This window comes from Planotetraspora kaengkrachanensis (assembly GCF_016862895.1).
Classification (GTDB): Bacteria; Actinomycetota; Actinomycetes; order Streptosporangiales; family Streptosporangiaceae; genus Planotetraspora; species Planotetraspora kaengkrachanensis.
The window spans coordinates 1-57,671 of sequence record NZ_BONV01000046.1 but is presented as its reverse complement, the minus strand read 5'-3'; the positions used below and the strand labels follow the sequence as shown (position 1 = coordinate 57,671).

46 protein-coding genes (1 of these 46 running past the window's edge) are annotated in these 57,671 nt (G+C 70.9%); 24 read left to right on the top strand and 22 right to left on the bottom strand.

Going from position 1 to position 57,671, the window contains the following annotated elements:
- On the bottom strand, positions 1–761 hold the 5' portion of the coding sequence (locus Pka01_RS35215; RefSeq protein ID WP_203887307.1) for an HAD-IIA family hydrolase. It extends 19 nt beyond the left edge of the window; the window shows 761 of its 780 coding nt (coding positions 1–761); it begins with the start codon at positions 759–761; its stop codon lies off the left edge, out of view.
- A 302-nt stretch (positions 762–1,063) separates the two neighbouring features.
- On the opposite strand from Pka01_RS35215, the gene Pka01_RS35210 reads away from it, so the two are divergent.
- Entirely contained in the window at positions 1,064–2,083 is a 1,020-nt protein-coding gene (locus Pka01_RS35210; RefSeq protein WP_239115889.1) for an LLM class flavin-dependent oxidoreductase, read from the top strand.
- A gap of 70 nt (positions 2,084–2,153) precedes the next feature.
- Here the strand turns inward: Pka01_RS35210 and Pka01_RS35205 are convergent, their stop codons facing one another.
- Positions 2,154–3,050 carry a TIGR03619 family F420-dependent LLM class oxidoreductase gene (locus Pka01_RS35205; protein ID WP_203887305.1) on the bottom strand — a complete coding sequence of 299 codons (897 nt, stop codon included), beginning with the start codon at positions 3,048–3,050 and terminating at the stop codon, positions 2,154–2,156.
- 60 nt (positions 3,051–3,110) lie between these two features.
- Between Pka01_RS35205 and Pka01_RS35200 the strand changes: the two genes are divergently transcribed.
- Together Pka01_RS35200 and Pka01_RS35195 are read left to right on the top strand one after the other, a co-directional pair.
- Positions 3,111–4,226, top strand: a complete 1,116-nt coding sequence (locus Pka01_RS35200) for a phosphotransferase family protein (protein WP_203887304.1) — start codon at positions 3,111–3,113, stop codon at positions 4,224–4,226.
- A gap of 2 nt (positions 4,227–4,228) precedes the next feature.
- Positions 4,229–4,504: a TFIIB-type zinc ribbon-containing protein gene (locus Pka01_RS35195; protein ID WP_203887303.1), complete on the top strand. Its 276-nt coding sequence runs from the start codon at positions 4,229–4,231 to the stop codon at positions 4,502–4,504.
- A gap of 87 nt (positions 4,505–4,591) precedes the next feature.
- Here the strand turns inward: Pka01_RS35195 and Pka01_RS35190 are convergent, their stop codons facing one another.
- Positions 4,592–5,563, bottom strand: coding sequence for a hypothetical protein (locus Pka01_RS35190; RefSeq protein WP_203887302.1), 972 nt, complete (start codon positions 5,561–5,563; stop codon positions 4,592–4,594).
- 216 nt (positions 5,564–5,779) lie between these two features.
- Between Pka01_RS35190 and efeU the strand changes: the two genes are divergently transcribed.
- The 7 genes from efeU (at position 5,780) to Pka01_RS35155 (ending at position 13,707) form a co-directional block, all read left to right on the top strand.
- Positions 5,780–6,631 carry an iron uptake transporter permease EfeU gene (gene efeU / locus Pka01_RS35185; RefSeq protein ID WP_203887301.1) on the top strand — a complete coding sequence of 284 codons (852 nt, stop codon included), beginning with the start codon at positions 5,780–5,782 and terminating at the stop codon, positions 6,629–6,631.
- Positions 6,632–6,660: 29 nt separating this feature from the next.
- Positions 6,661–7,800 carry an iron uptake system protein EfeO gene (efeO, locus tag Pka01_RS35180; RefSeq protein WP_203887300.1) on the top strand — a complete coding sequence of 380 codons (1,140 nt, stop codon included), beginning with the start codon at positions 6,661–6,663 and terminating at the stop codon, positions 7,798–7,800.
- A complete protein-coding gene (efeB, locus tag Pka01_RS35175) occupies positions 7,797–9,053 on the top strand; it encodes an iron uptake transporter deferrochelatase/peroxidase subunit (RefSeq protein ID WP_239115888.1) in 1,257 nt (418 codons plus the stop codon). Before efeO ends, efeB begins: the two co-directional genes overlap by 4 nt.
- A gap of 157 nt (positions 9,054–9,210) precedes the next feature.
- A complete protein-coding gene (locus tag Pka01_RS35170) occupies positions 9,211–10,326 on the top strand; it encodes a hypothetical protein (RefSeq protein WP_203887298.1) in 1,116 nt (371 codons plus the stop codon).
- A gap of 24 nt (positions 10,327–10,350) precedes the next feature.
- Positions 10,351–11,517: a toxic anion resistance protein gene (locus Pka01_RS35165; RefSeq protein WP_239115886.1), complete on the top strand. Its 1,167-nt coding sequence runs from the start codon at positions 10,351–10,353 to the stop codon at positions 11,515–11,517.
- Positions 11,514–13,100, top strand: a complete 1,587-nt coding sequence (locus Pka01_RS35160; protein ID WP_203887297.1) for a VWA domain-containing protein — start codon at positions 11,514–11,516, stop codon at positions 13,098–13,100. The genes Pka01_RS35165 and Pka01_RS35160 overlap by 4 nt, the downstream gene beginning before the upstream one ends.
- The gene (locus tag Pka01_RS35155) at positions 13,087–13,707 is read left to right on the top strand and encodes a hypothetical protein (protein WP_203887296.1); all 621 of its coding nucleotides are present in this window, start codon (positions 13,087–13,089) and stop codon (positions 13,705–13,707) included. The genes Pka01_RS35160 and Pka01_RS35155 overlap by 14 nt, the downstream gene beginning before the upstream one ends.
- A 64-nt stretch (positions 13,708–13,771) precedes the next feature.
- Here the strand turns inward: Pka01_RS35155 and Pka01_RS35150 are convergent, their stop codons facing one another.
- From Pka01_RS35150 to Pka01_RS35130, 5 genes are all read right to left on the bottom strand, one after another.
- The gene (locus tag Pka01_RS35150; RefSeq protein ID WP_203887295.1) at positions 13,772–15,763 is read right to left on the bottom strand and encodes a CehA/McbA family metallohydrolase; all 1,992 of its coding nucleotides are present in this window, start codon (positions 15,761–15,763) and stop codon (positions 13,772–13,774) included.
- A gap of 155 nt (positions 15,764–15,918) precedes the next feature.
- A complete protein-coding gene (gene meaB, locus Pka01_RS35145) occupies positions 15,919–16,908 on the bottom strand; it encodes a methylmalonyl Co-A mutase-associated GTPase MeaB (RefSeq protein WP_203887294.1) in 990 nt (329 codons plus the stop codon).
- Entirely contained in the window at positions 16,905–19,058 is a 2,154-nt protein-coding gene (gene scpA, locus Pka01_RS35140) for a methylmalonyl-CoA mutase (RefSeq protein ID WP_203887293.1), read from the bottom strand. The genes meaB and scpA overlap by 4 nt, the downstream gene beginning before the upstream one ends.
- Positions 19,055–20,866, bottom strand: coding sequence for a methylmalonyl-CoA mutase family protein (locus Pka01_RS35135; protein ID WP_203887292.1), 1,812 nt, complete (start codon positions 20,864–20,866; stop codon positions 19,055–19,057). The genes scpA and Pka01_RS35135 overlap by 4 nt, the downstream gene beginning before the upstream one ends.
- Before the next feature lie 130 nt (positions 20,867–20,996).
- Positions 20,997–21,767: a peptidoglycan recognition protein family protein gene (locus Pka01_RS35130; protein WP_203887291.1), complete on the bottom strand. Its 771-nt coding sequence runs from the start codon at positions 21,765–21,767 to the stop codon at positions 20,997–20,999.
- A gap of 161 nt (positions 21,768–21,928) precedes the next feature.
- Between Pka01_RS35130 and Pka01_RS35125 the strand changes: the two genes are divergently transcribed.
- The 6 genes from Pka01_RS35125 to Pka01_RS35100 all read left to right on the top strand — a co-directional run bounded on the left by Pka01_RS35125 (position 21,929) and on the right by Pka01_RS35100 (position 29,870).
- Entirely contained in the window at positions 21,929–23,092 is a 1,164-nt protein-coding gene (locus Pka01_RS35125) for a DUF5925 domain-containing protein (protein WP_239115884.1), read from the top strand.
- Between the two features lie 287 nt (positions 23,093–23,379).
- A complete protein-coding gene (locus Pka01_RS35120; protein WP_203887290.1) occupies positions 23,380–24,684 on the top strand; it encodes an elongation factor Tu in 1,305 nt (434 codons plus the stop codon).
- 253 nt (positions 24,685–24,937) lie between these two features.
- The gene (locus Pka01_RS35115; RefSeq protein ID WP_239115882.1) at positions 24,938–26,062 is read left to right on the top strand and encodes a C39 family peptidase; all 1,125 of its coding nucleotides are present in this window, start codon (positions 24,938–24,940) and stop codon (positions 26,060–26,062) included.
- A complete protein-coding gene (locus tag Pka01_RS35110; protein WP_239115880.1) occupies positions 26,059–28,017 on the top strand; it encodes a prolyl oligopeptidase family serine peptidase in 1,959 nt (652 codons plus the stop codon). Before Pka01_RS35115 ends, Pka01_RS35110 begins: the two co-directional genes overlap by 4 nt.
- Entirely contained in the window at positions 28,014–29,300 is a 1,287-nt protein-coding gene (locus Pka01_RS35105; protein WP_203887288.1) for a M20/M25/M40 family metallo-hydrolase, read from the top strand. Before Pka01_RS35110 ends, Pka01_RS35105 begins: the two co-directional genes overlap by 4 nt.
- Positions 29,301–29,375: 75 nt before the next feature.
- Positions 29,376–29,870, top strand: a complete 495-nt coding sequence (locus Pka01_RS35100; RefSeq protein WP_203887287.1) for a hypothetical protein — start codon at positions 29,376–29,378, stop codon at positions 29,868–29,870.
- Between the two features lie 24 nt (positions 29,871–29,894).
- Here the strand turns inward: Pka01_RS35100 and Pka01_RS35095 are convergent, their stop codons facing one another.
- Genes Pka01_RS35095 through Pka01_RS35085 form a run of 3 tightly spaced genes read right to left on the bottom strand, consistent with a single transcriptional unit; the run spans position 29,895 to position 33,227 of the window.
- Positions 29,895–30,734: an ABC transporter permease gene (locus tag Pka01_RS35095; RefSeq protein WP_239115878.1), complete on the bottom strand. Its 840-nt coding sequence runs from the start codon at positions 30,732–30,734 to the stop codon at positions 29,895–29,897.
- Positions 30,721–31,650 (bottom strand): ABC transporter permease, encoded by a 930-nt coding sequence (locus tag Pka01_RS35090; RefSeq protein WP_239115877.1) that lies wholly within the window; start codon positions 31,648–31,650, stop codon positions 30,721–30,723. Before Pka01_RS35090 ends, Pka01_RS35095 begins: the two co-directional genes overlap by 14 nt.
- A complete protein-coding gene (locus tag Pka01_RS35085; RefSeq protein ID WP_203887286.1) occupies positions 31,647–33,227 on the bottom strand; it encodes a peptide ABC transporter substrate-binding protein in 1,581 nt (526 codons plus the stop codon). Before Pka01_RS35085 ends, Pka01_RS35090 begins: the two co-directional genes overlap by 4 nt.
- A 121-nt stretch (positions 33,228–33,348) precedes the next feature.
- Between Pka01_RS35085 and Pka01_RS35080 the strand changes: the two genes are divergently transcribed.
- From Pka01_RS35080 to Pka01_RS35070, 3 genes are all read left to right on the top strand, one after another.
- Complete coding sequence (locus Pka01_RS35080) at positions 33,349–34,320, top strand: helix-turn-helix transcriptional regulator (protein WP_203887285.1); 972 nt, start codon at positions 33,349–33,351, stop codon at positions 34,318–34,320.
- A 50-nt stretch (positions 34,321–34,370) separates the two neighbouring features.
- The gene (locus tag Pka01_RS35075) at positions 34,371–35,183 is read left to right on the top strand and encodes a DUF4253 domain-containing protein (RefSeq protein WP_203887284.1); all 813 of its coding nucleotides are present in this window, start codon (positions 34,371–34,373) and stop codon (positions 35,181–35,183) included.
- Between the two features lie 74 nt (positions 35,184–35,257).
- The gene (locus tag Pka01_RS35070) at positions 35,258–36,070 is read left to right on the top strand and encodes an SAM-dependent methyltransferase (protein WP_203887283.1); all 813 of its coding nucleotides are present in this window, start codon (positions 35,258–35,260) and stop codon (positions 36,068–36,070) included.
- Between the two features lie 65 nt (positions 36,071–36,135).
- On the opposite strand, the gene Pka01_RS35065 is transcribed toward Pka01_RS35070, so the two are convergent.
- The 3 genes from Pka01_RS35065 to Pka01_RS35055 all read right to left on the bottom strand — a co-directional run bounded on the left by Pka01_RS35065 (position 36,136) and on the right by Pka01_RS35055 (position 38,281).
- Positions 36,136–37,161 (bottom strand): lactonase family protein, encoded by a 1,026-nt coding sequence (locus Pka01_RS35065; RefSeq protein ID WP_203887282.1) that lies wholly within the window; start codon positions 37,159–37,161, stop codon positions 36,136–36,138.
- Positions 37,162–37,307: 146 nt separating this feature from the next.
- The gene (locus Pka01_RS35060) at positions 37,308–37,538 is read right to left on the bottom strand and encodes a hypothetical protein (protein ID WP_203887281.1); all 231 of its coding nucleotides are present in this window, start codon (positions 37,536–37,538) and stop codon (positions 37,308–37,310) included.
- A gap of 89 nt (positions 37,539–37,627) precedes the next feature.
- Positions 37,628–38,281, bottom strand: a complete 654-nt coding sequence (locus Pka01_RS35055; RefSeq protein WP_203887311.1) for a hypothetical protein — start codon at positions 38,279–38,281, stop codon at positions 37,628–37,630.
- Positions 38,282–38,307: 26 nt separating this feature from the next.
- On the opposite strand from Pka01_RS35055, the gene Pka01_RS35050 reads away from it, so the two are divergent.
- Positions 38,308–38,487 carry a hypothetical protein gene (locus tag Pka01_RS35050; protein ID WP_203887280.1) on the top strand — a complete coding sequence of 60 codons (180 nt, stop codon included), beginning with the start codon at positions 38,308–38,310 and terminating at the stop codon, positions 38,485–38,487.
- Positions 38,488–38,592: 105 nt separating this feature from the next.
- Here the strand turns inward: Pka01_RS35050 and Pka01_RS35045 are convergent, their stop codons facing one another.
- Positions 38,593–39,339, bottom strand: coding sequence for a sulfite exporter TauE/SafE family protein (locus Pka01_RS35045; protein WP_239115874.1), 747 nt, complete (start codon positions 39,337–39,339; stop codon positions 38,593–38,595).
- 240 nt (positions 39,340–39,579) lie between these two features.
- Positions 39,580–43,050, bottom strand: coding sequence for a discoidin domain-containing protein (locus Pka01_RS35040; RefSeq protein ID WP_239115865.1), 3,471 nt, complete (start codon positions 43,048–43,050; stop codon positions 39,580–39,582).
- A gap of 361 nt (positions 43,051–43,411) precedes the next feature.
- On the opposite strand from Pka01_RS35040, the gene Pka01_RS35035 reads away from it, so the two are divergent.
- From Pka01_RS35035 to Pka01_RS35025, 3 genes are all read left to right on the top strand, one after another.
- Positions 43,412–45,973: a glycoside hydrolase family 3 C-terminal domain-containing protein gene (locus tag Pka01_RS35035; protein WP_203887279.1), complete on the top strand. Its 2,562-nt coding sequence runs from the start codon at positions 43,412–43,414 to the stop codon at positions 45,971–45,973.
- Positions 45,970–47,022: a LacI family DNA-binding transcriptional regulator gene (locus tag Pka01_RS35030; RefSeq protein WP_203887278.1), complete on the top strand. Its 1,053-nt coding sequence runs from the start codon at positions 45,970–45,972 to the stop codon at positions 47,020–47,022. Before Pka01_RS35035 ends, Pka01_RS35030 begins: the two co-directional genes overlap by 4 nt.
- Before the next feature lie 305 nt (positions 47,023–47,327).
- Positions 47,328–48,680, top strand: coding sequence for a DUF1996 domain-containing protein (locus tag Pka01_RS35025; protein ID WP_203887277.1), 1,353 nt, complete (start codon positions 47,328–47,330; stop codon positions 48,678–48,680).
- Positions 48,681–48,758: 78 nt separating this feature from the next.
- On the opposite strand, the gene Pka01_RS35020 is transcribed toward Pka01_RS35025, so the two are convergent.
- Positions 48,759–49,553: an SDR family NAD(P)-dependent oxidoreductase gene (locus tag Pka01_RS35020; RefSeq protein ID WP_203887276.1), complete on the bottom strand. Its 795-nt coding sequence runs from the start codon at positions 49,551–49,553 to the stop codon at positions 48,759–48,761.
- A gap of 183 nt (positions 49,554–49,736) precedes the next feature.
- On the opposite strand from Pka01_RS35020, the gene Pka01_RS35015 reads away from it, so the two are divergent.
- Positions 49,737–50,171, top strand: a complete 435-nt coding sequence (locus Pka01_RS35015; protein WP_203887275.1) for an ester cyclase — start codon at positions 49,737–49,739, stop codon at positions 50,169–50,171.
- A gap of 345 nt (positions 50,172–50,516) precedes the next feature.
- Here the strand turns inward: Pka01_RS35015 and Pka01_RS35010 are convergent, their stop codons facing one another.
- From Pka01_RS35010 to Pka01_RS34990, 5 genes are all read right to left on the bottom strand, one after another.
- Positions 50,517–51,677, bottom strand: a complete 1,161-nt coding sequence (locus Pka01_RS35010; protein ID WP_203887274.1) for a cation:proton antiporter — start codon at positions 51,675–51,677, stop codon at positions 50,517–50,519.
- Positions 51,678–51,685: 8 nt separating this feature from the next.
- On the bottom strand, positions 51,686–52,168 hold the full coding sequence (locus Pka01_RS35005) for a cation:proton antiporter regulatory subunit (RefSeq protein ID WP_203887273.1): 483 nt from the start codon (positions 52,166–52,168) through the stop codon (positions 51,686–51,688).
- An 81-nt stretch (positions 52,169–52,249) separates the two neighbouring features.
- Positions 52,250–55,546, bottom strand: a complete 3,297-nt coding sequence (locus Pka01_RS35000) for an ATP-binding protein (protein ID WP_239115864.1) — start codon at positions 55,544–55,546, stop codon at positions 52,250–52,252.
- Positions 55,543–56,151 carry a hypothetical protein gene (locus Pka01_RS34995; RefSeq protein WP_203887272.1) on the bottom strand — a complete coding sequence of 203 codons (609 nt, stop codon included), beginning with the start codon at positions 56,149–56,151 and terminating at the stop codon, positions 55,543–55,545. Before Pka01_RS34995 ends, Pka01_RS35000 begins: the two co-directional genes overlap by 4 nt.
- The gene (locus Pka01_RS34990) at positions 56,144–57,238 is read right to left on the bottom strand and encodes an endonuclease domain-containing protein (protein ID WP_203887271.1); all 1,095 of its coding nucleotides are present in this window, start codon (positions 57,236–57,238) and stop codon (positions 56,144–56,146) included. The genes Pka01_RS34995 and Pka01_RS34990 overlap by 8 nt, the downstream gene beginning before the upstream one ends.
- Positions 57,239–57,671: the final 433 nt, after the last annotated feature.

Here is a 57,671-nt window from a genome sequence, read left to right as displayed (position 1 = left end):
TCCGCCACCGAGTTGACCACGTTGGACGGCCGGAACGGGTACCGGTCGATCTGGTCCTTCTGGGTCACCCCGGTGAGGACGAGGAACGTGTGCAGGCCGGCCTCGATGCCGCAGACCACGTCGGTGTCCATCCGGTCGCCGATCATGGCCGTGGTCTCGCTGTGCGCGTCGATCTGGTTGAGCGCGCTGCGCATCATCATCGGGTTGGGCTTGCCCACGAAGTACGGCTCGACCCCGGTGGCCTTGGTGATCATGGCGGCCACGGCGCCGCAGGCGGGCAGCGAGCCCTCGTTCGACGGCCCGACGGCGTCGGGGTTGGTCGCGATGAACCGGGCGCCGTTGTCGATCAGCCGGATGGCCCGGGTGATCGCGGTGAAACTGTACGTCCGCGTCTCGCCGAGCACGACGTAGTCGGGATCGAGGTCGGTCAGCACGTAGCCCACCTCGTGCAACGCCGTGGTGAGGCCCGCCTCGCCGATCACGTAGGCGGAGCCTTCGGGCCGCTGAGCGGCCAGGAACTTCGCGGTCGCGAGCGCCGAGGTCCAGATCGCCTCCGGCGGCACCTCGAGCCCCGCCGCGCGCAGCCGTACGGACAGGTCCCTGGGTGTGTAGATCGAGTTGTTCGTCAGGACGAGGAACCGCTTCCCCGACTCGCGCAGACGCTTGATGAACTCGTCGGCGCCCGGCACGGGCTGGCCCTCGTGGACCAGAACGCCGTCCATGTCGGACAGCCAGGACTCGATCGGCTTTCGCTCGCTCATGTGCCCAGCATGTCAGTTCGGCGTGACTCGGGCATAACCGGAGATCCGCCTGGGTCCAGGAGTCCGCCTCTTCCGGGCGACAGGCGAAGCCGGCGAGCAGGGTGCCGCCGACCTCGCTCCCGAAGCAGCGGAAGCACCGGAAGCCCCAGACGCCCCAGACGCACCGGAAGCACCGGAAGCACCGCAAAATCCGTAGGCGACATCAGAAACGTAGACGGAACCAGCGAAACAAGCTCCCAAGACGAAATATCCGGAGCCGGCGGCCGGTTGCCCCCTCCATGGGCAAGGACAACATCCGTGGTGTGCCGCGTGGGTCGGCTGAGGTTCCGCTGTCGATTCTGGAGCTGGCGACCGTAAGTGAGGGAAGCTCCCCGTCGGAGTCGCTCGCCGACGCCACGGAGCTGGCGCGCAGCGCCGAGGAGTGGGGTTATCACCGGATCTGGGTCGCCGAGCACCACGGCATGCCCGGCATCGCCAGTTCGTCTCCGGCCGTCGTCATCGCTCACCTCGCGGCGGCGACCCGTACGATCCGCATCGGGTCCGGCGGCGTCATGTTGCCCAACCACGCGCCACTGGTCGTCGCCGAGCAGTTCGGAACGCTGCACGCGCTGCACCCCGAGCGCATCGATCTCGGACTCGGCCGTGCGCCCGGCACCGACATGGCGACCGCCAACGCCCTGCGCCGATCGGCCGAGGTGGATCCGGACGACTTCCCCCGCGCGCTGGCGGAGCTCACCGGCTTCCTCGACGGCTCCTTCCCCGACGGGCACCCGTACGCGAAGATCCAGGCGGTGCCCTCCGGGCCCACCCGTCCGCCGATCTGGCTCCTCGGCTCGAGCGGCTTCAGCGCGCAACTCGCCGGCCTGCTCGGCCTGCCGTTCGCCTTCGCGCACCATTTCAGCGCCGCCAACACCGAGCCTGCGCTGGACCTCTACCGGTCGACCTTCCAGCCGTCCGAGGTGCTCGACGAGCCGTACTGCCTGATCGGGGTCGCCGCCGTCGCGGCCGACACCGACGAGGAGGCTCTGCGCCAGGTCATGCCGAGCGCGCTGTCGTTCCTGCGCCTGCGGTCCGGCCGCCCTGGCCGGTTCCCGACGCCGGAGGCCGCGCAGGAGTACGCGTACTCGCCGCTGGAGGCCGAGTTCGTCCGCGACCGCCTGTCCACCACGGTGTACGGCAGTCCGGAGACGGTCCGGAGCGGTCTGGAGGAGCTGCGCAAGCGCACCGGCGCCCACGAACTCATGATCACGACCATGGTCCACAGCGCCGCGGTGCGCCGGCGGTCCTACGAGCTCATCGCCAAGGCGTACGGCCTGGCGTGAGGCCCTGACCTGACGGGAACGGGCGCCCCTGTCGAGGACAGGGACGCCCGTCACGACGTGGGAACGTCCTTCAGGACGAGGGGGCGAGCTCTTCCAGCGCCTCCTCGGCCCGGCGCATCGCCTCCACGGGGTCGGCGAGGGGGTTGCCGAACTCGGGGTTGAAGTTGAGGTCGTGGAACACCTCGGTCACTCCCTTGGCCGCGAGCGTCTCGATGTCCTCGCGAATCTTGGCGTACGGCCCGGCCAGCGGTCCCCCGGCCTCCTTGCCGGGCTTGGTGACCCCGCGGACGATGAACCGCAGAGCTTCCGGGTCCCGCCCGGCCTCCTGGGCGGACTCCTTCACGATCGAGATCTGCTCGTCGATCTTCGAAAGGTCGGCGCGGCTGGAGCTGATCCAGCCCTCCGCCAGCCGTCCCACCCGCCTGAGGGCCACCGGAGCGGTTCCGCCCAGCAGGATCGCCGGCAGCGTGGACGGCTTGGGGTCCTGGTTGGCCGGGGGCATCTCGTAGAACTCGCCCTCGTGCTGGACCAGGTCCTCGGTCCACAACCTCCGGATCAGTTCGATCGCCTCCTCTCCCCGCTTGCCGCGGCGCTCGATCGAGACGCCGGAGGCGACGAACTCCTCGGGGAGCCAGCCGAGCCCGAAGCCCGCGTCCAGCCTGCCGCCGGACACGATCTGCAGGGTGGCGAGCTGCTTGGCCAGCAGCGCCGGAGAGTAGAAGGGCAGGTTCATGATGGCGACGCCCAGGCGGATCCGCTCGGTGATCCCCGCCAGGAACGACAGGACGACGGTGGGGTCCTGCACGCTGCGGTAGGCCGGCGCCATCGGGTTCTCCGCCGGGTGCAGCAACCGCTGGAAGGTCCACAGCCCGCTGTAGCCGAGGTCTTCGGCCTGGGCCGCTATCCGCTTCATGTTGTCCGGCGTGGCCCACGAACCAGAGACCGGAGCGGCAAAGCCAATCTTCATATCGGCACCCTAGGCTAGAGCGGTGAAGGATCAGCATCTCCCCGCCCCCGTCCGCTGACCATGTTGAGGGAAGACGCCGCTTCGGCGACCCTCGTTGACGAACTCGTACGGCTCGCGCCAGGCAACGGCCCCGTGACGGTGTTGAAGGACACCCGCGTGCTGGTCGTGCGGGTCGGCGACGTGGTCGTCAAGGCCTACCCGCCCGGCACCTCCGAGCGGGATCTGCGCCGCCGCCTGGACGCCGCCCACGGGCTGCCGGGAGTGATGCTCGCCCCCCTCGGCCCGGCCGAACGCGCCGAACACGCGGGCGGGCGGCTCGTCACGATCTGGCCGGCGGGCGAGGCCCTCTCCCCCGACGACCTCGCCGACGGCACGATGCCGCAGGACGCATGGGAGTCGGGGGCGCGGTTGCTGGCACGCCTGCACGCGAGTCCTCCGCCCAGCGGGATGCCACCGGCGGGCGGTCCCGGACGACTGGTCCGGGCCATGGCCGAGCTCGGCCAGGTCGGCGACTCGCCGGAGACCCGCCAGATCCGGGAGGCGTACCGGACTCTCGCCGAACCGCTGCACGCCGCCGACCTGCGCACCGCCGACCGCCACTCCGACGGCCGTCCCTCTGCCGACGTCCGCGCCACCGAACACCCCGCCACCGAACACCGTGCCACCGAACACCCCGCCACCGAACACCCCGGCGTCGAACACCCCACCGCCGAACACCCCACCGCCGAACACCGCGAACGCCACGCCGTCGATCGGCGTACCGCGCCGTCGCACGGGAGCCGAGTCGCCCTGACGCACGGCGACTGGCATCTCGGCCAACTCGTACGCCATGAGGGCGCGTGGCTGCTCATCGACCCGGACGACCTGGGCGTGGGCGATCCCGCGTGGGACCTCGCGCGTCCCGCGGCATGGTTCGCAGCCGGGCTGCTCGATCCCGAGTCGTGGCACACCTTTTTGTCCGCATATGCCGGTGCGGGGGGAACCGCCGTGTCAGCCGACGATCCCTGGCGGGAACTCGACCTGCCGGCTCGGGCGTTGACCGTCCAACTGGCCGCGACGGCCACGGTCACGGCCATGAGAGCGGGAAGCGCACTCGACGACGTGGCCGCGGCGCTGGTGTCCTCCTGCGGGAGGATCGTCGCGGCGGCCGGCGACAGACGACAGGGAGAGGGTTAGTAATGGAGTGTCCCAAGTGCCGGGGCCACATGCGGACGTTCGACCGTAACGGGATCCACATCGACCAGTGCGACAACTGCAAGGGGATCTTCCTCGACTACGGCGAGCTGGAGTCGCTGACCCGGATGGAGACCCAGTGGGCGCAGCAGCAGTACGCGCCCCCGCCTCCCGCCCACGGCGGACCCGCCTGGGGAGCCCCGCACGGCGGGCACGGCGGGCACTACGGTCACCACGGTCACCGCAACCGCAGCTGGGTGGGAATGCTCTTCTCCAGCTGAGCCCCCGGACTTCATGAGAAAGGCCGCGGTCCTGGCGACCGCGGCCTTTTCACGTCCTGCCCCGCACCCCGTGTGCGGGGACCCCCATCAGGTCGGGAAGTCGTCCGGGTTCACGGCGCTGGAGCGCGCGTTACCACCCTTGACCCGGTTGAGGGTGATCGTCCAGACGCTCCAGCGGATCTGCGTGGCCGTGTACGTCGTGCGGAACGGCAACGAGTCGTCGAACCGCTGGAAGGTGCAGTTCCGGGTGAACGCGCGCGCCGTGCGGTCGTAGTCGACCCCGGTGGTGAAGTAGACGCGGTAGCTGCCGTCCTTGATGTTGGAGACCTTGGCCGACGACTTCTTCCGCACGTAGACGCTGACGGCTTTCTGCTTGCCCTTGAGCAGGGTGACGACGCCGTCCTGCGAGCCCCCGTTCTTGACCGTGAGGCTTCCGCGGCCGCCGCGGATCCGTGAGGTCAGCACGGTCCCGGAGCTGAGGCGGCGGCTGCGCTCCTTGGGCGGCTTGAGCCCGATCGCGGCGCTGCCGTAGTCGCCCTTGTCCGCGAGGGCCGCGCCCGCCTCCTTGAGACCGGTGAACTCGTCCGATCGGCCGAGCCGGGCCAGCACGGCACTTGAGGTGCACAGGGACTGGTCGCTGATCGCGTCGTGCAGCGTGACCAACTCGTCGTCCATACTGCGCAGCGCCTCGACGTAGCCGGCGTGCTCCGCGACCGTCTCAGCGGGCGCCTGGAGGTCGCCGAGCCGGTCAACGGCACCGTCGACGGCGTCCTGCGCCTGCTGGAGCCGCTGGTCGAGCGACTTGAAGGTCCGGGCTTTCGCGATGGCGGACAGGGCCGCTCCGACGGGCTTGCCCGCGGTGTCCAGATCGGCCTGGTACGCCTCGGGGGTCATCCCCGCGGGAGCGGTCTGCGCGGGGGGCTGCGACGCCTCGGACTGCTGCGAGGCCTGGGAGGAGGAGCCCGCCTCCGTCAGGGAGCCGGAGCCGTCGTTGCCGGTGCACGCCGTCAGAGCGAGCATCGCGGCCAGGGACGCGACGGTGAGGCGAGAGGTGATCACCACACCACTTTTTCCGGATCGGTCAGGGTGTGTCAATGAATGGGAAGTGTCGATACGGACACCTCCCGGGCTGATCGTTCCGCTGCCCCGGCGGACAGTCCCAGGTGACCCAGGAGTGACAGTGGACCCCCCTGTCACATCGACGGCCGCCCCTTGCGAGTAAGGTAACCCTGACCTAATTTAGGTGAGGCTAACCCCCATCCTCGGAGGGCGAAAGTGTTCGCGAGTTACCTGATCGGCCTCCGAGAAGGCCTGGAGGCCACGCTGGTGGTCTCCATTCTGGTCGCCTTTCTGGTCAAGAGCGACCGTCGCGACAGACTTCCCCTCGTGTGGGCGGGCGTCGGCGCGGCCGTGGCGCTCTCCGTGGGGTTCGGCGCGCTGCTCACCTACACCGCCGCGCATCTGAACTCGCAGCAACACGAGTTCTTCGACGCCGTGACGTCCCTGGCCGCCACGGTGTTCGTGACCTTCATGGTCTTCTGGATGCGGACGGCCGCCCGCCGGATGTCCGGCGAGCTCCGCGAGAAGCTGAGCGAGGCGCTCAAGCTCGGCGCGGGCGCGGTCGTCGTCATGGCCTTCCTCACCGTCGCGCGTGAGGGCCTGGAGACCACGCTGCTGTGGTTCGCCGCGGTTCAGGGTGCGACGACCACCGCGACCCCCCTGATCGGCATCAGCCTCGGGCTGCTGACGGCCGTCGCGCTCGGCTGGGGCATCTACCGCAGCGCGCTGCGGATCAACCTCACCAAGTTCTTCACGTGGACCGGGCTCCTGCTGATCCTCGTGGCCGCCGGCATCTTCAAGTACGGCGTCCACGACCTGCAGGAGTCGGGCGTGGTGGGCGGCCTGGCCACCCACGCCTTCGACATCAGCGGCGTCCTCGACCCGAGCGCGTGGTATTCCGCGCTGCTCAGCGGCATGTTCAACATCACCGCTCAGCCCACGGTCCTGGAGACCGTCGCCTGGGTCGTCTACGCCGTGCCGGTCCTCGTCCTGTTCCTCCTTCCCGCCGGTCGGCGACCGGCCAGCCCCGCGGCGAAGTCCCCCACTCCCCCCGTCACCGCCGCCTGACATTCGTTCCTCATCTTCCGGAGTACCTGATGCGCACCACCCCCGCCGTCGCAGTCGCCATCGCTTCCCTTGGGCTTCTCGCCGCGGCGTGCTCCAGTGCTGAAACGCCCACCGCCGCGTCGACCGGCGCGGCCAAGCCCGACAAGATCGCCGTCGCGGCCAACGACACCGAATGCAAGGTCGGCGCGACCCAGCTTCCCGCCGGCACGTCGACGTTCACCGTCACCAACGGCGGCAGCAAGGTCACCGAGTTCTACGTCTACGCCGCGGGCGACCGCGTGATGGGCGAGGTGGAGAACATCGTCCCCGGCCTCACCCGGGACGTCATCGTCGAACTGCCCGCGGGCACGTACGAGACCGCCTGCAAGCCGGGGATGATCGGCAACGGCATCCGCAACCCGCTCACGGTGACGGGTGAGCACAAGCCGCTGACCGACGACGCGGCGCTGGCCGACGCCACCGCCAGCTACAAGCGGTACGTGAAGACCCAGTCCGAGACGCTGCTCACCAAGACCCAGGAGTTCGTCGACGCCGTCAAGGCCGGCGACATCGACAAGGCCAAGGGTCTGTTCCCGGTCGCCAGGACCTACTGGGAGCGCATCGAGCCGGTGGCCGAGGTGTTCGGCGATCTCGACCCGGCCATCGACGCCCGGGAGAACGACGTCGAGGCGGGCCAGGAGTGGACCGGCTACCACAGGATCGAGAAGGACCTGTGGGTCGAGAAGGACATCAGCAAGGACGGCCCGCTGGCCGACAAGCTGATCGCGGACGTCACGACGATCGTGCAGAAGGCGAACGCCGCCGAGCTGTCCCCCGTGCAGCTCGGCAACGGCGCGAAGGAGCTCCTCGACGAGGTGGCCACCGGGAAGATCACCGGTGAGGAGGACCGCTACTCGCACACCGACCTGTGGGACTTCGACGCGAACCTCCAGGGCTCCCAGGCGGCCGTGCAGTCGCTGCGGCCGGTTCTCGAGGAGCGCGACCCCGCGCTCGTGAAGACCCTCGACGAGAAGTTCGCCGCGGCGGAGGCCGCTCTGGAGGCGCACCGCCAGGGCGACGGATGGAAGCTGCACAACGAGCTGTCCAAGGACGACCTGAAGAAGCTCTCCGACACGATCAACGCGCTGGCCGAGCCGATCAGCAAGGTGGCGGCGGTGATCGCCCAGTGAGCCGGATCAGCCGGCGCGGGTTGCTCGGCCTCGGGGCCGCCGGGGTCGCGGGTGTGGCCGCGGCGGGCGCCGGGGCCGTGGTGACCCGTTCCCTGATCGACGAGCCGGTGGCGCACGCCGCGTCCACGGCCGACCCGTTCCCGTTCTATGGGGCCCACCAGGCGGGCATCACCACGCCCGCCCAGGACCGGCTTCACTTCGTCGCGTTCGACGTGATCACCTCCGACCGCGCCGAACTCGTCGACCTGCTCCAGGACTGGACGTCCGCGGCCGCGCGGATGACCCAGGGGAAGGACGCGGGGACGTTCGGCGCGGTCGGCGGGTCACCCGAGGCGCCGCCGGACGACACGGGCGAGGCGCTCGGCCTGCCCGCGTCCGGGCTGACCCTTACCGTCGGCTTCGGCCCGTCGCTGTTCGACAAGCGGTTCGGGCTGGCCGATCTCCGGCCTGCGGCGCTGGCCGATCTGCCCGCCTTCCCGGGGGAGAAGATCTCGGCCGACATCTCCGGCGGGGACATCTGCGTGCAGGCATGCGCGCACGACCCCCAGGTGGCCGTGCACGCGATCCGCAACCTGGCGAGGATCGGCTTCGGCAGAGTGTCGGTCCGCTACTCGCAGCTGGGCTTCGGCCGTACGTCCTCGACCTCCCGGGCGCAGGCGACGCCGCGCAACCTGATGGGGTTCAAGGACGGGACGGAGAACATCAAGCTCGAGGACACCTCGATGCTGGCCGACCACGTCTGGTCGGCCCCCGGCGATGGACCCGCGTGGATGGACGGCGGCAGCTACCTGGTCACCCGCAAGATCCGCATGCACATCGAGACCTGGGACCGCACCTCGCTCGGCGAGCAGGAGGCGATCTTCGGCCGGGACAAGGGCAAGGGCGCCCCGCTCACCGGAAAGAACGAGTTCGACCAGCCCGACTTCGCGAAGACCGGCCCGGACGGCCTGCCCGTCATCGCGGCCGACGCGCACGTACGGCTGGCGCACCCGTCCATCCACGGCGGCGCCCGCCTGCTGCGGCGCGGCTACAACTTCGTCGACGGGTCCGACGGCCTCGGCCGGCTCGACGCCGGGTTGTTCTTCATGGCCTACCAGCGTGATCCGCGCAAGCAGTTCGTCCCCATCCAAATGGAACTCGCCGGCAAGGACTCGCTGAACGAATACATCCAGCACGTCTCCACCGGCCTGTTCGCGTGCCCGCCCGGCGTGACGGACGGGGGCGATTTCTGGGGCCGCGCGCTATTCACATGAAAATTCAGTTAACGGCGACTGAATTCTTCTGACGGCCTCTTTCTCTTCGTGCACCACTAATTTCCGTTTAACCCCGAGATCGCACAACGACTTATTCGTTGCTGCATAATTCGGGTTGCGGGCCGATCGGCCTACGGGAGTGCACGAAGGAACACGAATGAAACGATGGGTCGGCGTCGGGTTGGCGCTGCTCCTCGGCGGGGCCGTCGTGGTGGCCCTCGTCCTGGGCGGCGGGGGCGACGAAGGCGGGGGCGGCACGAAGGATCTCGCCACTGTTCGTGGCGTCATCGGGTCGGAAAAGAAGCCTTTCTTCGACGATCCGCAGGTCAAGGCCGCCTTCGCGAAACACGGCCTGCGCGTCGAGGTGGACGCGGCCGGATCGAGGCAGATCGCCACCTCTGTCGACCTCGGGAAATACGACTTCGCCTTCCCGTCCAGCGTTCCCGCGGCGGAGAAGATCAAGCAGGATCGCAAGGCCTCACGCACCTTTTCGCCCTTCTATTCGCCGATGGCGATAGCCACCTTCGAGCCGATCGTGGACGTGCTGACGAAGGCGGGCGTGGTCAGCGATTCCGGCTCCGGCTACCAGGTGCTAGATGTGCAGAAATATCTGGATCTGGTTGCCAAAGGCACTCGATGGGATGCCCTGCCCGGGAACACGGCCTACCCTGCGCGCAAGCGCGTCCTGCTCACCACCACCGACGTGCGGACGTCCAACTCCGCGGCCATGTACCTGGCCATCACCAGCTACGTCGCGAACGGCGACGACGTCGTGAACTCCTCGGCGCAGACCGCGAAGGTCGCGCAGACGATCTCCCCGCTGTTCCTCGACCAGGGATACTCGGAGTCGTCGAGCGAGGCCCCGTTCGAGGACTACCTCGCGATGGGCGTGGGCAAGACGCCGATGGTCGTGATCTACGAGGCGCAGTACGCCTCCCACCTGTTCGCCGGCGACGGGGCCATCCGGCCGGACATGCGGCTGCTCTATCCGTCCCCGACCGTGCTCAGCAAGCACACGCTCGTGCCGTTCAACGACCAGGCCGCCGAGGTCGGCAGGCTGCTTCAGGAGGACCAGGAACTGGCCCGGCTGGAGACACGGTACGGCTTCCGCACCGCGGACCCGAAGGTCTTCGCCGACCTGGTGGCCTCGTCCAAGGCCGCGATCCCCGCGAGCCTCGTCGACGTGGTCGAGCCGCCCACCTACGACCACCTGGAGCGGCTGATCTCCACCATCGAGCAGCGCTACCTGGCCGGCGGCAAGCCCTCCTCGTGAACCACCCCAAAGGAGAACCGAACAGTGTCCAACGACCTGGTGCTGACTCCGCCCGCTCCCGTGGCGGCGGTGCCGGCTGAGAAGGCTGCCACGATGCTGCCGCTGCCGGCCGAGCGCGGCACCGAGCTGGCACAGAAGGCGGCGGGCTTCGCCGACGAGCTCGCCGCGATCGACCCGCGGTCGCCGGAGTTCACCAAGAAGGTGCACGACATCTCCTCGATGGGCGACTCCGAGATCAGAGCGTCCTCGCAGGTCGCCAACCGCATGCTGAAGCGGCCGGTGGCCGCGCTGGCCTCGGCGAAGGGCGAGGGCGCCGACGGCCAGGTCCAGGTGGCCAACCAGCTCGTCGCGCTGCGCCGCACGATTGTGGACCTCGACCCCAAGCAGGCCACCAGCGGGACCAGACGGCTGCTCGGCCTCATCCCCTTCGGCGACAGGTTGCGTGACTACTTCGCCAAGTACCAGAGCGCGCAGAAGCACATAGACGACATCATCCGGGCCCTGAAGTCGGGCCAGGACGAGCTGCTCAAGGACAACGCCGCCATCGAGGGCGAGAAGGCGAACCTCTGGGAGTCGATGACCAAGCTGCAGGAGTACGCGGTGCTCGCGGCGGCGCTCGACTCCGCGCTGGAACAGAAGATCAACGAGATCGAGCTGACCGACCAGGAGAAGGCGACGGCGCTGCGCTCCGACGCCCTGTTCGGTGTGCGGCAGAAGCACCAGGACCTGCTGACCCAGCTCGCCGTCTCCGCGCAGGGCTACCTCGCGCTCGACCTGATCCGCAAGAACAACCTCGAGCTCATCAAGGGCGTGGACCGCGCCACCACCACGACGATCTCGGCGTTGCGTACGGCCGTCACGGTGGCCCAGGCGCTCGCCAACCAGAAGCTCGTGCTCGACCAGATCTCGGCGCTCAACGCCACGACGTCGGACCTGATCCTCGCGACCAGCGAGATGCTGCGCACCCAGGCGGGCCAGATCCAGACGCAGGCGGCCTCCACCACGGTGGACATGGACGCGCTGCGCAAGGCGTTCGACAACATCTACTCGACCATGGACATGATCGACTCGTTCAAGGCGAAGGCCGTCGAGAACATGGCCGTGACGGTCGACAGCCTGACCGTCGAACTCGACCACGCGAAGACCTACCTCGAGCGCGCGCGCCGCGGCGACGAGGCGATCGGCGCATGAGTCTGTTGACGGGCAGGCGGATCGCCGCCGCCGCGCTCGCGCTGCTCCTCGCGTCCGCGACGGCGGCCTGCTCGGGCGACGAGCAGGACCCGGCCAAGCAGGACGGCCCCGACGTCCTGCGTGTGCTCGCCGGCAGCGAGGTCAAGGACCTCGAACCGCTGCTGAAGGAGGCCGCGGGGGCGGTCGGCGTCCGGGTCAGCCTGACCTACACCGGCACCCTCGACGGCGCCGAGCAGGTGGCGAGCGGCGGCGCGGACGGCCACTACGACGCCACCTGGTTCTCCTCCAACCGCTACCTCTCGCTGATCGACGGGGCGCCCGCCCGGCTGTCGACGCAGACCAAGGTCATGGTCTCTCCCGTCCTGCTGGGGCTGAAGCAGAGCAAGGCCCACGCCCTCGGCTGGGACACCAAGCAGGTCACCTGGGCGGACATCGCGACCGCCGCCAGGGAGAAGAAGTTCACCTTCGGCATGACCAATCCCGCGTCGTCCAACTCGGGCTTCTCCGCCCTGGTCGGGGTGACCGCCGCCCTGTCCGACGCCGGTGAGGCGCTGGACCGGGCGCAGATCGCGGCCGCGACGCCGAAGCTCAAGGAGTTCTTCTCCGCCCAGACCCTGACCGCGGGCTCGTCGGGCTGGCTGGCCGACGCGTACGCGAAGCAGGAGTCCGTCGACGGGCTGATCAACTACGAGTCGGTGCTGCTCGGCCTGGAGGGCAGGGTCAAGGAGCCGCTCACGATCATCTATCCGAGCGACGGGGTGGTGACCGCCGACTATCCGCTCACGCTCCTCGCCTCCTCCACCAGGAAGGACCTGTACGGCAAGCTCGCGACCTGGCTGCGCACGCCGGACGTCCAGCGCAAGATCATGACGACCACCTTCCGGCGGCCGATCGTGCCCGAGGTGCGGCCCGACCAGAGGTTCGGCTCGGCGCAGCTCGTGGAGCTGCCCTTCCCCAACCGGCGCAGCGCCGCCGACGAACTGATCAGCGCGTATCTCAACCAGGTGCGCCGTCCCTCGCGGACGTTGTTCGTCCTGGACACCTCCGGCTCGATGGGCGGTGACAGGATCGCCGCGCTCAAGCAGGCCCTCAGCACGCTGACCGGTGCGGACACCTCCGCGTCCGGCCAGTTCTCCCGGTTCCGCGATCGGGAGACCGTCACGTTGCTGCCGTTCAACGCCCGCCCCGGCGTGCCGCGGACGTTCACGGTGCCGGAGAGTGATCCCGACGCGGTCCTGAGCCAGATCAGGTCGTACGGCGACAGCCTGGCCGCCGAGGGCGGCACCGCGATCTACGACAGCCTCCGGACCGCCTACGACATGGTGACGCTGCAGCCGAGCGACGGCGACTTCACCTCGGTCGTGCTGATGACCGACGGCGAGAACACCGACGGCTCGTCCTACGAGGACTTCGCCGCGTACTACGGCACGACGCCGCGGAACGTCCGGACCTTCGTGGTCCTGTTCGGCGACAGCGACGTGGAGGAGATGGGCAAGGTGGCGGCCCTCACCGGCGGTGCCACCTTCGACGCCCGGGAGGGCTCCCTCTCCTCGGCGTTCAAGGAGATCCGTGGCTACCAGTGACCGGGTCCTCGCCTATCTCGGGTCGACGAAGAACATCGTCGGCTCGGCACTGGCCATCGGCGGCCTCGTGCTGCACTTCGTCGGCCTGGCCGGCTCCCTGTGGCCCATCGTCGTCGGCGGGCTGTACGGGGTCGGCGCGCTCCTTGCTCCGCCCGACCGGGTGCGGCTGACGATCTCGCACGCGGAGGTCGAGACGAGGCAGCTCAGAGCCGACCTGGACGTGCTCGTGTCCAAGGTGTCGGCCGCCCGGTTCCCCGAGGACGTCGTGGCCAGGGTCGGAGGGCTGGCGGGGATCCTGCGGGACATCCTGGCCAGGGCCGAGGCGCTCACCTCCTCCCCCGACCAGCTCCACGTGGTGTCACAGGCGATCCGCGACTATCTCCCGACGAGCCTGGAGGCCTACGCCAACCTGCCGAGGTCGTACGCCCTGACGCGCCGGGGCGAGCGCGAGCGCAGCGCGCACGAGGAGCTGATCTCCCAGCTCGATCTGCTGGAGAAGGGGCTCGCCACCATCGCCGACGCCGTCTACAAGGGCGACGAGCAGGCGCTCAGGGACCAGGGCAGGTTCCTGCGGGACCGGTTCGGCGGCTCCCAGCTCGACCTCTGACCGGCTCTGATCGATTCACTTGATCCGCCGGCCGATCTCCGGATGCCCGCGCGCTCGTGCGCGGTCATCCGGAGATGGCCAGGCGTTCCGCGTAGACCGTACGGGCCTTCTCGACGAGGTCGAGGTGGTCGGCGAGTTGGGCGGCGTCGGCGAGCCTGGCGTGACCGCTCACGAGGTCTTCCAGCAGGTCGAGCCACCTCATGCACCATCGGACGTCCTCCGGGCGTGCGACGTGCCTGCCCGCGACGTCGAGGTAGACCGGGCTGGTGTGGGCGAACGTCTGACCGTCGGCCGCGAGCGGGTGGCCGCCTCCCGTCGCCACCGCCACGACGTAGGTGGGGACGTCCACGACGAAGGAGGTGACGAGCTCGCCCGCCTGACCGGCGGCGAGCACGCCGTCCGCCGTCCGGAGCTCCAGTCGCTCCACGCCGTGGCCGGTCGCGCGGGCCGTGATCGTCACCCGGTCGCCCGGGGACAGGTCGAGCGTGTCCCCCGGCTCGCCGCCGTCCACCGTGAGCTCCAGCCAGGGGCCGTTGGTGGCGAAGGTCCTGCCCTGCCGCAGGGCACGGGCGAACGACTCGGCCGACAGGGGGCCGTCCGTGCGGGCGTAGACCCGTTCCCAGCCCGGCGGGTTGGACACCGTGTCCTGACGCGTGAAGGAGAGCATCGTGTCGGTGCCCGCCAGCGCGGCGAGCCGGTTGCCCGCGCCGATCAGCCTCCGGTAGACCTCCACCGTTCCGGTCAGCTCGGAGAAGTGCAGCACCTCCATGCCGTCCATCAGGCCGAGCGCGGCGTCGACGACCAGCGCCAGTGCCGCGCAGTTCCTGCGCCCGTCGGCGATGACGTCCTCCGGCGAGGAGATGCGCCCGTGGAAGGGATGGGCGTACCCCAGCACCGCGTTCAGCTCACGCAGTTCGCCGCAGGCCGCGGCGTTCGGCGGCCAGTCGGGGGTACCGGAGAAGCCCGTGTGGTAGATCGACGGCGGCGCGGCCAGGCCGAACGCGTGTACGTGGCCCAGCAGGTCGTTGCGGTACTCGACGCCCATACGGGCGATGTGGACGGCGTCCGACCACGGCAGGTCACGGCCCGCCCAGTGCTGGAGTGCCTCCCGGTCGTACACCCGCTCGCCGGACACGTTGCCCGCGACCAGGTTGAGGACGTGCAGGTCCTCGCCGTGCTGCGCCGCGGCCGCGTCCGCGGGCCCCGCGACCAGGTCGCCCGCCCAGTTGAGATGCACGTGGAGGTCCGCGCCGTACCACCCGCGCGCGGCGGCGTCGAAGATCCGCTCCGGTGTCAGCTCGACGACCGTCTCCCGCCACGCCGCGGGGATCACGGACGTCTCCGCGGTGCCGTACTCCATGCCGCGGGTGACGCGTACGGTGACCGGCTCGGCCGGCACGTCGAGCACGAGGTCGTCGCCGTGGAAGAACGGCACGTCGTGGTAGTCGCGCCGGCGCGGCGCGCCCTCCGGGTACCACCCCTGCCCGTCGGCCGAGACCACGGTCCAGCGGCACGGGAAGCCGGCGCGCAACCGCAACCTCGCGGGCACGGCCGCGCGCGTCACACCCGCCAGGTCGACCACCTCGCCGTCGACGGTGACGGCGGCGCCGCTCGTGGCCTCCAGCAGCGCGGCGCCGCGCGGCCCGATCTCGTACGGCACGCCGTCGACGGTCACCAGGGCCCCGGCGTCGCGGGCCGAGTCGACGAGCAGGACGACGGGCACCGGGTCGGCCGACAGGACGGCGCTCGGGCGGGACGTCTCCAGCCGGTGCCCGTCCTCGGACAACCTGAGCGCCGTCAGGCCGCCCGGCAGCCGTCCGCCGAGTGCCAGGCGGAACGCCTCACCGAGAACGCCGGGGTCGTCGGAGGCGTCGAGGCCGTCGGGATCATCCGGGACGGCCATCCGCCTGGCCTCCTCGGGGAACCGGAGGAAGGGCATCGAACGTACGTAGGACACCGGCGGCTCGCCCCAGGTGATCCCGTGCTCGGCCAGCAGCGCCCGATATTCCCGCAGTGCCAGTGCGACCGGCGGCGGCGTCATCGGATCCTGATGCATCGTGCCTCCCCGCTTCGACGACACCTCGATCGTCTCCGCGGGGGTTCTACCTCGGCAAATATGCAATCGTGCATTAACAGCGACGTAGGTAGGCATCTCTACAACCGGGGAGTAAACGTGCCGCCCCGCACGGCAATCGGCCTACGCCTGCCGCGTCAATCCGCCCGCTCGTCCGGGGCCTCATCCGGGGGCATGTCTCCCTCCGGCAGGAAGGCCCGGAGGATCCGGTCGGCCGCCAGCGACGGCGTGAGGGTGCCGTCGAGCACCTGCCGCTCGATCGAGGGCGCGATCGGTGCGGCCTTGTCCCCCAACCGCGCGAGGAGCCGGTCGCGGACGAGTGCCCAGGTCCATTCGACCTGCTGCCGGCTGCGCCTGGCCGCCAGGTCGACGCCCTCCTGGTGGCGGATGATCTGACGCCACAGCTCGTCGAGCCCGGCGCCGGTCATGCCGCTGCAGGTGAGGACGGGCGTGGCCGAGCGCAGCAGCCGCAGGGCCCCGGCCAGCTCGGCGGCCGCCTTCCGCGCGGCCTGCTCGTACTCGCCGTCCGCCTTGTTGACCGCGATCACGTCGGCGAGCTCGAGGACGCCCTTCTTGATGCCCTGGAGCTGGTCACCCGTACGGGCGAGGGTGAGCAGGAGAAACGTGTCCACCATGTCGGCGACGGCGGTCTCGGACTGGCCGACGCCGACGGTCTCGACGAGCACGATGTCGTACCCGGCCGCCTCGACCACGACCATCGCCTCGCGGGTGGCCGTGGCGACCCCGCCGAGGGTGCCCGCGGTCGGCGACGGCCGGATGAATGCGTTCTGGTCGGCGGCCAGCCGCGCCATCCTGGTCTTGTCGCCGAGGATGCTGCCGCCTGAGCGCCTGGACGACGGGTCGACCGCGAGCACGGCGACCCGGTGCCCCTGCGCGGTGAGGGAGGTGCCGAGCGCCTCGATGAACGTGGACTTGCCGACGCCGGGCACGCCGGAGACGCCCACCCTGCGCGCCCTGCCGGCATGGGGGGTCAGCTCCACCAGGAGCCGTTGCGCGAGGTCGCGGTGGTCGGCCCTGGTGGACTCCACCAGCGTGATGGCGCGGGCGATCCAGCGCCGGTCGCCCTTGAGGACGCCCCGCAGGTAGTCCTCGCCGTCAGGGGTCACGGCGACGTCGGATGGCGGAGGGCGGCCGACAGGTCCTTGAGCAGCTCGAGGGCGGCGTCGGCGATCACCGTGCCCGGGAGGAAGATCGCGGCGGCTCCGGCGGCCCGCAGCTCGTCGATGTCTCCGGGCGGAATCACCCCGCCGACCACGATCATGATGTCGTCCGCCCCCAGCCCGGCCAGGGCCCGCTTCAGCTCGGGCACCAGGGTCAGGTGCCCCGCGGCCAGCGACGAGACGCCGACGACGTGCACGTCCGCCTCGACGGCCTGGCGCGCGACCTCCTCCGGCGTCTGGAACAGCGGGCCGACGTCCACGTCGAATCCCAGGTCGGCGAAGCCGCTCGCGATCACCTTCTGGCCGCGGTCGTGGCCGTCCTGGCCCATCTTGGCGACCAGGATCCGGGGCCGGCGGCCCTCGGCCTTCTCGAACGCGGCGCACGCCGCGCGGACCTCGTCCACCGCGTCGCCCGCCTCCTGGCGGTACACACCGGAGATCGTACGGATCTCCGCGGCATGCCGTCCAAAGACCTTCTCCAGCGCGTACGAGATCTCGCCGACGGTGGCCTTGGCGCGCGCGGCGTCCACCGCGAGCTCGAGCAGGTTGCCGCCGCCGGCCGCCGCCTTCGTCAGCGCCTCGAGCGCCTCGGCCACCGCAGCGGGCGAACGCTCCTCGCGGAGCCTGCGCAGCTTCTCGATCTGCTGGTTCCGCACGGCCGTGTTGTCGACCTTCAGCACCTCGATGGGCTCGTCCGCCTCCGGCCGGAACAGGTTGACCCCGATGACCGGCTGGCGGCCGGAGTCGATCCTGGCCTGGGTCCGCGCCGCGGCCTCCTCGATGCGCAGCTTCGGCAAGCCCTCCCCGATGGCCCGGGCCATGCCGCCCGCCTGCTCGACCTCCTGGATGTGCCCCCACGCCTTGCGCGCGAGCTCGTAGGTCAGGCGCTCCACGTAGTAGGAGCCGCCCCAGGGGTCGATCACCCTGCCGGTCCCCGACTCCTGCTGGAGGAGCAGCTGGGTGTTGCGGGCGATCCTGGCGGAGAAGTCGGTCGGCAGCGCGAGCGCCTCGTCCAGCGCGTTCGTGTGCAGGGACTGGGTGTGCCCCTGGGTGGCGGCCATCGCCTCGACGCAGGTGCGGACCACGTTGTTGAACACGTCGTGCGCGGTCAGCGACCAGCCGGAGGTCTGGCTGTGCGTCCGCAGCGACAACGACTTGGGGTTCTTCGCGCCGAAGCCCTTCACGAGGGTGGCCCAGAGCAGGCGGGCGGCGCGGAGCTTGGCGACCTCCATGAAGAAGTTCATGCCGATGCACCAGAAGAACGACAGCCGCGGCGCGAACGCGTCGATGTCGAGGCCGGCCCCGACGCCCGCACGCAGGTACTCCACCCCGTCGGCGAGCGTGTACGCGAGCTCCAGGTCGAGCGTCGCCCCCGCCTCCTGGATGTGGTAGCCGGAGATCGAGATCGAGTTGAACTTCGGCATGTTCCGCGAGGTGTACTCGAAGATGTCGGAGATGATCCGCATCGACGGGCCCGGCGGATAGATGTAGGTGTTGCGGACCATGAACTCCTTGAGGATGTCGTTCTGGATGGTCCCGGCGAGCTTGTCTGGCGTCACCCCCTGCTCCTCCGCCGCCACGATGTAGAGCGCGAGGATCGGCAGCACGGCGCCGTTCATGGTCATCGACACGCTCATGCGGTCGAGGGGGATCCCGTCGAACAGCCGGCGCATGTCGTAGATGGAGTCGATGGCCACCCCCGCCATCCCCACGTCGCCGGCGACCCGGGGGTGATCGGAGTCGTAGCCCCGGTGGGTCGCGAGGTCGAAGGCGACGGACAGTCCCTTCTGCCCGGCGGCGAGGTTGCGCCGGTAGAACGCGTTCGAGTCCTCGGCCGTGGAGAAGCCCGCGTATTGGCGGATCGTCCACGGCTGGGTGGCGTACATGGTCGGATACGGGCCGCGCAGGAACGGCGCGACGCCCGGATAGGTCGGCAGGTAGTCCAGGCCGTCGAGGTCGGCGGCCGTGTACAGCGACCTGACCGCGATCCCCTCAGGCGTCTCCCACGCGTCCTCAACGGAGCCTGGCGCCGCGCCGGGATCCGGTACGGCATCCGCCTCCGGCTTCAGCCCAATTGCCGAAAAATCCGGAATCATCGGCTCACTCCAAGATCGTCGAAGGTCGTGCGGAGAACGTCGAGCGCGTCGCATCCGGCGTGGAGCGTGGCGTCCACACCCTCATAGTGACCCTTTCCCGCCAGCCAGATCTTGTCGGCCCCGGCCTCCCTGAGCGAGGCCGCCACGGCCGCCGCGTGCTCGCCGTACAGCCGGTCGCTGGAGCACAGACACGCGATCGACGTGCCCGAGTCGCGGAAGGCCTCGGCCATGGCCGCCGGGTCGGTGCCGGGCCCGCTGGTCACCGTCGCGACGCCTCCGGCCGCGAAGAGGTTGGCCGCGAACGAGGCCCGCGCCGTGTGGACGGCCACGGGGCCGATGGTGGCGAGGAAGACAGTGGGGCGGGTCTCCTGCGCGTCGGCCAGATCGCGCAGCTCCTCGAACTCCTCGGCGTACCGCACGACGGGCAGCCCTCCGGGCACGGCCCGCCGCGCGAGCCCGCGGCCGCCCTTCCGGACCACCGGGCGCTCCTTCAGGTCGGGGAACTCGCTGACGCCCGTGACGGGGTCCCGTCTGCGGGCGATGTTCGCGGCCCGGCTCGCCCGTGTGGCCGCCAGCCGCCCGGGGACGAGCCGCTCGAGCGCGTCGGCCATCCCGCCGGTGCGCTCGATCTCCTGGAACCACTCCCACGCCTTGTCGGCCAGGTCGGCCGTGAGCCTTTCGACGTACCAGGAGCCGCCCGCCGGGTCGATCACGCGGCCGACGTTCGACTCCTCCATCAGCAGCGACTGGGTGTTGCGGGCGATCCTCCTGGCGAAGCCGTCCGGCAGGCCGAGGCACGCGTCGAACGGCTGCACGGTGACCGCGTCGGCCCCGCCCACGCCCGCGCCGAAACACGCGAGAGTGGTGCGCAGCATGTTCACCCAGGGATCGCGGGCGGTCATCATGGCCGACGAGGTCACCGCGTGCTGGCGCTGCCCGGACGTGCCGCCGACCACCTCGACGACTCGGGCCCACATCCTGCGGGCCGCCCTGAGCTTGGCGATCGTGAGGAACTGGTCCGCGCCCGCCGCGTACCGGAACTCCAGCTGGTCGAGCGCCCGCTCGACGGGCATCCCCGCGTCCGTCAGCGTCCGCAGGTAGGCCACCCCCGTCGCGATCGAGCAGCCGAGCTCCTCCACGTCGCCGCCGCCCGCGTCGTGATACGGGAGCGCGTCGACGGTGATCGCACGCAGGCCCGGATGGTCGTCCGCGCAACGCCGGGCGAGTGAGACCGCTCCCGCCATGTCCCCCGCGGGCACGCCGGACCGGGCCGCCAGGCCGATCGGGTCCGCGCCCAGATTGCCGCCCGCCAGTGCCGTGCCGGCCGCGAGGTCGAGGAAGACCTCCGCGGCCTCGCCCGTACGGCTGCCCGCGTCGAGGACGACGGGCGCGAGGTCGAGGTAGACGTCCCGGAGGACGTCGGGGAGCGCCGTGGGGTCCAGCGCGGTGAGGTCGAGCCAGATCGAGGTGGCGCCGTTCTCGAGATCGGCGCGGATCGCCGCCCGGGTGACGTCGGGATCGGGGTCCGCGTGCCGCTGCCGTACGTCCCACCGGCCGGTGGAACTGACGACGCGCGGTCCTTCCGGCAGGTCGGACGGGTCGTGCAGCGCCGCGATCGGCACGCCGTCGTACGACGTGGTGGACAGCGCCGCCTCCACCCCGGCGTCGCCGGAGTCGTCCGGCTCGCCGGGCGGCACGTCGAGCCCGGATCTCCTGAGCACGCCCAAGGCGAGGTCCCGCCACTGCGCCCGGGATGCGGGCGGGAATTCCGAGACGAGGTCGGTGAGTTCGTGAGGCGGCACCGTCATGCACCGGATGCTAAGCGGAGCCCGGGGCGATCAACACCATGGGCCCCCGCCTAGCGTGTCGTGGCAGGTCCGGCCTTCGCCGCCCCGCCGGACGGGCATCAGGCCGGACCTGCGCCTTCGGCCTTTCCGGTCACTTGGCGGTGAACGACGCCTTCCAGGTGATCGGGCCGACGATCCCGTCGGCGTCGAGATGCTCGGCCTTCTGGAACTTGACGCACACCGCCTTCGACTTGGGCCCGTAGTAGCCGTCCGCGACGATGTCGTAGCCGATCTTCTTCATCTGGGCCTGCCACTTGCGTACGTCGTCGCCCTGCATGATCGGCGGGTACTTCAGCAGGCGGCCCGGGTACTTGGGCGTCTGCGTCGAGGGCGGCGGGCTCTGGGTGCCTCCGCCGGGCCGGGGGGCGCCCTTCTTCACCCAGGCGTAGAGCTGGTCGCCCGGGCACTCGGTCGAGTAGCCGTCCCGGTGCCCCTTGATCTCCTTGCCCGCGTTGCCCTTGTCGCGGAGGTACTCGATCGCGTCGAGGATCGCGAGCAGCTGGCTGTCGCTCGGCTTGACCAGCCCGGAGTTGCCCACGAGGGCAAGGACGGCGTAGTGGCCGGAGTTGAGGCCGGCGCCGTTGGCCGCGGGGAGATGCTTGGGCCCGCGGCCGACGAAGACCTTCCGGTGCGGGCAGGCGACCATGGAGTAGCCGATGTCGAGCCAGCCGTTGCCGTCCATGTGGAAGTTCTGGATCGACTTCACCATGGCGACGCACTTCTTGTGGTCGTCGACGATCGCGGGGTCGACGCGCCCGCCGGTGTAGTGGACCTTGACGCCCTTCGTGGAGGCGAGTGAGGAGTAGGAGCCTTTGGGGGCGCGGGCCCCCCATTCGGCACGGGTCACGAGATCGATGGCCACAGCGTTCTCCACCAGGGGGATTAAATTTTCGGGTTGATCGTAATCGGATCGGTCCAACAGGTATGCACTTTTACCGATATCCGCCTGCCTAAACACCCGGTAATGCCGACGAGATCCGTAAATCAATCGACACCGGGATCATCGACGGAGATCATGGACATATGTCCGTACTTAAGGAGGTCCACTTCTCCCCCAGCTCAGAGCCGGTTTCCGCGCCGCGCCCGGTGCCCGAGCCCGTCCCGGCATCCCTCCCCATGCGCGTGTGGTTGGACGACGGCGACAGCCCGGCCGACGTCATCGACGCCCTGGCCCTGTCGCCCTTCGCGACCGGCGCCCAGCCCTGGTCGCGCACCGCCAACCTCGACCGCGTGCGCTCCGAGGCCCTCCTCACCGCCGCCGGCGGGCGCGTCGTGCGCGTCGCCCAGCACGTCGACGGCCAGGAGTCCAAGCTCATCGAGGGCGACGGCTGGATGCTCCGCGTCGTACGCCACGGCAACCGCTCGGCGACCGTCACGGTCACCGCCGTCAGCGAGGACCTGGTCTGCTCGGTCCTCGAAGAGGCGATCCACGACGCCGAGGAGCCGATGCCCGACGACGACGATCACGTCGAGATGGGCTTCTGGTGGATGTCGGCCCACGGCCCGCGCCGGTCCAACAAGCCGATCAGCACCGAGACGTGGCAGTCGGTGCGCCGGAACTACCCGCGGGCGGCCGCCGAGCGGCTCGACGCTCTCATGGCGGTCACGCCGGACGACATCTCCGGCAGGATCCTGCTGCTGCACGGCCCGCCGGGCACGGGGAAGACGACGCTGCTGCGCAGCCTCGCGCGGGAGTGGGCGTCATGGTGCCAGGTCGACTGCGTACTGGACCCGGAGCTGCTCTTCGGCAGTCCCGGCTACCTGATGAGTGTGGCGGTCGGCCACGACGGGCCCGACCAGGAGGCGACCCGCTGGCGGCTGCTCGTCCTGGAGGACTGCGACGAGCTGATCCGCACCGAGGCCAAGCAGTCGACGGGTCAGGGCCTGTCGCGCCTGCTCAACCTGACCGACGGCCTGCTCGGGCAGGGCAGGGACGTGCTCGTCGCCATCACCACCAACGAGGAGTTCAGCCGGCTGCACCCCGCGGTCGTACGGCCCGGCAGGTGCCTCGCCCAGATCGAGGTCGGCAAGCTGGACGCCGAGCAGGCCGCTGCCTGGCTCGGCACCCGCGACGGCATCGGGGCGGACGGCGCCACGCTGGCCGAGCTCTTCGCCCTGCGCGACGGCCGGGCGTCCGCGCCCGCCGAGGTCCCCGCCGTCTCCGCGGAAACGGGCCTCTACCTCTGATCCGAGGCGTCCGGGCCCGGAGCCGGACCCAGCCGGGTCCGGGTCCGGGTCCGGGCGGGAAAACCATTTGCCGCCCACCCGGACGCCACGGGATCATGAACGCATGTTCCGGCACGCCCTCTTCGTGACGCCCGCCACCGCGGGCGCACTCGCGCGTGCCTCGATGCCGCTCGACGGCGCGGAGCGCTGACCCTTTCCCGTTCGTCCTCAGTGACCCGGCGGGGAGGGGTCGACCATCCGCGCGGGTCACGATCTGAGACGGGCATCGAAGGAACAGGGAAAGGGACATGGCCAAGAAGGCCTACGTGCGGGCCAAGCCGCACCTCAACATCGGGACCATGGGGCACGTCGACCACGGCAAGACGACGCTGACGGCGGCCATCACCAAGGTTCTCAGCGAGCGGGGCGGCGCGAGGTACGTGCCGTTCGACCGGATCGACCGGGCTCCCGAGGAGGCCCTGCGGGGGATCACCATCAACATCTCCCACGTCGAGTACGAGACGGCCACCCGGCACTACGCGCACGTCGACATGCCGGGCCACGCCGACTACGTGAAGAACATGATCACGGGGGCGGCCCAGCTCGACGGGGCGATCCTCGTGGTGTCAGCCCTGGACGGGATCATGCCTCAGACCAGGGAGCACGTGCTGCTCGCCCATCGCGTGGGGGTGGAGCACGTCGTCGTCGCGCTCAACAAGGCCGACGGCGCGGACCCGGAGCTGGCCGACCTGGTCGAGTTGGAGCTTCAGGACCTGCTCGCCGAGCACGGTTACCACGACGTCCCCGTGGTGCGGGTGTCCGGGCTCCGGGCGCTCGAGGGCGACCCGGAGTGGGAGGCGTCCATCGTGGCGCTGCTGGACGCCGTCGACGACACGGTGCCCGTGCCGGACCGCTACACGGACGCCCCCTTCCTGCTGCCGGTGGAGAACGTCATCACCGTCACCGGCCGTGGGACGGTCGTCACCGGCGCGATCGAGCGCGGCACGGTCAGGGTCGGCGACAGCGTGCAGGCGGTCGGGTTCGGCGAGGGCGTCACCGCGGTGGTCACGGGCGTGGAGACGTTCGGGAAGACCCTGGAGAGGGGCGAGGCGGGCGACAACGCCGCGCTGCTGCTGCGCGGTGTCCGCCGTGAGCAGGTGCGCCGCGGCCAGGTGCTGGCGGCCCCCGGCAGCCAGACCGCTCACCGGCGGTTCACCGCCAGGGTGCATCTGCTGACGGCGGCCGAGGGCGGGCGTCACACGGCCGTCGCCTCCGGCTACCGCCCGCAGTTCTTCCTCCGGACGGCCGACGTGCCCGGCCGGATGGACCTGGCCGCGCTCGAGGCCGGGCCGGGAGACGGCCCGGGTGACGGCACGGGCAACAGCGCGGGTGACAGCACGGAGATCGGTACCGGGATCGGCACCGGGATCGGCACCGGGATCGGCACCGGGATCGGCACGGAGATCGGTATGGGGATCGCGCTGCCGGGCGACACCGTCGAGGTGATCGTCGAGCTGGGCAGGCCGGTGGCGATCGAGGCGGGCCTCGGCTTCGCCGTCCGCGAAGGCGGCAGGACCGTCGGGGCGGGCACCGTGATCGCACCGCTCGACTGAACGGCGTGCTCTCCCGGATCAGGCAGAGCACGCCGGAAGCCGTCGCCGGCGGGTCCCGGCGGACCGGCACGATCGCGTGGCGGCGGAGGGGTTCCGCACGGAGCCCCTCCTCCGCACCGAGGCGCGGACGGCCGCCGGGCCCGCGCACGGTCACGGTCACGGTCATGGTCACGGTCACGGTGAGCTACCGTCTCGGCCGCCCTGTAACGTTCCATATGACGGATACGTAAACCATCCGATGTGCCCCATCAGGGTGGAAACGACAATCGGCGAGGTGGTCACCCTGCTGCCGGCCGGACTGAGCCGCGTCGTCCTTCACCGGTGGGCCGTCGAACCGCGGGAGAGCGGGGTGGCGACCTACACCGACCCTTTCGGTGCCGGGAAGACCGCGGCCTGGCCGTACGTCCGGTGGACCTCCGAGGAGCGGGAGATCGGCTTCCCCGCGACCGCTCTGGTGGCCTCGTGGATCGCGCGGACGCCGCCCGGCACCTGGCTGGAGATCGAGTTGCGGGCCCGTACGGCGGGCGGCGCCCTCACCAAGTGGTACGTGATGGCCCGGTGGGCTGAGGGCGACACCGACATCCACCGCACGTCCCTGCCCGGTCAGGGCGACGAGGACGGCGACGTCGCGGTGGACACCTTCGTGGCCACCCGGCCGGTCACGGCCTACCGGATCCGGGTCACCCTGTACGGCGAGGGCGCCCGTGTGGGTTCGGTCGGCGTGATGGCGTCAGCCGTACGGCAGGGGAACCGGGTGAGCGCTCCGGGGACGACGGGCGTCGAGCTGGATGTGCCGCCGAGATCGCAGAAGACCCATGCCGGCCATTACCCCGAGTGGGACGGAGGGGGCGACTCCTGGTCCGGCCCCGCCTCGCTCGCCATGCTGCTCGGCTACTGGGGGCGGGGGCCCTCTGCCGCCGAGCTGGGCTGGGTGCGGCCGGACGACCCGTGCCCCGTGGTCGATCACGCCGCCAGGGACGTGTACGACCACAGCTACCAGGGCACCGGCAACTGGCCCTTCTGCGTCGCGTACGCGGGCCGCTACGGCCTCGAGGGGTTCGTGACCCGGCTCCGCTCGCTCAACGAGCTCGAGCGGTTCATCGCCGCCGCGATCCCGGTCGTCACCTCGCAGTCCTTCAGGGAGCGCGACCTGCCCGGCTCGGGCTACTCGACGAGCGGCAACCTCATGGTCGTCGTCGGCTTCACCCCCGAGGGCGACGTGATCGTCAACGACCCCGCCGCGCCGACGGACGGCACCGTGCGGAGGATCTACCCGCGTGCCGCCTTCGAGGGGGTCTGGCAGCGCGGAAGCGGGGGCATCGTCCATGTGGTGCATCCGCCCGGCATTCGGCTTCCGGACTCCGAGGGAAACTGGTGACAATTCACGCCTCCGACGTCGCTCGCACGGATGACCACCCGCTATGGGTCGAGATCTCCGGTGACGAGACCTGGTGGGACGAGTCGCGCCCGCACGAGGGCGGCCGCCGCTGCGTCGTGCGCAGGACGGCGGGCGGGACGGTCGAGGACGTGCTTCCGCACGGGTGGAACGCCAGGAACAGGGTCATCGAATACGGCGGGCGGTCGTGGCGCGCGCACCGGGGCCGGCTGATCTTCACCAACTGGGACGACGGGCGGATCTACCTGTGCGCCCCCGGTGAGGAGCCGGTCCCGCTCACCCCGGAGGGCCCCGCACGCTACGGCGACCTCGTCGTCCACGGGAACGGGCACGAGGGCGGGCACGAGGGCGGGCACTCGCACGCGCCGGGCGACCGGCTCGACGGCGAGATCCTGTGCGTCCGCGAGGTCGGCGTCGGGCGCGACGTCACGAGGGACATCGTGGCGGTTCCGCTCGACGGCGTCTCCCCGATACGCAGTTTGATCAATTCGCATCATTTCCTGATGAATCCACGCATATCCCCTGACGGGCGGCACATCGCGTGGATCGGCTGGAACCACCCGGACATGCCCTGGGACGCCACCGAACTCTGCGTCGCGCCCGTCGCGGGCGGCCCGCACCGGGTCCTCATGGGCGGCGGCGACGCCCGGGTGTCGATCGTGCAGGCCGAATGGCGCGACGCCGGAAGCCTCTACGCGGTGGCCGACCCGACCGGATGGTGGAACATCCACCACGTCGGCCTGGACGGCGCGAGCCGCGACCTGACCCCGATGGACCAGGAGTTCGGCGACGCCTTCTGGAGGATCGGGAACACCTTCTTCGCCCTGGCGGGTGAGCGGATCGTCACCATGCACGGAACGGGCGACGAACGGCGGCTCGGCGTGATCGACGATCCCGCGGCCGGCACGCCGATCAGGGACGTCGGCGGCTCCTACACGTTCTGGACCCCGACGCTGTCGGCGAACGGCCGTCACGTGGTCGGCGTCGGCGCGTCGCCGTACCGGCCGCACGAGGTGGTCCGCATCGACGTGGAGACCGGCGAGCGGACCGTGGTGTCTGCGGGCAGGCGGCTGCCGCCGGCCGAGTTGCTGCCCACGCCGGAGCCGGTGACGATCGAGGGCGTCCACGTCCATCTCTACGCGCCGCACGCCGCGGTCGCGGCCAGGGAGAACGGCACCGGCGGGCCGGCGCCGTACGTGGTCTTCGTGCACGGCGGCCCGACCAGCTCGGCCGCCCCGGTGCTCGACCTGACGGTGGCCTATTTCACCAGCAGGGGCATCGGGGTCGCCGAGGTGAACTACGGCGGCTCCTCCGGGTACGGCCGGGCCTACCGCGAGCGGCTCCGGCACAACTGGGGGGTCGTCGACGTCCGCGACAGCGAGACGGCGGCGCGGTGGCTGATCGCGTCGGGACGGGCGGAGAAGGTGGCGATCCGCGGCGGCAGCGCCGGCGGATGGACGTCGCTCGCCGCCCTCGTGCACAGCGACGTGTTCTGCGGCGCGGTGTCGCACTACGGCATCTCCGACCCCGAGGGCTGGGCGGCCGAGACGCACGACTTCGAGTCGCGTTACCTGGACGGATTGATCGGCCCGCTCCCGGAGACCCGCGCGCGCTATGCCGACCGCTCCCCCGTCCTGCACGCGGCCAGGGCGTCCGGCCCCGCCCTGCTCATGCACGGCCTGGAGGACGCGGTCGTCGACCCGTCCCAGTCCGAGCGGTTCGCCGCGGCCCTGGCACGGACCGGCGGCCTGTGGGCGTACCGTACATTCCCCGGAGAGCAGCACGGATGGCGGCGCGAGGAGACGATCGTCGCCGTCCTTGAGACCGAACTCGCCTTCTACGGCCTGATCTTCGGCTTCCCGACGCCGGAGGTCCCCCCGCTCACCCTGGAGGGCGCCGGCGACGGGAACATGGGCCGAACAGAGGAGAAGACATGACCGACGTGGCGACGATCTGCTCGGATCTGCTGCGGATCGACACCACCAACGACGGCACGGGCGACGGGCCGGGTGAGCGGCAGGCCGCCGAGTACGTCGCGGGACTGCTCGACGAGGCCGGCATCGAGCCGATCGTCTTCGAGTCGGCGCCGCGCCGCACCAGCGTGGTCGCCCGGATCCCCGGGGACAGCGACGACGCGCTGCTGATCCACGGGCACCTCGACGTCGTTCCCGCCGACACCTCCGAATGGCGGATCCATCCCTTCTCCGGCGAGGTGGTGGACGGGTGCGTGCACGGGCGCGGCGCCGTCGACATGAAGGGCTCGCTGGCCATGACGCTCGCCTGGGTGCGGCAGGGCAGGCGGCCCAAGCGCGATCTCGTGCTGGCCTTCCTCGCCGACGAGGAGGCGACCGGCGAGTACGGCGCCGGGCACGCGGTCGAACGGCATCGCCACCTCTTCGAGGGCTGCTCCGAGGCCATCAGCGAATCCGGCGGCTTCAGCTGGCACGACGGCGGCACGCGGATCTACCCGATCGCCGTCGGCGAGCGCGGCACGGCGTGGATGCGGCTCACCGCGCGGGGGGTGGCCGGGCACGGTTCCAAGCCCGCGGTGGACAACCCCGTCGCGGAGCTCGCCCGGGCCGTCGCCAGGATCGCCGACCACACCTGGCCGGTACGGCTCACGCCCGAGGTGGCCCGGCTGATCGACGAGTTGTCCCAGGCCCTGGGCACGCGGATCGACCTCGAAAGGCTGGACGAGGAGCTCGAGCGGCTGCCCCGGGCGGGCGTCCTGTTCAAGGGCGTGCTGCGCAACTCGGCCAACCCGACGATGCTCGACGCCGGATACAAGGTCAACGTCATACCGGGCACGGCCGAGGCCCACGTCGACGGCAGGTTCCTGCCGGGGCTGCGCGACGAGTTCCTGGCGACGATCGACCGGTTGCTCGGCCCGAAGGTCACCCGGGAGTTCGTCAGCTTCGAGGAGGGCGTCTCCTCCCCGGCCGACGGGCTCTTCGACGAACTCGCCGCCGCCCTCCGGGCGGAGGACCCCACGGGCAGGCCCGTGCCGTACGTGATGACGGGCGGGACCGACGCGAAGTCGTTCGCCAGGATCGGGATCAAGGGGTACGGCTTCGCGCCCCTGCTGCTGCCGCCCGGCCTCGACTACTTCGGCATGTTCCACGGCGTGGACGAGCGGGTCCCCGTGGAGGGCCTCGAGTTCGGCGTCCGCGTGCTCGACCGGCTGCTCGCCGCGGAGCCGGCCGCCGAATCGGCCGCGTGATCGCAGGTGTGATCTCAGGTGTGATCGCGGGCGCGGAGGCCGCCGAGCGGGTAGAACGTTCATGGGAGGTGGTCCATGAGCGACGGGCTGCGTGTGGCGGTGACCGGCCACCGTGACCTGACCCCTGCGACCACCGATCTGGTGGGCTACGCGATGCGGCGGGAGCTCGCCGAGCACGCTCCCGCCATCGTCGGGGTGTCGTGCCTGGCCCCCGGCGCCGACCAGATCTTCGCCGACCTGGTGCTGCGGCTCGGCGGGTCGCTGGAGGCGATCGTCCCCGCCCGCGACTACGGCTGCCGCCTGCCCGCCCGTGACCGGGAGACCTTCGAGCGGCTGCTCGGGTCGGCGCGCAAGGTCCTCCACCTGCCGTACGACGCCCCCACGCCGGCGACCTACGACGAGGCCAACACGGCCCTGCTGGTGGACGTCGACCTGCTGATCGCGGTGTGGGACGGCCGGCCGGCTCAGGGGCAGGGCGGCACGGCCGAGGTCGTCAGCGAGGCGAGGCGGCGCTCGATCGAGGTCAGGATCCTGTGGCCGGAGGGGGCCGGCCGTACCGGCGCCCCGTGAGTCCGCCGCCGGCCGGGCACGTGGTCAGCGGAGGCGGGGATCCAAGGCGTCGCGCACGACGTCGCCGAGCGTGAGGAAGCTCAGGACGGCGGCGGTGAGGAACAGCGCGGGGAACACGAGCAGGTGGGGATACTCGGCGAAGAACGTCTGGGCGACGTTGAGCTGCAGGCCCCACGAGACGTCGGGGTACTGCAGGCCGACGCCGAGGTAGTCGAGGGTCGCCTCGCCGGCGATGACGTTGCCGACGTTGAGCATGGCGACAACGAAGACGGGCGCGATCGCGTTCGGGAGGATGTGCCGGAACATGATCCGGCGGTCACTAGCCCCCAGCATGCGGGCGGCCTCGACGAAGTCCATGTTCCGGACCGCGATGACCTGGCCGCGCATCAGGCGGGTCATGGTGGTCCAGCCGAGCAGGACGAGCACCGATGTCATGGCCCAGATGCCGTGGTCGGGGAAGGCCACCAGGACCACCGTGGCGCCCAGGACGAAGGGGATGCCGAAGAAGACGTCGGTGACCCGCGAGATGAGCGCGTCGAGCAGGCCGCCGTAGTAGCCGCCGAGCAGGCCGAGGACGACCGCGATGGCCAGGGCGGCGACGGTCACCGCGATGCCGATCATGATCGACGCCCGCGTGCCGTGCACGATCTGCGACCAGTAGTCGCACCCCTGCAGGTCGTAGCCGAACACCGCGCCCGACGCGGGCCCCTTCTTGGACATGCGCAGGTCGCAACCTTCGTTGGGGCCCATGGCCGCGAAGACGCCGGGGACGGCCGCCATCGCCACCGCGACCGCGAGGACGACGGCCGACAACCAGAAGACGACACGTCCGCGCATCTCCCGCCAGGCGTCACGCGCGAGCACGCCGGATCCTCGGGTCGAGCAGCCCGTACAGGAGGTCGACGGCCAGGTTGGCCGCAATGAAGATCATGACGAGCACGGTGGTGACGCCGACGACGACGGGCCCCTCCTGGAGCTGGATCGACTGGAACACCTGCTGGCCGATGCCCGGCAGGTTGAAGATGCCCTCGGTGACGACCGCCCCGGCCATCAGGTTGCCGAAGTCGACCCCCAGGAAGGTGACGACCGGGATCAGCGAGTTGCGCAGGGCGTGCACGCCGACGACCCTTCTCCTGCGCATGCCCTTGGCCGTTGCCGTCCTGACGTAGTCGGACCGGAGGTTCTCCACCAGCGCGGTCCGCGTGAGGCGGGCGACGTAGGCGAGCCCGAACGAGCCGAGGACCATCCCGGGCAGCAGGTAGCTGCCCGGCCAGCCCTCGTCGGTCCCCGCCGTCGGGAACAGCCCCAGGTTGAGCCCGAACACGATCTGCGCCGTGTAGCCGACGACGAACACCGGCGCCGCGATGACGAACGTCGTCCCGGCGAGGACGGCGGTGTCGGCGACCCCGCCTCTGCGCAGTCCGGCGACGACGCCGAGGGCGATGCCCACGGCCAGCTCGAAGATCCAGGCGGTCGCCGCGAGCTGGGCGGTCACCCCCCAGCGGTCCTGGAGGAGCTCGCTCACCGGCTGGCCGGTGAACGTCTCCCCGAGGTCGCCGTGCAGCAGGCCGAGCATGTAGCGGCCGTACTGGACCAGGAGCGGGTCGTTCAGGTGGTAGCGCTCCCGCATGACGTCCAGGACCTGGTCGGGCACCGGCTTGTCTCCGGCGAGCGCGAGGATCGGGTCGCCGGGCAGGACGAACACCATCGCGTAGATCACAAAGGTGGTGGCGAAGAACACCGGCACGGCCTGTGCCAGGCGGTGCGCGGCGTATCTCACTGCCGCTTGACCGTGATCTTGTCGAGGTTCGCGCCGTAGGGGGTGATCTGGACGTCGCCGAGCCGCGTGGAGTAGCCGATCTGGTCCTGCCAGTTCCAGAGCGGCATCATCGGCATCTCCGTGAGCGCGACGTCCTCCGCCTGCTGGTAGATCGGGATGCTCTCGTCGAAGCTCGCCGCCGAGTTCGCCTTCTTGATCAGGTCGTCGAACTCCTTGTTCTCCCAGCCCATCCGGTTGCCGGCGCCCCACATGTACTCGAGGTAGTCCTGCGGGCTCGGGTAGTCCATCACCCAGTTGTTTCGGTACGGGCCGTCCTGCTTGTGCGCGCGGAGCGTCGGGAGGTAGTCGGCTGCCGGGAGCTTCTTGAACGCGATGTCCTGGATGCCGAGGTTCTGCTTGAGCTGGTTGGCGACGGCCGTCATCCACTGCTCGTAGCTGGGGTCGGCGTTGGAGAAGTAGAGGTTCAGCGTGCCGCTGAAGCCGCCGGCCTGGTCGAACAGCTGCTTGGCCTTGGCGGGGTCGTACACGCAGGCCTCGCCGCACGCGTCGGCGCGGTACCCGGGGACGAGCGGCGCGAGCAGCGACGACATGGGCTGGAACGCGCCGTTGAAGACGGCGTCCGTGATCGCCTTCCTGTCGATGGCCATGGAGAACGCCCGGCGCAGGTCCGCGCTGGCGAACCTCTTGTCGAACAGCGGGAAGCCGAGGTAGTCCATCGTGCCGCCGGGCGTCGCGAGGAACCGGTCGCCGAGCAGCCGCTTCGCCTCGGGCGCGCTGGCCGGCGGGATGGTCTGCAGCAGGTCGACCCGGTCGGCCCGCAGGTCGGTGTACGCGGTGTCGCGGCTGGCGTAGATCTTGAACAGGACGCCGTCGGAACGCGCCTGCCGTTCACCGGTGTACGTCGGAGACTTCTTGATCTTGATCTGCCGGTTGTGCTGCCACGCCCCGTCGAGGACGAAGGGGCCGTTGCCGATGGGTGCCTGGTCGTAGGCCTTGAGGTCCTTGAACGCAGCCTTCGGCATCGGGGCGAACGCCATCCAGGCCAGCGTCACGGGGAACTGGCTGAACGGGCCGGTGAGCGTGACCTCCAGCGTCTCCGGGTCGAGCACCTTGAGCCCGCTCATGGTGTCGGTCGCCGGCTCGCCCTCCTCGGGGTTGAGCGCGTCGTAGCCCTCGATGTTGCCGAAGTAGTAGTTGTTGGTCCACCCGTTCGGGCCGTAGGCGGCGGCGTTCCACGAGTCGGCGAAACTCTGGGCGGTCACCGGCTCGCCGTTGCCGAACTTCCGGCCCGGCTTGATCTTGATCGTCCACACCTTCTGGTCGGTGCTGGTCACCGACGCGGCGGCCCGCATCTGCGGCTTGCCCTGCGCGTCGATGTAGACCGGCATGTCGAACAGCGCGTCGATCACGGTCTGGGAGTAACTGCTCGAGGTGTTGCCGGGAGTGAGATGGTCGGGCTCGGTCAGCGCGACCGAGAACTCGCTCGTCGCCGGCGTCTCCGGCGTGCCCCCGCACGCGCCGCCGAACATGACCGCCGCCACCGCGAGGGCCACGGTCCCTCTGCCGCTGATTCTCATCGGCCCCCGCCTCTCCGGGTCGTGTTGCCGGTGAGGGTAGATAACGGGCCGGTCGGTCACATCGGAAGCTTTACGTATTCCTTTGCAGGATGTGGTGCGGGAGGCTGACCATGGAGGTCCCATGGAACGGATCAGCCTGAGCGCGCGCCACCTCCAGGCCTTCGCGGAGCTGGGTTTCCAGGTGGCCCGGCAGGGGGCGCACGGCGCGATGGCCGCGCTGCGCGAGGTCATCCCGGTGGACGCCTACGAGTTCGTCGGGTTCGACCCCGCGACCGGCCGCCACCGATCCCTGGTGTGCGAGGGATACGGCCGTGTGGACGACGACGCGGCGGAGGAGTACGCGAGCCTGGCGTCCTATCGCAGGGCGATGACGCGCAGGGAGCCGCTCGCCATGGGCTCCCCCGGCACCGAACGCTACTTCCGCCGCCACCTCGAGCCGTACGGCTGGCGCGCCGGGATCACCACCCCGCTGTTCCTGAGCGAGGGCCGCTACACCGGCCTGCTGCATCTCGGCTCGCGCGGCGACCTCCCGCCCGAGACGGCCGCGGTCGTCAGCGCCGTCTCCCCCGCGCTCGCGCACCTCACCGACCTGACCAGATGCGTCGTCGACCCGCTCGGCCTGCCGCCGGGTTTTCGCGCCGCCGCGTTCGAGCGTTGTGGGCGGCGCAGCGACGTCGCCGGGTGGCCCTCGTCGGAGGCCCTCGCGTCCGAACCGGCCGTGGCGGAGCTCGCCCGGTCGTTCATCGACTCGCGTGAGCTGTCCCGCCGCGGGCTCTGGCTGGACGGCGGCGGCCAGTGGAGAGAGCTGCGGGTCCACCGGGCCGGTGTCGGGTTCCGCGGCGCGATCCAGGGCGCCGTCATCGCGGAGCGTCCGTGTGCGTTGCCGTACGACCTGACGGCCAGGGAGGTCGAGGTGCTCACCCGGGTCGCCAGGGGCGACTCCAACCCGCAGATCGCCGCGGCGCTCGTCCTCAGCGTGCGGACGGTGACCACCCATCTGGAGCACATCTTCGCCAAACTCGGCTGCGACAGCCGTACCCGTCTGACGACGAAGGTCATCACCGAGGGGCTCTGCCGGCTCGACGTGACATAGGAGGCGGCCCTCGCCGGGCATCTCCGCACAAGGTCCGACATTATTGGCGCATGGCGGATCACGAGCTACGGCAGCTTCCGCTCGATCTGGAGCTGCTGTTCGGCGGCGGAGGCGACGGGCGGGCGTTCGGCGTCGACCTCCCGTCCGGCTCCCTCGTGTGGCCGGATCCCGAGTACGACCCGTTGCGGACGCATCACCGGCCGTCGTTCTGGCTCAGCGACGACCCGGTTCAGGCCGGGTTGTGGACCCGGCTCCGCGAGGAGCACCGGCGGTCGGGCCTGTGGCCGGTGCTCCTGGAGGACGGCGTGCAACCGTGGGCCGCCGGGCAGATCGCGCCGGACTCGGTCGCCGAGATCGACCATTACACGGCCGCGGGGTTCATGGCCGAGGCGTGGCGCGACCTCATCAACAGAGAAGCGGACCTGGCGCCGTTCGGAGACGACTGCCCGGGACCGGCCGACCCCGGCGAGCCGGTCGCGCACCCGGACGTGGTCGCGGACTGGTACGCCGGGGTCGTGGCCGAGCGAAGGACGCCGCTCGGCCTGGCGGCGGTCGAGCGGGGAGCCGACGCGCTCGTCGCCATCGGCTGGCAGGGCGCACTGCACCACAACGAGTGGACGGTGCCGCTCGCCGCCGTCGTGCGCAGCTGGGAGGACCGGTTCGGCGCGCGGGTGGTCGGCCTCGGCTTCAACACACTCGACCTGAGCATCGCCGCACCTCCGGCGACCCCTGAGCACGCGCTGCGCGTCGCGGCCGAGCACTGGACCTTCTGCCCGGACACCCTCCTGCAGGGCCCGGGGACGCTCGTCGACTACGCCCACGAGATCGTCGGGCAGAACGCGTGGTCGTTCTGGTGGGATTAACCAGCGATATATGGGCACAAACCAATATTCGTTAGGCAATAATCATCCAGGCACAGTCATGGAAAGGGGCTCCTGTGAGTGGCGCGGAGCGGCGCGGAGTGGCGGGTTTCGACACGAGCACGGCCAACATCGCCCGCATGAGCGACTACCTGTTAGGCGGCAAGGACAACTTCGCCGCCGACCGGGACCTGGCCGAACGACTGCTCACGATCGCCCCCGAAATCAAGGACATGGCGACCGAGGTCAGGGACTTCCTGGAACGCGCGGTGCGCTACCTCGTCGACCAGGGCATCACGCAGTTCGTCAACGTCGCCTCGGGGCTGCCCACCCAGCGCAACACCCACGAGGTCGCCCAGTCGCTGGTCCCCGACGCCCGGGTCGTCTACGTCGACGACGACCCCGTCGTCCTGACGCACGGGCGCGCCCTCCTCGCGACCAATCCCCACACCGGCGTCGTGAAGGGCAACATCCTCCAGCCGGCCGAACTGCTCGACAGTCCCGACATCCGCCGCGTCATCGACTTCGACCAGCCGGTCGGGCTGCTGATCCCCGCCCGGCTCCAGTACCTCCCGGACGTGAGCGACCCGTACAAGAGCGTCGCCTACCTGCGCGACCACGTCGCCTCCGGCAGCCACCTCGTCATCGGCCACGCGGTCTTCGACGCGCGCCCCGATCTGGTGGGCCCGATCGTCGAGGCGTTCCGCCGCATCGTGTCCAACGCGGACGACGCCCCGCGCAGGCGCGAGGACGTGCTGCGGTTCTTCGACGGCACCGAGCTGGTCGACCCCGGCCTCGTCTACATCCGGCGGTGGCGGCCCGACAGCACCGCCGCCGCCTCTCGCCCCGACAAGGCGTGGATCGTCGGAGGCGTCGCGCGCGTCCCGTGACCGCTCATCCCGTGAGCGGTGCGTGGGCCTTTCTCATCGCGTGAGCCGTCCTCGTCGGGCGAGCCTCATCGGATGAGCACGCACGAGGGGCTGCCCAGCTCGACGGTCGCGCCGGTCGCCGCGGGCACCCCGTCTTCCAGTCTGAGTACGGCCACCGCGTCCGACCGCTGGTTGGCCACGTAGAGCCGGTCTCCGTCGAGGGCGAAGTGCCGTGGCCACGTGCCCCCGGCCGGCGTCTCGGCGACTCGCACCGGCCGTGCGCCGTCGAGCGCGAAGGTCGTCACGGTGTCCGGACCCCGGTTGGCGACGTAGAGACGGCGACCGTCGTCGGAGACGGCGATGTGCGAGGGGTGATTGCGGACACCGCTTTCACTTGCGGCCACCCGGGCGACCTCGCGCCAGTCGCCGTCGTAGACGCCGACCATCCCGTCCAGTTCTCCGGCGACGTACCAGTGGCCCTCGCGATGCACGAAGTGCCGCAGACCCGACCCCGGCGTCAGCCGTACGGGACCGGCGGGGTGGGGAGTCATGTCGGGCAGGAAGCGCCGGACCTCGTCGGTGCCGAGGTCGGTCACGTAAAGCACCCCGTCCGGCCCGAAGACGGCCTGATGGGCGTGTGGCCCCTCCTGCCGGTCGGGGTCGGGTCCCCGTCCCTCGTTGGGGAAGAGCAACGGCTCCGGGCCGGGCATGCCGTCCGGGGAGAGACGGAAGACGGCGACCGTGCCGTCGCCGTAGTTAGCCACGGCGAGCCAGGTCCCGGCCGGGTCCACGGCGGCGTGGCAGGGGAACGAGCCGCCGCTGGAACGCTCGGCGAGCAGGCGTAGGCCGGCGGGGTCGTCGGCGAACACCGCCACGCCTCCCGCGTCCCGCTCGAGCACCGCGTAGATCAGAGGCAGCCGGGGATGCGCGGTGACGAACGACGGCCCGGGGACGGCGGTCCGCGCGACGATCTCCGTCCGGCCCTCCGTGTCGACCCGCACGCGGGCCAGCCCCGGTCCCGTGCCGCCGGTGTCCGGCGTGTAGCCGCCGACGACGAGATCCCGGAGCGCCGCGTGGCCGTTCGCGTCAGTGCCGGGAAGGGGTCGCGTCATCGTCGCTCCATCGGGGTAGGCGGTCCGTTCCGCCGCCGATGTTATCCGCGAAGTCGGCGGCGAAGTCGCCGTCGGGGTCTTCGTCTAAGTCGTCATCGAAGTCGTCGTGGGGGGCGTCGGCGAACGCCTCTCGCGGGTTTCCGCCGCTACGGCGCCGGCCGCTCGTGGAGCCGGGCCAGGTCGCTCTCCATCTTGGAGATGACCCGCTGGTAGCCCTCCCATCCGTACAGCCGGACCAGTTCGGACTTCATCCGGAGCGTCTCCTCCTCCACCGCTTCCGGACCCCGCCGGCGTACCGCGTCGAGCGCGAGGCGGGCTCGCAGGTCCGTTTGGAAAAGACCGTCGAGGCCGTCGCCTCGGAAATCAGGAGTAGGCATAAGGCCCTGCCATCTTGCGTCTGAACGAACGATGCCTAGTCCTGACGCACTAGTCGGGCCTGAGGTTGACCGCCTGCGTGAAATCTTGGCTAGGGCTTGACGGCGGCCACGCCTGGAGCGGGAGCGGGCGGGACGTCGACCGCGATCTCGCCGCCCAGCCGTGCCCCGCCCAGCAGGGCCAGGTCGTCGCCGCTCCAGAACCTGCCCGGGTCGTACCAGTTCGGGCGGCGCCCCCGGGGAAGCAGGCCCATCGCCTCGTAGGTGAGCGCGACGACCTCGGCGCAGTAGGCCGTCTCGAGAGCGGTGTCACCACGCAGGAAGTTGGGCAACCGCCCGCGCATCCACCGGCCGGCCAGCTGGGCGGTCGAGGGGAAGGGCGTGCCGTCCAGACGGGCGATCACGCGCAGCGCGGCGTCCTCCATCGACCGTGACGCCGGCGGCTCGAGCTGGCGCAGCCACGCCCGCTGGCCGTACCTGTCGGCCCACACTCGGACGGCGTCTCGCATGTCGTGGAGCTGCACGCCGCGCTGGTGGGTGCCCGACCACATGTCGGGCAGCGACCGGCCGAGCTCCGCGTGCCACATGAGCGGCGGCATGTCCTCGATGACGACGGCCATTCCGACATGGTTGACCGGGCTGTTGGTCGTCATCTGGATGGCCCGGTCCGGAACGGTGCGGCCACGGAAGACCCACACGTCACCGGTACGGCTGAGATCCACGGCTTCATCGAGACTTATCTGGATATCTGCCACAGCAGTAGCCTAGGCACATGCGGTGGTGGAAAGTGCTCGGACTCGCGGCCTTTGCCGGCGTGGCGGCGACCGGTGTTGTGGTCGTGCGCGCGGAACGCCGACGGCGGGCCTACACGCCCGAGGAGGTCAGGGACCGGCTGCGCGCACGCCTGGCCGAGGCCGGCGAGAGCTCCGACGCCTCCGCGTCCGTGTCCTAGACCTTTCCCGGCAAGCGGTCTGGCGCACCCGACCGCCGCGCGCCCCGGCGTGTGACGCGGCCGGACTGGAGAGCTCGCGGCGTGGCGGGCGCGGGCCTGTCGAGCTCAGGCGGTGAACGCGTCGAAGGCGAGTTTGGCGGCGACCCCGAGGCCGCAGGCGGCGGCGAGGATCCGCAGCGACTGCCCGGGAAGCCGCCTCGCGATGGCCGGCCCGAGCCAGCCTCCGATGAGGAACCCCAGGGCGAGTGGTGCAACGGCCGTCCACCGCACCGGCCCGAAGAGGGCGAACCCGATCGCGGCGACGCCGTTCGCGAGGGCCGACACGACGTTCTTCACGGCGTTGACGCGCGCCGGCGCCTGGTTGAGCGCCGAGCCGAGGGCGGCGAGCATGAGGATCCCGCCCGCCGCTCCGAAATAGCCCACGTAGACCGCGACGGCGAACAGGGCCACCCGCAGGACACGGCCGTTCTCCCCGCCGAGGCGCACCTCCCCCGGCGTCCAGCGGCGGATCAACAGCAGCAGGGAGGCGCCCGCGATCAGAAATGGGGCGATCGCCTCGAACATGTCGGCCGGCGTCGCGAGCAGGAGCGCCGCCCCGGCCGCGCCTCCGAGTGCGGTGACCCAACCCAGTCGCAGGACCAGCCGGCCCTGCCCGGCGAGCTCCGGTCGTGACCCGGCGGCCGCTCCCAGCCCGGTGAACATGAGCGCGACGGTGTTGGTGACGTTGGCGCTGAGCGGCGGGATGCCGAAGGCCAGCAACGCTGGATAGGAGACGATCGACGCCAGGCTCACAACTGTGCTGACCACTCCCGCCGCCAGGCCAACGGCGATCAGTCCGAGCACGTCCTCCATCACAGGGATGACCCAATCACACCGCCCGCGTCAGGCCGTACGCGGCACCGGCCGCACACGGGTTCCTCGGCATCGAAACCGCGACACGCCCATCGGAATCCGGACCGGCGTCATCGGCGTCGAATCCATCGCCGCCGGCAGTCACGGTCTCGCCGCCTGACCGGAGAGGTCATCGTCTGATCATCACGCGGCCCCGGCCAGCCGGGCGGGGCCGCGTCGCCTTTCAGCCGTAGGTCACCACTACTTGTAGACCCCGAACTCCCACAGCGAGTAGCCGTACGCCGTTCCGCGCTGAGTGAGGTTCAGGCGGACGTATCTCGCGGACACGGCGAGGTCGAGATCGTCGAACCCGCCGTCGCCCGTCGTGGTCGAGTAGACCGTCGTCCAGCCGGCGCCGTCGTTCGACGTCTGAATCTGGTACGCCTTGCCGTACGCGGACTCCCAGCCGAGTTGCACGTGCTTGATCGCCGTCGTCTGGCCGAGGTCGACCTGCAACCACTGCGGGTCGCTCCACTCGCTCGCCCAGCGGCTGGTGAAGCTGCCGTCGGTGGCCCTGCCGGGTGTGAACGGCCCGCCGTCGCCGGTCGCCTGGTAGGTCGACGCGGTGGTGGGCCTGCCGAGGGCCGCGTTGGTTCCCGCGACCTGGGGCGGCACGACCCGGAACGACTTCTGCTCGATGCCGACGTTGCCCTGTCCGTCGTAGGCGTAGACGTACACCTTCCACACGCCCATCTGCTGCGGCGCGGTAGCCGTGAACTGGCCCGGGCCGGTCTGGGTGAACCGGACATGCCGGAAGCCGGTGCCGCCGCTGATGTGCTTGTCGCTCATCATCAGGTTGTAGCGGATCGGGTCGCCCTGCGGATCGGCGGCCGACACGCTCACGGTGAACTGCCCGCCCGCGGGTACGGCGGTCTGCGAGCCGACGGTCATGGAGGTGATCTCCGGAGGCGTGTTGGCCGCCTGCTGGCCGGTATAGGCCTGCCGCAGGGCGTAGTAGCCGAGGCGCCGCCATCCTCCGGTGAAGGTGTTCAGCCAGACACCGCCGAAGTCGTTCTCCAGGCCGTAGTGGAATTCGGTGGCGCCGAGGGCCACGCCCGGATGCGCCTTGATGGCGTTCCAGCTCGCCGTGTAGCCGGCTCTCTTCTGCGGGTCGGTCGGTTCGGTCGGCGCGCCGTTGACGTCCGCGGGCACCTCCCACTCGCCGGCGGGCCCGCCCTCGGTCACGATGTACGGCTTGGTGTACCCGCCGTCGATCCAGGCCTGCTTCACGCCGCCGATCGCGCCGTAGGAGTTCACTGCGAGCAGGTCGAGCGCCGGGGCGTACGCCTTGTAGTACGGCCATGCGCCGGTCCAGGCGTCGGTCGAGGTGACGGGATGGTTCGGGTCGGCGGCGTGGACGGCGACCGCGACCTCGTTCACGAACTTCGCGTAGGCGACACGGCGCGCCTCGACCTCGGCGGCGGGCAGGCCGTGGTCCTGCATGGTGAGGATGACCTCGTTGCCCACGTCCCACATGAGAACGCCCTGGTAGCCCTTGAGCGCGTTGACCCGGGCGACGATCTCGTTCTTCACGCTCGTCTTGTACGCGGCGTCGTTGACGTAGTCGGCGCCCTGGTTGAGCCAGTGCCCGACGATCACCTTGACGCCCTGCTGCGCCGCCCTGTTCAGCAACGTCGGTGTGGCCGCGTCGTCGACTCCCCAGGTGCGGATCGTGTTGACGCCCATCGACTTCAGGTCGCGCATGTACCCGTCGGCCGCGGCCTGCGGCGGGCCGTAGGTCAGTCCCCTGATCTCGTACGGCTGGCCGTTCACCGTCAGCTGCCAGGCGCCCTGGCTCCCGGTGACCCGCGCGGTGCTCGGGCCGGCCGGGGTGGCCGGATCGGTCATGGCCGGCGGCGCGGAACCGGTCTTCTTCGCGACCGAGACCGACTCGACGCTCAGGACGCCGCCGGACGTGGTGGTGGCGGTCGGCGTGGTGAAACCCGCGACGGCGTTCGGCAGCGAACCGCCGATCGCCAGGTCGAGTCGCAGGTAGAAGCCGTGGTGGACCGCCGCGTCCCAGGCGGCGACGCCGACCTGGCTCTCCCGGACGACCCACGTCTGCACGCCGTCGAGGTAGAAGCGGATCTGCTCGTCGGTGGTGCTGCGGTCGATCACCTGGGTGTAATCGTGGTAGCCCGTCTGGCATCCGGCGCAGGTGGCGAACCCGCTGGTCCTGCCGTCGTACTCGTTGCAGGGGCCGCCGGGCGCGGTGCCGCAGTGCAGGGTGTTGGCGAGCTGGCTGCGGCCGTTGACGTCGGTCATGATGTCGGTCTCGCCGACGCCGGGCCAGTTCGTGTAGACGCCGCGGTAGGCCGCACCCGTGGCGCGGAAGCCCGGCCAGTAGCCGTCGGCGTCGGCGACGTCGGGCTGCTTGAGCCGTGCGGTGAACCTGACCTGCTCGCCGGGCTGGGCGGCGAAGTCGGTGCGCTGGGTCTCCAGCCGTCCCGAGGTCCAGTTGCCGGCGCCGTCCCTGATCGCCTTGACGTTGAGCCGTCCCGCGCCGTCGAGGTAGACGTTGGCGGTCGACGCGGTGGCCGTCTCCACCTCGCCGGTCCCCCACTTCTCCGCGCCGCCGGGGAACTGCGTTCCGGTACGGAGGATCCAGTTGGCGGACGACGGTGAGGTGCCGGCCGACCCGTCGAATTCGTCCTTCCACACCTCGGTCCAGTCGCCGGTGCCGGGGCCGCTGCCGCCGCCCGTGCCTGTGTTGACGGTGACCTCCCAGAGGGAGTAGCCGTAGCCGGTCGCCCGGGCGGTGCCGTACACGCGCAGGTAACGGCCGGTGCCCGAGACGTCGAGGGCCTGGGTTCCGCCGCTCGCGCCCGTCGTGGAGTAGATGTCCGTCCAGTTCGAGCCGTCTGCGGACGTCTGGATCCTGAACGCCGTCGCGTGGGCGGTCTCCCAGACCAGCACCACCCGGCAGATCTGCTGGGCCGAGCCCAGGTCGACCTGGAGCCACTGGGGATCGCTGTACGCACTGGCCCAGCGGGTGCCGGTCGCGTCGCCGTCGAAGGCCGCCGAGGCGGGGGTGCCCGCTCCTTCGCTGGAGGAGGCCGTGGCCGGACGGCCGAGGGCCGCGTTCGCGGAACCACAGCCGGCCGACGGGCTCGGCGTGGGGGTGGGCGAGGGAGACGTCGTCCCGCTCGTGCCGTAGATCTTGAATTCCCAGAGGGAGTAGCCGTAGCCGGTGGCTCGTGCGGTTGCGTAGAGGCGGACGTAGCGGCCGGTTCCGGTGAGGGTGATGGTCTGGGTTCCGCCGGTCGCGGTGGTGGTGCTGTAGGCGTCGGTCCAGGTGGCGCCGTTGGTGGAGGTCTGGATTTTGAAGGCGGTGGCGTAGGCCGCTTCCCAGGTCAGTACGGCCTGGCTGATCGTCGCGGTGGATCCCAGGTCGACCTGCAGCCACTGCGGATCGCTGAACGAACTCGCCCAGCGCGTTCCAGCGTCGCCGTCGACGGCGAGCGAGGCCGCGTAGCCGGCGCCCTCGCTCGACGAGGCCGTCGCCGGCTTCCCCTGTGACAACAACGCGTCCGCCGCGACCGCGCGACCCACGAGCGCGGAGCCGGCCCCGGTCACGGCGGCGAGCACGGTGACCAGCGCGACCAGCGCGGTGATCAGCGTCGCGATGGCCAGGCCTGACCGCGGGCGGTCTGGACGACGAGATGGAAGCACGGCCTCTCCTCACTGCCGGGGGGTGCCTGCCGTACCCGTGCGCGGACGTGGCAGGAGATGGGAGAGCGCTCTCCACGCGAGAGTGGACCCGCGACACGATGCCTGTCAAGTCCCTTAACTTCGGCCCGAAAACTTCCGCTGACATCCCGGAAACGTCGGCGGCATCGAGCGGGGGCCCGGTGCCACGTCGGCGCCGACACGGCGCCGACGCGGCGGGGACGGCCACACGATCCACGCCGGGCGCCCCGTCATCCCAGGCCACGGGCCGATCTCCACCATTGACAGGCCGCCTCCGCCGCACCGAGGCTGTAACGATGGAGAGCGCTCTCCATCCTGGTCGGCCGATGTGAAGGAGTGCCGCGTGACCGACGACGAGCTCGACCACCTGGTGGGCAAGCTGGACCTCGACCAGAAGGTGCGGCTGCTCACCGGCGCGACCGTCTGGCGGACCGGCGCGGAGCCGGACATCGGTCTGCGCGCCATGGTGACCTCGGACGGCCCCGCCGGCGTGCGGGGCGAGGGCTGGGACGAGCGCGACACGTCGTTGACGCTCCCCTCCGCCACGGCGCTGGCCGCGACCTGGGACGGCGACCTCGTCACGCGACTCGGCGCCCTGCTGGCGGCCGAGGCGCGGCGCAAGGGCGTGGACATCCTGCTCGCGCCGACGCTGAACCTGCACCGCTCCGCTCTCGGCGGGCGCCACTTCGAATGCTTCTCCGAGGATCCGCTGCTGGCCGGGTGGATCGGTGCCGCCTTCATCCGCGGCGTGCAGTCGGGCGGCGTGGCCGCGACGGCCAAGCACTACGTCGCCAACGACTCCGAGACCGAGCGACTCACCCTCGACGCCCGCGTGGACGAGCGGACCCTTCGCGAGGTGTACCTCGCGCCGTTCGAGGCGGCGGTCGAAGCAGGCGTGTGGGCGCTGATGTCGGCGTACAACGGCGTGAACGGCGTCACGATGTCGGAGAACGCGCTGCTGGCCGAGCCCCTCAAGGGCGAATGGGGCTTCGACGGAGTGGTGGTGTCCGACTGGGGGGCGGTCCGCTCGACGGTGGCGGCCGCGACGGCGGCCCAGGACCTCGCCATGCCGGGCCCCAACGAACACTGGGGCGACGCGCTCGCCGCCGCCGTGCGGTCGGGCGAGGTGCCCGAGTCGGCCGTCGACGACAAGGTGCGCCGCCTGCTGCGGCTCGCCGCCCACGTCGGCGCGCTCGGCGCGCACGCGGCGCCCGTCGAGGAGAAGCCCGCGTCCTCGCACGCGGCTCCTGTAGAGGAAAGGCCCGCGTCCTCGCACGCGGCACCCGTAGAGGAGAAGCCCGCGTCTCCGCACGCGGAGACCGCGGCCGGGTCCGTGCTCGCGCGGTCCCCGCACGCGGAGACCGGTGAGGAGGCGAGCCGTACGCTGCTGCGCCGTGCCGTGAGCGCGAGCACGGTGCTGCTCCGCAACGAGGGCGGGCTGCTGCCGCTCGACGCGGGGCGGCTGCGCCGGGTCGCGGTGCTCGGGCCGAACGCGGCGGCCGCCCGGATCCAGGGCGGCGGGAGCGCGGGCGTGTTCCCTGCCTCGGCGGTCTCCCCGCTGGAGGGCATCCGCGCCGCGCTGGCCGGCAGGGCGGAGGTGACCCATGCGGCCGGCGCGCATCCGAGCGACCTCCCCACCCCTCTGGACACGGCCAACGCGCGCGATCCGAGAAGCGGCCTGCCCGGCGTGCTGGTGCGGCTGCTCGACGCCGACGGAGCCGAACTCCACGCCGAGCGCCGCCTCACCGGGAGGATCCTCGAGTCCGCGCCCGTCCGCGGGACCCGCACGGCGGAGATCCGCGCTCTCGTGCGGCCGGACGCCGGGGGACGGTGGACCGTGGCCGTCGGGGGGTGGGGTCACGTCTCGCTGACGGTGGACGGGCGGCTCGTCCTCGACGCCGACGTGGCGCTCGACACCGCCGATCCGGCGACCGTCCATCTCTCCCCTCCCTACCGCCGCGTGGAGGTGGACCTCGAGCCGGGCCGCGAGGTCGAACTGGTGGCACGGCGACGGCTCGACCGCGGCACCGGCCGCGCCTGCGCGCTCGCCATGGACCCGCCCCGCCTGAGCGACGACGACGAGCTCGCCGCGGCCGTGGCGCTCGCGCGCGACAGCGATGTCGCGGTCGTGGTCGTCGGCACCGACGAGGCGGCGGAGAGCGAGGGACGCGATCGTGCGTCCCTCGCCCTGCCCGGCAGGCAGGACGACCTCGTCCGCGCCGTGGCCGCGGCCAACCCGGACACCGTCGTGGTCGTGAACTCCGGCGGACCGGTCGCCCTGCCGTGGCGCGAGCAGGTCTCCGCGGTCCTGCTGAGCTGGTTCCCCGGGCAGGAGGGCGGCCACGGGCTGGCCGACGTCCTGCTCGGCACGGCGGAGCCGGGTGGGCGCCTGCCGACGACCTGGGCCGACGAGGCAGTCGTCGGCACCACGCCGGTGGACGGCGTGCTCGACTACGCCGAGGGCCTGCATCTCGGCCATCGGGCGTGGGCGCGCGGGACCGGCGCCCCGGCCTACTGGTTCGGGCACGGACTCGGCTACACGTCCTGGTCGTACGAGGCCGTGACCGTGCCCCCGGAGGTCGAACCCGGCCGGCCGTTCACGGTCACCGTACGGCTGCGCAACACCGGCGACCGGGCGGGGCGCGAGGTGGTGCAGGTCTACCTCTCGCGCACCCGCAGCGAGGTGGAACGGCCGGCGCGGTGGCTGGCGGGGCACGCCGTCGCCGGGGCGGGTCCGGGTGAGGAGGTCGAGGTCGAGGTCGCCGTGGCGGCGCGCGCCGTCCAGCACTGGTCCGTCGGGGACGGCGCCTGGCGCACCGAGCCCGGCCCCTTCAACGTGCTCGCCGGCCGCTCCGCCGGCGACCTCCCCCTCACCGCCACGACGGTCGCCGGGGAGGCCCCATGAGTACGGATCTCCCGCCGGCACAGGCGACTCCGACGCTGGAGGACGTGGCCCGCGTGGCGGGGGTGTCCCGGGCGACGGTGTCCCGGGTGATCAACGGCGTACGCAACGTCGCGCCGGACATCCAGGAGACCGTCCGGCGGGCCATCGCGGCCACCGGCTACGTGCCGAACCGCGCGGCCCGTTCCCTGGTGACGCGGCGGACCGGCTCGGTGGCGCTCGTCGTCTCCGGCGCCGGCGGCGACGAGGGCGCGGAGCCGTTCGAGAGCAAGGTCTTCGCCGACCCGTTCTTCGGGCGGGTGGCGGGCGGCGCCGTGGCCTACCTCCGTCCACGGGGCATCCATCCCGTCCTGATGTTCGCCGAGACCCCCCAGGCGCGCGACCAGGTGATCGGTTATCTGCGGCAGGGCAGCGCGGACGGCGCGCTGCTCGTGTCGACCCACGGCGAGGACCCCCTGCCGCGGCTCGTCGTAGAGGCGGGGGTCCCCGCGGTGTTGTGGGCCCGGCCCGCCAGGCCCACGCCGATCAGCTACGTCGACCTGGCCCATCGGGCGGGGGCCGAGCTCGCCGCCGACCGCCTCGTGGCACGGGGCCGCCGGCGCGTGGCGACGATCTCCGGGCCCTTCGACGTGCGCGCGAGCCAGGACCGGCTGTCCGGCTTCCAGGACGCAATGGCCCGGCACGGGCATCCGTACATCCCGGGGGTCGAGGGCAACTTCACCCAGGACAGCGGCGAGGCGGGCATGCACCGGCTGCTCGCGGAGCACCCCGACATCGACGGGGTGTTCGCGGCCAACGACCTGATGGCGCAGGGCGCGCTCCTCGCGCTCCGCGATCACGGCCGCGCGGTGCCCGACGACGTCGCGGTGATCGGTTTCGACGACGGCAGCGCGGCGACGGCCTGCCGGCCGCAGCTGACGACGGTCCGCCAGCCCATGGAGGACATGGCGGGCGAGATGGCCCGGTTGCTGCTGGCCCACATCGAGGACCCGGACCTCCAGGTGACATCGGTCATCTTCCCGCCCGTCCTGGTGGTCCGCCAGTCCGCCTGAGCGGCGCCGACCTCGCTCGTGCCGCGGACGCGCTCGGAGCCCCCCGCTGGAGAGCGTTCTCCAACAAGGTGCCGCAACGGCGTGCGGCGCATCCAGGCGGGCCGATTCACCCTCTTCGCCGCACCTCCGGCGACGCGCCGCCGGGGCGATCTCGCTCGTTTCGAATGGATTAACCGGTGATTTCACCGAGTTCGAACGAGTTCCTTGACAACCCCTGACAGCCGGGTCCACTCTCATGGAGAGCGCTCTCCCACCTCCTTCGCCGTCGCCCCAGGGCCCGGCACCCCCCGCAGTGAGGAGAGGAAATGCACCCACCCCGCAGTCCCGGCCGGCTCCGGCTCGGGCTGGTCATCGCGGCCGCGGCCGCCGTGGTCGCGGCGCTGGTCGCGGTCGTCAGCCCCGCCGTCGCGGCCGACACCCTGCTGTCACAGGGCAGGCAGGCGACCGCGTCGTCCAGCGAAGGAGGGGCCTACGCCGCCTACCTCGCCGTCGACGGCAACCCTGGAACGCGCTGGGCGAGTTCGTTCAGCGATCCGCAGTGGCTGCAGGTCGACCTGGGAGCCACCGCGACGATCAGCCAGGCCGTCCTGACCTGGGAAGCGGCCTACGCCACCGCCTTCAAAATCCAGACCTCCACCAACGGCGCCACCTGGACCGACGCCTACAGCACCACCACCGCGACCGGCGGAACCCAGACCATCACCCTCACCGGAACCGGCCGCTACGTCCGCCTCTACGCAACCGCACGAGCCACCGGCTACGGCTACTCCCTCTGGGAGTTCAAGATCTACGGGACCGGCGGGTCGCCGGCTCCGACCCCCTCCCCCACGGGCACGTCCCTGGTCACCCACCACGAGTTCCAGGCCAACTGCAGCGTGACCCAGAGCCGTCCCGACGACCCGATCGTCTTCCCCGGCCTGCCGGGCGCGTCGCACATGCACACGTTCGTGGGCAACGTGACGACCACGGCGAGCTCCACGCTCGCGTCCCTCCTGGCGGGAGGCACGTCGTGCGTCGTCCCCGCCGACAAGTCGAGCTACTGGTTCCCCCCGGTCTACAAGGGCGACCAGCTCATCGTGCCGGTCGGCCCGCAGGTGCTCTATTACAAGTCCGGCGTGCTCGACTACACCTCCGTGCGGCCGTTCCCGCAGGGCCTCCGGTACGTCGTCGGCAGTCCGACCGCCACTCTGTCCGACTTCCAGCACGCCCCTGGCGCGGTCGAAGGCTGGGAGTGCGGGGAGAGCTTCCACAACTGGGACTTCCCCGCCTCCTGCCCGGCCGGGAGCCAGCTCAACGTCCGCTATCAGGCTCCGAGCTGCTGGGACGGCGTCCACCTCGACAGCGCCGATCACAAGAGCCACATGGCCTACCCCGTCAACGGCGAGTGCCCGACGACGCATCCCGTCGCCGTGCCGATGCTCGAATACAAGATCGCTTTCCCGGCCGACGGGGACATGTCGCAGGTGAGGCTGTCCAGCGGTCGCGGCTACACCTGGCACTATGACTTCTTCAACGCCTGGGACCCCGCGACGCTGGCCGCCCTGGTCACCCACTGCATCAACGGCGGACTGCAGTGCAACGCCCGCGGCTACGACCTGTACAAGCCCGAGCGCGGCGCCGCCCTCGACGAGAACTACCGGCTGCCCGGGCGTCCGTGAGTCCCGTCCGGGCCGTCCGGCCTCAGGTCCCCGCCGTGCCGTGCTCGGCGGGGACCCCGGGGCGCCCGCAGGAGATCCTCACGGGAGGATGTGGTCGGCGCAGCCGCCGTCCACGCGCAGTGCGCCCCCCGTGGTCGCCGAGGCGAGGTCGGAACTGAGATAGACCACCATGTTGGCGATCTCCTCCGGGTCGATCAGCCGCTTGATCAGCGACGTCGGGCGCATCCGCTTCATGAACTCGGCCTCGGCCCGCTCCCAGGGCAGATCCTCGCCGAGGAGCCCGCGGATGAACTCCTCGACGCCCTCGCTCCGCGTCGGGCCGGCGATCACGGCGTTGACGGTCACCCCGGTTCCCGCCATCGCCTTGGCGAACCCGCGCGACACCCCGAGCAGCGCCGTCTTCGTCACGCCGTAGTGGACCATCTCCTCGGGGATCACCACCGCGGACTCGCTGGCCATGAACTGGACGCGTCCCCATCCGCGGTCACGCATGCCGGGCAGGTAGTGGCGTGCCAGCCGCACCCCCGACATGACGTTGACGTTCCAGTAGCGCTGCCAGGTCTCGTCGTCGATCTCCAGCACCGGCTGAGGCGCGTAGATCCCGAGGTTGTTGATGAGGACGTCCACGGCGGGTAGCGCGCCGAACACGGTCGCCGCCCCCTCCGGCGTCGAGACATCGGCGGCGATCCCGTCGATCCTGGCCCGCGGATCGGCGGCCCGCAGTTCCCCGACGACCGAGTCGACGCTGTCCGCACTCCTGCCGTTGATCACCGTGTACGCCCCGGCGGCCGCCAGCCCGGCCGCGATCACGCGGCCGATCCCGTGCGTGGAACCGCTGACGAAGGCCGTGCGTCCTGCGAGGTCGATGTGCATGCCGGTTCCCTACCCATGCCTGCCGTGCCACCCCTGAGTGCCGCTTCCTGGCGCGGGTCCCCGTACGCCGACGCGGACGGCGACATCGGACGGCACGGCGCACGGACGAGGCGGACGATCTTGAACAGTCCTTTGCGCACGGCTCGATAGCTTGAAAATCCGCATGACTTCGAGGGGGCACGCATGACGCCCGATGCCCGGAACATGACCGACCTGTTCTACGGCGCGATCAACAAACACGACACCGGAGAGCTGTTACGGCATTTCCACCCCGGCGCCGTCCTTGTCACTCCCGTGGGCGTCGCCGAGGGGGCCGCGGAGATCGCCTGGCTTTACGAGCACATTTTCGTCGCCTTCCCCGATCTCACCTTCACCCCTTGGCACCAGATGCTTCCCGGGGATCCGGTCTTCACCGAATGGACCATGAACGGGACGCACACCGGACCCTTGTGGCTGCCCGACGGCGACACGCTCGAGGGCACAGGACGCCGCATCACCGTGCGCGGCTGCGCGGCATACGCGCTGGAAGACGGCCTGATCGTCACGCACCGTGTGTACTTCGACCAGCTCGAGCTCTACGCCCAGCTCGGGTGCGAGCTGTCCCCCGGCCGCTCCTGAGCCCGCTCCCGTCCGGGCACGACCCCGCTCAGGCGGGCAGGAAGATCCACGCGGCCGATTCCCCTCCCGGCTCGTAAGGAGAGCCGAGCCGCTTGCCCACCACGCCGGGCAGGCCCTGCTCGCGCGCCGCCTGCCGTACGGCCCGCAGGCCCTCGATCGCTCAGTGCGTCGGTCTGTTGACGCATGGTGCGCTCCCGGAGACAGCCTGGCGAGCGAGATGGACACCTCGGGCGACGTCTCGGGGATCGGCTCACGCGTGCGCCGGGGGTCGCGCTTGCCTCGGTAGGGCTCGAGTCTGTCCGCCACGCCGAAGCACCTACCCCCGGAGCACGCTGCCGATCTCCGTCAGGCCCGTTTGGCGATGGCGGTGATGAACGGCTGGACCAGCCGCGCGGCGAGCGGGCCGAACGCCGCCAGGATGAGCACGTACGCGGCCGCGACCGGCCCGAGATCGGGATGGGCGCCGGCCGCCACGGCCAGCCCGGCGATCACGATGTTGAACTCGCCCCGGGGGATCAGCGCGATGCCGGCGCGGGCCCATCCCGCTCTCGCGATGCCCGCCCTGCGGGCGGCGTACGCGCCCGAGAGCAACTTGGTGATCATGGTGACGACCGCGAGCACCGCCGCGAGCCAGACGACGGGCCCGATCTTGGCCGGGTCGGTCTGCAGGCCGAAGAACACGAAGAACACCGCGGCGAACAGGTCGCGCAGCGGGGCGAGCAATGCCTGCGCGTCCTCTGCGAGTTTGCCCGACAGGGCGATGCCGACGAGGAACGCGCCCACCGCCGCGGACACCTGCAGTTGTTGCGCCACTCCCGCGACCAGCAGGGCGAGGCCGACCACCTTCAGCAGGAGCACCTCGGAGTTGGGGCTCTCGACGAACGCCTGGATGAACCTCCCGAAGCGCAGTGCGACCACCAGCACGACGCTGACCGTCGCCAGGGCGATCGCGACCGTGATCGCACCGCTGACGAAGCTCAGCCCGGCGAGCACGGCCGTCAGGACCGGAAGGTAGATCGCCATGGTCAGGTCTTCGAAGACGAGCAGCGACAGGACCACGGGGGTCTCCCTGTTGCCGATCCAGCCGAGGTCCGACAGGACCTTGGCCGTGATGCCCGACGACGTCGCGTAGGTGACGCCGGCCATGGCGAGGGCGGCGACCGGGCCCCATCCGAGCAGCAGCGCGAACACCGCGCCCGGCACGGCGTTGAGCACGACGTCGACGAGCCCCGCGCGGGCGTTGCCCTTGAGGCTGGTCACGAGCTCGCCCGCGTTGTACTCGAGGCCGAGGGTCAGCAGCAGGAGGATGACGCCGAGCTCGGCTCCGACGGAGATGAACTCCTCGCTGGTCGCGAGCGGCAGGATGCCGCCCGTGCCGAACGCCAGCCCGGCGATCAGATAGAGGGGGATGGGCGAGATTCCCACACGCAGGGCTAACGCACCGAGGATGCCGAGCCCGAGAACCACCGCGCCGAATTCCAGGAACAGTATTGCTGTTTCGTGCACAGGCCGGCCTAACCGTTGGACAGGATGTCGGCGACGGCGGCGGTGCTTTCCGGGCTGCCCACCACCACGACGACGTCACCGTCGGCCAGCATGAACTCGGGCCCGGGGCTGGCGGCGACCAGCCCCGAGCGGACGATCGCCACGATGGACGCGCCGGTCCTGGTGCGGACGCGCGCGTCGCCCATCGGCCGGCCGGCGTACGGCGAGCCGGGCGTGATCGGCAGCTGCAGGCTGACCAGCCCCTCGACCTCGCGATGCAGGTCGTTGAGGCGCTGGACGATGCGAGGAGCGCCGAGCAGCTCGGCGAGCGCGTCGGCCTCCTCGTCGTTGAGCTTCACGGTCTCGCAGGCGCGGTCGGGATCATCGGGGTCGTAGATCACCAGGTCGCGGCGGCCGGTCCGGTGGGAGACCACGCCGATGCGCCGCCCCGACCGTGTCGTGAACTCGTGCCGCAGCCCGATTCCCGGCAGCGCCGTCTGTTCGACCTCCACCTGCACCTACCGCCTTCACTCGATTCCGGGAGCTTTCGAACTACCGTACCTATTGTGGCGTTCAGGTGCTTTTGCGCGAACCTACAGTTTTCTTGCCCTCTCGATGACCTCCTCCGTCGTCAGCGGGCTCCTCGGGTGGTGGGACAGGCACAGCGGCGCCTGGATCCTGGCGAACGCCGTCCCCTCGACGCCGGCGTAGAACTCTCCGGGACCGAGGTGCCCGACGTCCCCGATGGTGCTGTTCTTGGACCTGGCCACCTCCTTGGCCGCCTCGATCTGGGCGGGGCTGTTGAGCAGCCCGAAGAACTGGGTGGCGGAGTTCCCCGGGATCCGGTTGTGCAGTCCCTTCGGGGCCTGCGTCGCGAAGACGAGGCCGAGGCCGTACTTGCGGGCCTGGGAGGCGAGCGCCAGCGTGCTGTGCGTGCACGCGGTCATGGCTCCGGACGGCGCGAACGTCTGCGCCTCGTCCATCACGAACAGGCCGCCCAGCGGCCGGTCGCCGGCCGGATGTCTTCTGATCCAGGAGAACAACGCGAGCTGCAGCAGGTTGACGAAGCTCTGCCGCTGCTCGTCGGACGGCAGTCCGACGAAGCTGATCACCGAGATGCGTGCCCGTTTGCCCGGCGGCGGGGTCAGCAGCACACCGGGGTCGGCCGCCGCGCCTTCGCCGCCGAACAGCGGATCGCTGACCATCGTGGCGGTGAGGTTCTGCGCGATCTCCGCCGCGATCTTGTCGGCGCCGGCGAGCGAGCTCACTCCTTCGGGCAGTTCCGACAGCAGCGCGATCAGGCCGTGCAGGCCGGCGGTCCCGTGACGCCCGTAGTACTCGACCGCCTCCTTCAGGACCGCCCGGCCGCGGTGGGCCTTCTGCGCGTTGCCCTCGAGCTTCGCCCTCGGCACCAGCGAGGAGACCGCCGCGTCGACGGCCTCTCTGAACTCGTCCGCGTCGTCCAGCACTCCGCTGAAGTCCGGGAGCGGCTGGAAGGCCAGCGGACGTCCGCCGATCCGGCCGGGCGTCCAGACCGTGACGTCGGTGCCCGCGAGGTAGCGCTCGGCCTTGTCCGCGTCGCCGTCCCCCCACTGATCCGGCCGCTCCGGCCAGCGGTCGCCGAGACGCGCGAGGTCGTTGTTGGGGTCGAGCACGATGGCCGACACACCCTCAAGCGCACACTCCTCGATCAGCCGGCGGATCAGCACGGTCTTCCCCGAACCCGAGCCGGCGAAGATCGACGTGTGTTTCCGCAGCGCCTCGAGGCCGACTCGGACGGGGACCCGGCCGGCGGTCGTCCCGATCACGATCGACGGGACGTCCGCGCCGTCCACGAGCTCCGAGACGACCGGCGTCCTGGCCTCCTTCGGCATGCCCGAGGTCTCCCGAGAGTCCGGCGAGGGATCCGCGCCCGTGGCGACCCGGTCGGCCTGGACGGTGGGCGCGCCGACGTCCTCGCCGGCCGGGACCATCCGGCCGCTCCCTGATTCAAGGGCGGCCACCGGGGACGGCGACGCGTCGTCCGCTCCGGCGCCGGACGGGCCGTACGGAACGGTCCAGGTATCGCCGAGCGCGTCGGCCAGCAGCTTGATCTCGCCGGTCGGCCGTCTGGCGGCGAGCCACGCCTGCAGCGTGGGAGGATTCTCCGTCAGCAGGCCTTTGAGCGCCGCGAGGGTCTTCAGGTCCTCCTCCTCGGCCCGCAGCGTCCTGCCGCCCGCCTGCTCGAAGGCCGCGACGGCCTCCCGAGTCTTGGCGCCGCCCGACCATTCGGCGTTGCGGAGCACGAACAACCTGCGTTTGCCCCGGGCGGGATCCAGCGCCGCCGCGACCGACGCGTTGCGCAACCGGGTGAGGGCGGCGTTGGCGTGTGTCGCCGCGATCGCGCGGAAGCCCCAGTGCTCCTCGTCTTCCGTGATCTCGTCGAGGGACCGCCGCAGACGCGCGTGCAGGGGCGGCTTCGCGCTGGGCGGGGCGTCCTGGCTGAACGTCCTCCCGTTCTCCCCCCGCTCGGCGATCCACGCGGCGAGCCCGGCCGACAGGAGGGCCGGCATCGCGGCGTCCTCCGTGGCCGGATCGAGCGCCGCCGCGGCCTCCGCGTCGACCTGCGCCGTGCTCCTCAGCTCGGCGTACCGGGCGTCCAGCCCGCCGAGATCGGATTCGGGCGCCACGAGACCAGGCGTGGGGACATGCACGGGCGCCGTGGCACCCGCGCCGTCGAAGCTCTCCAGCTCCGTGATCTCACCGGCGGCCCGGCAGGACCGGATGTGGGCGTCGATCCTCATCAGGATCTGCCGCGGGGTGAGACCGGGAACGGAGTCGAAGGCGCTCGGCCTGACCGGCCAGGACGGATGGGGCGGCCGGAAGCCCACGGAGCGGTAGTGCGCCCCGAGCCGTCGTTCGACCAGGGCGCGGCCGGTCTCCGCGTCGGGGACGGCCTTGAGCTGAACCGGCCTGCGGAACCGGTCCTGCACCGTGTCGGTGGCGTTCGTCCTGATGAGCGCCCACGTCGCCGGAATGCACGAGAGCACGGTCAGAGTACGTCTGGTGACCTCGCGCAGCGCCATGAGGCCGCCCGCGACCTGGTCCACCACCAACGCCTCCCGCCAGTCGCCCGTGCGGTCCAACGTCCTCGTCGTCGCCGTGGAGACGAGGGCGTCGATCTGGTCGACCGCGATGACGGAGGGACCGGTGAGCGCGAGCAGGCGGGACAGGTCCCTGACGATCTCCTGCGGAAAGCGTGCCCCCCGCCGTATGCCCCAGCGCGCGCGATCCCCCGGCTCCTCTTCCGGCTGCGAATAGAGCAGAGCATCCGCGACGTCCTGATTGTGCGGATCCTTGGAGGCGCGGAGCACGAGAGCCCTCGCGACGTCCTGGCTCTCCCTGCCGATGTGCCCGTCGAAGCCGCGCAGCGCCTCGATGAAGACGTCGAGGGCCTCCGCGGTCACCGGTGTGTCGCCGATCACCGCGCGTCGCACCATCCTGGACACGCCCACCTGTGACGAGATGCGGCGCAGGAAGGCCTTGAGCTGGCTCTCGCCGTCCAGTTCGCGCGACAGGTTGTCCATCATCGAGTTCACGACGTTGACCCAGAACGTGCCGGCGTCGAAAAGCTCGACGAGGAAGAAGTAGCCGCCCTCTTCCTGGACCTTCTCCCGCACCCAGCCGAGCAGGTGCGTCTTGCCCACCCCGCGCTGACCCTCGACGACCAGCCCGATCGGGCTCGTTCCCGAGCTCCGCGCGGCCTCGCCCACCCCGTCGAGGACCGCCTGCGCGGTCGGCCGGTTCAGCGCCTCGACGTGGAAGAGCGACGGGCTCCAGACGTCGTCGGGGCCGGACGCCCAGTTGAACGTGAGCGCGGAGAGCGCGGTGTTCGCGTCGGCCGTCATCATGCTCCGATCGAGATGAGGTGCTTGTCCTGATCGCCGATGACCAGCGCCGCCTCCCTGTCGCGCCGGCGGAGGGCCTTCTGGTTCGACTCCGGGACGATGTTCACGTCGGGCATGGCGGCCATCCGCCTGAGCGTCTCGTCGACCTTCGACCTCGTGACGTCGCGGAGCAGCACCCGGAGTTCCGTGAGGCTCACCCAGCCGCCCGGCTCCAGGACGAGTTCCGCGTACGCCTCCCGGATGAGGGCCTCGGCGTCGGACGCGGGCCCGAAGACGTCCGCCAGTCTGCGGTCGGTCCGCTCCATGAACTCCTGCAGGCCGCCCATGAGCGCCCGGGCCATCGCCCACGGCGAGCCGGTCGACGTGACCGTGCCGGCGCGGAACTCCTCTGCCACGCGCGCCCAGCCGGCGTCGGTCAGCACGTGAACGTAGGCACGCCCCTGTTTCCAGCTGTCGACCAGCTTCAGCTCGTTCAAGTGGAGGCGGGCCCTGCCGTCCAGCGTGATGCCGTGGCGCTTGCGCAGATCGGGATTGGAGATCTCACCGGCCTCGACCATGAGGACGACGAGGGCGGCGATTTCCGGCAGGGACAATTTCGAGTCAGTCATGATGTGATCCTTCGAACGTTCCAACGCGGCGGCTCGTGACGAACCGCTCGAGCTGGCGGACTACCGTTTCCAAATCGGAGGCGATCTGGTCGTTGGTGAAGCGAAGAACGGCATATCCGTCGAGCTGGAGTTGCACGTCGCGCCGTCTGTCGGCTTCGTAGCGGAAGGCGCCGCGATGCTCGGGGCCGTCGATCTCGACCACGCACCGCTCTCTGCGCCACATGAGGTCGGGCCGGATGACCTCGGCCAGCGGATGGGTCTGGTGGTTGTGGTTCCAGACCCGGCCGGCGGCCCAGTCACGCGACGAGAGGGCCGCCTCCAGCGCCTGCTCGGCCTCGCTCGCTGGATGGGGGCGGCCCGTCACCGCCGGATAGCGGATGGCGGGCCCGCCGCCGACCGGCCGGAGGGGGCCTGCGGGGGTGTGAGCGATCACGGCCGGAGGCGCGGTCGCCTGCGGCAGATCACACGCGATGGCGGCCATCTCGGCGGGGAGCCGTACCGTCACGGTCTCGACCCGGTCGGCGGCGATCAACGGCGCCCCGGTCAGCCAGACGCCCATCGGGCCCCGGTGCGCCAGCCATTCACATCCCGCGACCAGCACGTCCTCATCCCGGGAGGACAGTCCCTCGGGCACGTCGACGAGCAGCGCCACCTGACGGCTGTCGAAGGCGGCGGCGAGGACGCGGGCGAGACCGGCGGCGCGCACCTCAGGCGGGAACCGGGTGCGTCCCGTGGACCCACCCCGGAGCGAGTCCTGGGCGAGATCGGCCACGAAAGGGCCGAAGTGACGGCTGGCGGACGCCATCTCGAGAGCGAGCACCCGGACGGCGGCGGCTCCCGCTCCTCCGGGCGCGATCCCCTCGGCCTCCGGCAACCAGGCCGGATAGAGGGAGACGGCGGCCGACTCGAGCTCCGAGAGCACCGCCTCGACCATGGCGGACGCGCTTTTCTGCGCGGTGGCGGCGTAGGTGAGGACGGCCGGCGCGTCGGCGGGCAGCGCCTCCAGCGAGAGCGAAACGGCCTCGGGGTCCACCCCGGCTATGCGTACGGCTCGGCCGATCGGCATCTCCGCCCACGCACGCGCCACGCCGCTTCACCTGATTTCTGGTGATCTTCGGGTAAGTCGACCAGCCGACGTTATACGCGGCCACTGCGGTCGTGCAGCGCTTTTCCCCGGATAACCAGAAATTTCGTTATTTACGGTTGGAGTTCCATCGATGGGCGGCGTACCAGGGAACTCCCGGCCGGCAGGGACCTGATGTGCGGTCCCGGCTATTGCCGCTCGACGCTGCGCCCTTTATCCATCCACGTAACGATATATACACGCACGGATATGACACCCTGTTGCGTTCCGTGTGACGCCCTCGTCCGCGTACCCGGGCCCGCCCGGGGCGCAGCGCCGTCCGGACGGCGGGACGGCGTGACAGAGCAGCGCGACGGCACCGCGGAGCAGCGCGACGGCACCGCGGAGCAGCGCGACGGCACCGCGGAGCAGCGCGACGGCACCGCGGAGCAGCGGG

Bases quoted from the DNA above. Each gene is read 5' to 3' on its own strand.
- Pka01_RS35015 (WP_203887275.1), top strand. From the start codon at position 49,737: ATGACGCCCGATGCCCGGAACATGACCGACCTGTTCTACGGCGCGATC.
- scpA (WP_203887293.1), bottom strand. From the start codon at position 19,058: ATGATTCCGGATTTTTCGGCAATTGGGCTGAAGCCGGAGGCGGATGCC.
- Pka01_RS35120 (WP_203887290.1), top strand. From the start codon at position 23,380: ATGGCCAAGAAGGCCTACGTGCGGGCCAAGCCGCACCTCAACATCGGG.
- Pka01_RS35065 (WP_203887282.1), bottom strand. From the start codon at position 37,161: ATGACGCGACCCCTTCCCGGCACTGACGCGAACGGCCACGCGGCGCTC.
- Pka01_RS35135 (WP_203887292.1), bottom strand. From the start codon at position 20,866: ATGACGGTGCCGCCTCACGAACTCACCGACCTCGTCTCGGAATTCCCG.
- Pka01_RS34995 (WP_203887272.1), bottom strand. From the start codon at position 56,151: ATGACTGACTCGAAATTGTCCCTGCCGGAAATCGCCGCCCTCGTCGTC.
- Pka01_RS35025 (WP_203887277.1), top strand. From the start codon at position 47,328: ATGCACCCACCCCGCAGTCCCGGCCGGCTCCGGCTCGGGCTGGTCATC.
- Pka01_RS35160 (WP_203887297.1), top strand. From the start codon at position 11,514: ATGAGTCTGTTGACGGGCAGGCGGATCGCCGCCGCCGCGCTCGCGCTG.
- efeO (WP_203887300.1), top strand. From the start codon at position 6,661: ATGCGCACCACCCCCGCCGTCGCAGTCGCCATCGCTTCCCTTGGGCTT.
- Pka01_RS35200 (WP_203887304.1), top strand. From the start codon at position 3,111: ATGTTGAGGGAAGACGCCGCTTCGGCGACCCTCGTTGACGAACTCGTA.
- Pka01_RS35085 (WP_203887286.1), bottom strand. From the start codon at position 33,227: ATGAGAATCAGCGGCAGAGGGACCGTGGCCCTCGCGGTGGCGGCGGTC.
- Pka01_RS35100 (WP_203887287.1), top strand. From the start codon at position 29,376: ATGAGCGACGGGCTGCGTGTGGCGGTGACCGGCCACCGTGACCTGACC.
- Pka01_RS35195 (WP_203887303.1), top strand. From the start codon at position 4,229: ATGGAGTGTCCCAAGTGCCGGGGCCACATGCGGACGTTCGACCGTAAC.
- Pka01_RS35045 (WP_239115874.1), bottom strand. From the start codon at position 39,339: ATGGAGGACGTGCTCGGACTGATCGCCGTTGGCCTGGCGGCGGGAGTG.
- Pka01_RS35020 (WP_203887276.1), bottom strand. From the start codon at position 49,553: ATGCACATCGACCTCGCAGGACGCACGGCCTTCGTCAGCGGTTCCACG.
- Pka01_RS35050 (WP_203887280.1), top strand. From the start codon at position 38,308: ATGCGGTGGTGGAAAGTGCTCGGACTCGCGGCCTTTGCCGGCGTGGCG.
- Pka01_RS35105 (WP_203887288.1), top strand. From the start codon at position 28,014: ATGACCGACGTGGCGACGATCTGCTCGGATCTGCTGCGGATCGACACC.
- Pka01_RS35080 (WP_203887285.1), top strand. From the start codon at position 33,349: ATGGAACGGATCAGCCTGAGCGCGCGCCACCTCCAGGCCTTCGCGGAG.
- Pka01_RS35170 (WP_203887298.1), top strand. From the start codon at position 9,211: ATGAAACGATGGGTCGGCGTCGGGTTGGCGCTGCTCCTCGGCGGGGCC.
- Pka01_RS35000 (WP_239115864.1), bottom strand. From the start codon at position 55,546: ATGATGACGGCCGACGCGAACACCGCGCTCTCCGCGCTCACGTTCAAC.
- Pka01_RS35060 (WP_203887281.1), bottom strand. From the start codon at position 37,538: ATGCCTACTCCTGATTTCCGAGGCGACGGCCTCGACGGTCTTTTCCAA.
- Pka01_RS35125 (WP_239115884.1), top strand. From the start codon at position 21,929: ATGTCCGTACTTAAGGAGGTCCACTTCTCCCCCAGCTCAGAGCCGGTT.
- Pka01_RS35205 (WP_203887305.1), bottom strand. From the start codon at position 3,050: ATGAAGATTGGCTTTGCCGCTCCGGTCTCTGGTTCGTGGGCCACGCCG.
- Pka01_RS35150 (WP_203887295.1), bottom strand. From the start codon at position 15,763: ATGCATCAGGATCCGATGACGCCGCCGCCGGTCGCACTGGCACTGCGG.
- Pka01_RS35075 (WP_203887284.1), top strand. From the start codon at position 34,371: ATGGCGGATCACGAGCTACGGCAGCTTCCGCTCGATCTGGAGCTGCTG.
- Pka01_RS35030 (WP_203887278.1), top strand. From the start codon at position 45,970: ATGAGTACGGATCTCCCGCCGGCACAGGCGACTCCGACGCTGGAGGAC.